The 56,680-nt window shown below is 62.7% G+C and carries 52 protein-coding genes (2 of these 52 only partly in view); 25 read left to right on the forward strand and 27 right to left on the reverse strand.

All coding sequences use genetic code 11. The features are described from left to right. The 8 genes from F8N66_RS11945 to F8N66_RS11990 form a co-directional block, all read left to right on the forward strand. Positions 1 to 1,480, forward strand: the 3' portion of a protein-coding gene (locus F8N66_RS11945; RefSeq protein ID WP_150770364.1) for an aldehyde dehydrogenase family protein. It extends 41 nt beyond the left edge of the window; only the last 1,480 of its 1,521 coding nucleotides appear in the window; its start codon lies off the left edge, out of view; the stop codon is at positions 1,478 to 1,480. A 246-nt stretch (positions 1,481 to 1,726) separates the two neighbouring features. Then, a complete protein-coding gene (gene pqqA / locus F8N66_RS11955) occupies positions 1,727 to 1,798 on the forward strand; it encodes a pyrroloquinoline quinone precursor peptide PqqA (RefSeq protein ID WP_003253598.1) in 72 nt (23 codons plus the stop codon). A gap of 55 nt (positions 1,799 to 1,853) precedes the next feature. Further along, positions 1,854 to 2,768: a pyrroloquinoline quinone biosynthesis protein PqqB gene (gene pqqB / locus F8N66_RS11960; protein WP_150770365.1), complete on the forward strand. Its 915-nt coding sequence runs from the start codon at positions 1,854 to 1,856 to the stop codon at positions 2,766 to 2,768. A gap of 126 nt (positions 2,769 to 2,894) precedes the next feature. Next, on the forward strand, positions 2,895 to 3,638 hold the full coding sequence (gene pqqC / locus F8N66_RS11965; protein WP_150770366.1) for a pyrroloquinoline-quinone synthase PqqC: 744 nt from the start codon (positions 2,895 to 2,897) through the stop codon (positions 3,636 to 3,638). Then, positions 3,635 to 3,907 (forward strand): pyrroloquinoline quinone biosynthesis peptide chaperone PqqD, encoded by a 273-nt coding sequence (pqqD, locus tag F8N66_RS11970; protein WP_150770367.1) that lies wholly within the window; start codon positions 3,635 to 3,637, stop codon positions 3,905 to 3,907. The genes pqqC and pqqD overlap by 4 nt, the downstream gene beginning before the upstream one ends. Continuing rightward, on the forward strand, positions 3,885 to 5,027 hold the full coding sequence (pqqE, locus tag F8N66_RS11975) for a pyrroloquinoline quinone biosynthesis protein PqqE (protein ID WP_150770368.1): 1,143 nt from the start codon (positions 3,885 to 3,887) through the stop codon (positions 5,025 to 5,027). Before pqqD ends, pqqE begins: the two co-directional genes overlap by 23 nt. 210 nt (positions 5,028 to 5,237) lie before the next feature. Continuing rightward, positions 5,238 to 6,401, forward strand: coding sequence for an alcohol dehydrogenase-like regulatory protein ErcA (gene ercA, locus F8N66_RS11985; protein ID WP_150770370.1), 1,164 nt, complete (start codon positions 5,238 to 5,240; stop codon positions 6,399 to 6,401). Continuing rightward, a complete protein-coding gene (locus tag F8N66_RS11990) occupies positions 6,385 to 8,121 on the forward strand; it encodes a NahK/ErcS family hybrid sensor histidine kinase/response regulator (RefSeq protein WP_150770371.1) in 1,737 nt (578 codons plus the stop codon). Before ercA ends, F8N66_RS11990 begins: the two co-directional genes overlap by 17 nt. On the opposite strand, the gene F8N66_RS11995 is transcribed toward F8N66_RS11990, so the two are convergent. Then, positions 8,097 to 8,981 (reverse strand): aldose 1-epimerase, encoded by an 885-nt coding sequence (locus F8N66_RS11995; RefSeq protein WP_150770372.1) that lies wholly within the window; start codon positions 8,979 to 8,981, stop codon positions 8,097 to 8,099. The two genes, F8N66_RS11990 and F8N66_RS11995, sit on opposite strands and share 25 nt — an antisense overlap. A gap of 100 nt (positions 8,982 to 9,081) precedes the next feature. Here F8N66_RS11995 and F8N66_RS12000 point away from each other — a divergent pair, with 100 nt between their 5' ends. Continuing rightward, positions 9,082 to 9,702, forward strand: coding sequence for a TetR/AcrR family transcriptional regulator (locus F8N66_RS12000; RefSeq protein ID WP_150770373.1), 621 nt, complete (start codon positions 9,082 to 9,084; stop codon positions 9,700 to 9,702). Between the two features lie 107 nt (positions 9,703 to 9,809). Here F8N66_RS12000 and preA read toward each other — a convergent pair whose 3' ends face one another. From preA to hydA, 3 genes are all read right to left on the reverse strand, one after another. Continuing rightward, the gene (gene preA, locus F8N66_RS12005; RefSeq protein WP_150770374.1) at positions 9,810 to 11,084 is read right to left on the reverse strand and encodes an NAD-dependent dihydropyrimidine dehydrogenase subunit PreA; all 1,275 of its coding nucleotides are present in this window, start codon (positions 11,082 to 11,084) and stop codon (positions 9,810 to 9,812) included. Beyond that, positions 11,085 to 12,452, reverse strand: coding sequence for an NAD(P)-dependent oxidoreductase (locus F8N66_RS12010; RefSeq protein ID WP_150770375.1), 1,368 nt, complete (start codon positions 12,450 to 12,452; stop codon positions 11,085 to 11,087). A gap of 154 nt (positions 12,453 to 12,606) precedes the next feature. Beyond that, on the reverse strand, positions 12,607 to 14,046 hold the full coding sequence (hydA, locus tag F8N66_RS12015) for a dihydropyrimidinase (protein WP_150770376.1): 1,440 nt from the start codon (positions 14,044 to 14,046) through the stop codon (positions 12,607 to 12,609). A 551-nt stretch (positions 14,047 to 14,597) separates the two neighbouring features. Here hydA and F8N66_RS12020 point away from each other — a divergent pair. Together F8N66_RS12020 and F8N66_RS12025 are read left to right on the forward strand one after the other, a co-directional pair. Continuing rightward, a complete protein-coding gene (locus F8N66_RS12020; RefSeq protein ID WP_150770377.1) occupies positions 14,598 to 16,082 on the forward strand; it encodes an NCS1 family nucleobase:cation symporter-1 in 1,485 nt (494 codons plus the stop codon). Between the two features lie 142 nt (positions 16,083 to 16,224). Next, complete coding sequence (locus tag F8N66_RS12025) at positions 16,225 to 17,508, forward strand: Zn-dependent hydrolase (RefSeq protein ID WP_150770378.1); 1,284 nt, start codon at positions 16,225 to 16,227, stop codon at positions 17,506 to 17,508. 20 nt (positions 17,509 to 17,528) lie between these two features. On the opposite strand, the gene F8N66_RS12030 is transcribed toward F8N66_RS12025, so the two are convergent. From F8N66_RS12030 to F8N66_RS12080, 9 genes are all read right to left on the reverse strand, one after another. Next, on the reverse strand, positions 17,529 to 18,692 hold the full coding sequence (locus F8N66_RS12030) for an XdhC family protein (RefSeq protein WP_150770379.1): 1,164 nt from the start codon (positions 18,690 to 18,692) through the stop codon (positions 17,529 to 17,531). A 141-nt stretch (positions 18,693 to 18,833) separates the two neighbouring features. Beyond that, positions 18,834 to 20,222, reverse strand: a complete 1,389-nt coding sequence (locus F8N66_RS12040) for an amidohydrolase family protein (RefSeq protein ID WP_150770380.1) — start codon at positions 20,220 to 20,222, stop codon at positions 18,834 to 18,836. A 12-nt stretch (positions 20,223 to 20,234) separates the two neighbouring features. Beyond that, positions 20,235 to 21,590 (reverse strand): nucleobase:cation symporter-2 family protein, encoded by a 1,356-nt coding sequence (locus tag F8N66_RS12045; protein ID WP_150770381.1) that lies wholly within the window; start codon positions 21,588 to 21,590, stop codon positions 20,235 to 20,237. 255 nt (positions 21,591 to 21,845) lie between these two features. Continuing rightward, on the reverse strand, positions 21,846 to 22,886 hold the full coding sequence (locus F8N66_RS12055) for a CobW family GTP-binding protein (RefSeq protein ID WP_150770382.1): 1,041 nt from the start codon (positions 22,884 to 22,886) through the stop codon (positions 21,846 to 21,848). 74 nt (positions 22,887 to 22,960) lie between these two features. Further along, the gene (locus F8N66_RS12060; protein WP_150770383.1) at positions 22,961 to 23,593 is read right to left on the reverse strand and encodes a UbiX family flavin prenyltransferase; all 633 of its coding nucleotides are present in this window, start codon (positions 23,591 to 23,593) and stop codon (positions 22,961 to 22,963) included. Continuing rightward, positions 23,590 to 24,975: a UbiD family decarboxylase gene (locus F8N66_RS12065; protein ID WP_150770384.1), complete on the reverse strand. Its 1,386-nt coding sequence runs from the start codon at positions 24,973 to 24,975 to the stop codon at positions 23,590 to 23,592. The genes F8N66_RS12060 and F8N66_RS12065 overlap by 4 nt, the downstream gene beginning before the upstream one ends. Before the next feature lie 158 nt (positions 24,976 to 25,133). Next, a complete protein-coding gene (locus tag F8N66_RS12070) occupies positions 25,134 to 26,039 on the reverse strand; it encodes an amidohydrolase family protein (protein WP_053158646.1) in 906 nt (301 codons plus the stop codon). A gap of 4 nt (positions 26,040 to 26,043) precedes the next feature. Beyond that, positions 26,044 to 26,973, reverse strand: a complete 930-nt coding sequence (locus tag F8N66_RS12075) for an amidohydrolase family protein (RefSeq protein WP_150770385.1) — start codon at positions 26,971 to 26,973, stop codon at positions 26,044 to 26,046. Between the two features lie 315 nt (positions 26,974 to 27,288). Then, on the reverse strand, positions 27,289 to 28,179 hold the full coding sequence (locus F8N66_RS12080; protein ID WP_150770386.1) for a LysR substrate-binding domain-containing protein: 891 nt from the start codon (positions 28,177 to 28,179) through the stop codon (positions 27,289 to 27,291). Between the two features lie 118 nt (positions 28,180 to 28,297). On the opposite strand from F8N66_RS12080, the gene F8N66_RS12085 reads away from it, so the two are divergent. The 5 genes from F8N66_RS12085 to F8N66_RS12105 all read left to right on the forward strand — a co-directional run bounded on the left by F8N66_RS12085 (position 28,298) and on the right by F8N66_RS12105 (position 33,955). Next, complete coding sequence (locus F8N66_RS12085) at positions 28,298 to 28,762, forward strand: (2Fe-2S)-binding protein (RefSeq protein WP_150770387.1); 465 nt, start codon at positions 28,298 to 28,300, stop codon at positions 28,760 to 28,762. After that, on the forward strand, positions 28,762 to 30,966 hold the full coding sequence (locus F8N66_RS12090) for a xanthine dehydrogenase family protein molybdopterin-binding subunit (RefSeq protein WP_150770388.1): 2,205 nt from the start codon (positions 28,762 to 28,764) through the stop codon (positions 30,964 to 30,966). The genes F8N66_RS12085 and F8N66_RS12090 overlap by 1 nt, the downstream gene beginning before the upstream one ends. A gap of 5 nt (positions 30,967 to 30,971) precedes the next feature. Beyond that, positions 30,972 to 31,862, forward strand: a complete 891-nt coding sequence (locus F8N66_RS12095; RefSeq protein WP_150770389.1) for a LysR substrate-binding domain-containing protein — start codon at positions 30,972 to 30,974, stop codon at positions 31,860 to 31,862. A 170-nt stretch (positions 31,863 to 32,032) separates the two neighbouring features. Beyond that, entirely contained in the window at positions 32,033 to 33,529 is a 1,497-nt protein-coding gene (locus F8N66_RS12100) for a helix-turn-helix transcriptional regulator (RefSeq protein WP_150770390.1), read from the forward strand. A 174-nt stretch (positions 33,530 to 33,703) separates the two neighbouring features. Continuing rightward, the gene (locus F8N66_RS12105; protein WP_150770391.1) at positions 33,704 to 33,955 is read left to right on the forward strand and encodes a DUF1652 domain-containing protein; all 252 of its coding nucleotides are present in this window, start codon (positions 33,704 to 33,706) and stop codon (positions 33,953 to 33,955) included. A 466-nt stretch (positions 33,956 to 34,421) separates the two neighbouring features. On the opposite strand, the gene F8N66_RS12110 is transcribed toward F8N66_RS12105, so the two are convergent. From F8N66_RS12110 to F8N66_RS12130, 5 genes are all read right to left on the reverse strand, one after another. Then, complete coding sequence (locus F8N66_RS12110; protein ID WP_150770392.1) at positions 34,422 to 35,189, reverse strand: SDR family oxidoreductase; 768 nt, start codon at positions 35,187 to 35,189, stop codon at positions 34,422 to 34,424. 44 nt (positions 35,190 to 35,233) lie between these two features. After that, entirely contained in the window at positions 35,234 to 36,301 is a 1,068-nt protein-coding gene (locus F8N66_RS12115) for a phosphotransferase family protein (RefSeq protein ID WP_150770393.1), read from the reverse strand. Between the two features lie 143 nt (positions 36,302 to 36,444). Further along, on the reverse strand, positions 36,445 to 37,410 hold the full coding sequence (locus F8N66_RS12120; protein WP_150770394.1) for a 2-hydroxyacid dehydrogenase: 966 nt from the start codon (positions 37,408 to 37,410) through the stop codon (positions 36,445 to 36,447). A 166-nt stretch (positions 37,411 to 37,576) separates the two neighbouring features. After that, a complete protein-coding gene (locus F8N66_RS12125) occupies positions 37,577 to 38,164 on the reverse strand; it encodes a TetR/AcrR family transcriptional regulator (RefSeq protein ID WP_150770395.1) in 588 nt (195 codons plus the stop codon). 29 nt (positions 38,165 to 38,193) lie between these two features. Beyond that, positions 38,194 to 38,577, reverse strand: coding sequence for a tautomerase family protein (locus tag F8N66_RS12130; RefSeq protein ID WP_150770396.1), 384 nt, complete (start codon positions 38,575 to 38,577; stop codon positions 38,194 to 38,196). A gap of 367 nt (positions 38,578 to 38,944) precedes the next feature. Between F8N66_RS12130 and F8N66_RS12135 the strand changes: the two genes are divergently transcribed. Continuing rightward, positions 38,945 to 40,225 (forward strand): serine/threonine transporter, encoded by a 1,281-nt coding sequence (locus F8N66_RS12135; protein ID WP_150770397.1) that lies wholly within the window; start codon positions 38,945 to 38,947, stop codon positions 40,223 to 40,225. Between the two features lie 155 nt (positions 40,226 to 40,380). On the opposite strand, the gene acnB is transcribed toward F8N66_RS12135, so the two are convergent. Beyond that, positions 40,381 to 42,981: a bifunctional aconitate hydratase 2/2-methylisocitrate dehydratase gene (gene acnB, locus F8N66_RS12140; protein WP_150770910.1), complete on the reverse strand. Its 2,601-nt coding sequence runs from the start codon at positions 42,979 to 42,981 to the stop codon at positions 40,381 to 40,383. A gap of 407 nt (positions 42,982 to 43,388) precedes the next feature. On the opposite strand from acnB, the gene F8N66_RS12145 reads away from it, so the two are divergent. After that, complete coding sequence (locus F8N66_RS12145) at positions 43,389 to 43,859, forward strand: DUF1289 domain-containing protein (protein WP_150770398.1); 471 nt, start codon at positions 43,389 to 43,391, stop codon at positions 43,857 to 43,859. Between the two features lie 83 nt (positions 43,860 to 43,942). On the opposite strand, the gene F8N66_RS12150 is transcribed toward F8N66_RS12145, so the two are convergent. Further along, positions 43,943 to 44,803, reverse strand: coding sequence for a universal stress protein (locus F8N66_RS12150; RefSeq protein ID WP_150770399.1), 861 nt, complete (start codon positions 44,801 to 44,803; stop codon positions 43,943 to 43,945). A 162-nt stretch (positions 44,804 to 44,965) separates the two neighbouring features. Between F8N66_RS12150 and F8N66_RS12155 the strand changes: the two genes are divergently transcribed. The 3 genes from F8N66_RS12155 (at position 44,966) to F8N66_RS12165 (ending at position 47,723) form a co-directional block, all read left to right on the forward strand. Then, positions 44,966 to 45,574 (forward strand): tRNA-(ms[2]io[6]A)-hydroxylase, encoded by a 609-nt coding sequence (locus tag F8N66_RS12155; protein ID WP_150770400.1) that lies wholly within the window; start codon positions 44,966 to 44,968, stop codon positions 45,572 to 45,574. A 154-nt stretch (positions 45,575 to 45,728) separates the two neighbouring features. After that, positions 45,729 to 46,436, forward strand: a complete 708-nt coding sequence (locus tag F8N66_RS12160; protein ID WP_150770401.1) for a winged helix-turn-helix domain-containing protein — start codon at positions 45,729 to 45,731, stop codon at positions 46,434 to 46,436. Further along, complete coding sequence (locus F8N66_RS12165) at positions 46,437 to 47,723, forward strand: ATP-binding protein (protein WP_150770402.1); 1,287 nt, start codon at positions 46,437 to 46,439, stop codon at positions 47,721 to 47,723. It begins immediately after the preceding gene. Positions 47,724 to 47,835: 112 nt separating this feature from the next. On the opposite strand, the gene F8N66_RS12170 is transcribed toward F8N66_RS12165, so the two are convergent. Both F8N66_RS12170 and F8N66_RS12175 read right to left on the reverse strand, forming a co-directional pair. Beyond that, positions 47,836 to 48,624: a MipA/OmpV family protein gene (locus F8N66_RS12170; RefSeq protein WP_150770403.1), complete on the reverse strand. Its 789-nt coding sequence runs from the start codon at positions 48,622 to 48,624 to the stop codon at positions 47,836 to 47,838. A gap of 99 nt (positions 48,625 to 48,723) precedes the next feature. After that, the gene (locus F8N66_RS12175; RefSeq protein WP_150770404.1) at positions 48,724 to 49,212 is read right to left on the reverse strand and encodes a GFA family protein; all 489 of its coding nucleotides are present in this window, start codon (positions 49,210 to 49,212) and stop codon (positions 48,724 to 48,726) included. 209 nt (positions 49,213 to 49,421) lie between these two features. On the opposite strand from F8N66_RS12175, the gene F8N66_RS12180 reads away from it, so the two are divergent. The 3 genes from F8N66_RS12180 (at position 49,422) to F8N66_RS12190 (ending at position 52,631) form a co-directional block, all read left to right on the forward strand. Beyond that, positions 49,422 to 50,306: a LysR substrate-binding domain-containing protein gene (locus F8N66_RS12180; RefSeq protein ID WP_150770405.1), complete on the forward strand. Its 885-nt coding sequence runs from the start codon at positions 49,422 to 49,424 to the stop codon at positions 50,304 to 50,306. A 100-nt stretch (positions 50,307 to 50,406) separates the two neighbouring features. Then, positions 50,407 to 51,531, forward strand: coding sequence for an agmatine deiminase (gene aguA, locus F8N66_RS12185; RefSeq protein ID WP_150770406.1), 1,125 nt, complete (start codon positions 50,407 to 50,409; stop codon positions 51,529 to 51,531). 2 nt (positions 51,532 to 51,533) lie between these two features. Continuing rightward, the gene (locus tag F8N66_RS12190) at positions 51,534 to 52,631 is read left to right on the forward strand and encodes an extracellular solute-binding protein (RefSeq protein ID WP_150770407.1); all 1,098 of its coding nucleotides are present in this window, start codon (positions 51,534 to 51,536) and stop codon (positions 52,629 to 52,631) included. A gap of 14 nt (positions 52,632 to 52,645) precedes the next feature. Here F8N66_RS12190 and F8N66_RS12195 read toward each other — a convergent pair whose 3' ends face one another. From F8N66_RS12195 to F8N66_RS12210, 4 genes are all read right to left on the reverse strand, one after another. Continuing rightward, positions 52,646 to 53,104 carry a MarR family winged helix-turn-helix transcriptional regulator gene (locus F8N66_RS12195; RefSeq protein WP_150770408.1) on the reverse strand — a complete coding sequence of 153 codons (459 nt, stop codon included), beginning with the start codon at positions 53,102 to 53,104 and terminating at the stop codon, positions 52,646 to 52,648. A 150-nt stretch (positions 53,105 to 53,254) separates the two neighbouring features. After that, positions 53,255 to 53,707 carry an Ohr family peroxiredoxin gene (locus tag F8N66_RS12200; RefSeq protein WP_150770409.1) on the reverse strand — a complete coding sequence of 151 codons (453 nt, stop codon included), beginning with the start codon at positions 53,705 to 53,707 and terminating at the stop codon, positions 53,255 to 53,257. Positions 53,708 to 53,765: 58 nt separating this feature from the next. After that, the gene (locus tag F8N66_RS12205; protein ID WP_150770410.1) at positions 53,766 to 54,218 is read right to left on the reverse strand and encodes an Ohr family peroxiredoxin; all 453 of its coding nucleotides are present in this window, start codon (positions 54,216 to 54,218) and stop codon (positions 53,766 to 53,768) included. Between the two features lie 130 nt (positions 54,219 to 54,348). Then, on the reverse strand, positions 54,349 to 55,260 hold the full coding sequence (locus F8N66_RS12210; RefSeq protein ID WP_150770411.1) for a LysR family transcriptional regulator: 912 nt from the start codon (positions 55,258 to 55,260) through the stop codon (positions 54,349 to 54,351). Between the two features lie 100 nt (positions 55,261 to 55,360). Here F8N66_RS12210 and F8N66_RS12215 point away from each other — a divergent pair, with 100 nt between their 5' ends. Then, positions 55,361 to 56,110 (forward strand): SDR family oxidoreductase, encoded by a 750-nt coding sequence (locus tag F8N66_RS12215; RefSeq protein ID WP_150770412.1) that lies wholly within the window; start codon positions 55,361 to 55,363, stop codon positions 56,108 to 56,110. Positions 56,111 to 56,454: 344 nt separating this feature from the next. On the opposite strand, the gene F8N66_RS12220 is transcribed toward F8N66_RS12215, so the two are convergent. Continuing rightward, on the reverse strand, positions 56,455 to 56,680 hold the 3' portion of the coding sequence (locus tag F8N66_RS12220; RefSeq protein WP_150770413.1) for a Rho-binding antiterminator. It continues 53 nt past the right edge of the window; the window shows 226 of its 279 coding nt (coding positions 54-279); its start codon lies beyond the right edge, outside the window; it ends in the stop codon at positions 56,455 to 56,457.

The following is a 56,680-nucleotide window of genomic DNA, read 5'->3' on the forward strand; positions in this document are numbered from 1 at the left end:
CTTCAAGCCGCGCTACGGCAACTTCATCGGCGGCGAATTCGTCGCGCCGGTCAATGGCGAATACTTCACCAATACCTCGCCGGTCAACGGCGAAGTGATCGCCGAATTCCCGCGCTCCGGCGCCGCCGACATCGACAAGGCCCTCGACGCCGCCCATGCCGCCGCTGACGCCTGGGGCAAGACCTCGGCCCAGGACCGCTCGCGGGTGTTGCTGAAAATCGCCGACCGCATCGAACAGAACCTGGAAATCCTCGCCGTCACCGAAACCTGGGACAACGGCAAGGCGGTGCGTGAAACCCTCAACGCCGACGTGCCGCTGGCGGCCGACCATTTCCGCTACTTCGCCGGTTGCATCCGCGCCCAGGAAGGCGGCGCCGCCGAGATCAACGAACTGACCACCGCCTACCACTTCCACGAGCCGTTGGGCGTGGTCGGGCAGATCATTCCATGGAACTTCCCGCTGCTGATGGCCGCCTGGAAACTCGCGCCGGCCCTGGCCGCGGGCAACTGCATCGTGCTCAAGCCGGCCGAGCAGACGCCGCTGTCGATCATGGTCTTCGCCGAACTGATTGCCGACTTGCTGCCGGCGGGCGTGCTGAACATCGTCCAGGGTTTCGGTCGCGAAGCCGGCGAGGCGCTGGCCACCAGCAAGCGCATCGCCAAGATCGCCTTCACCGGCTCGACCCCGGTCGGCGCGCACATCATGCATTGCGCCGCCGAGAACATCATTCCCAGCACCGTGGAACTGGGCGGCAAGTCGCCGAACATCTTCTTCGAAGACATCATGAACGCCGAACCTGCGTTCATCGAAAAGGCCGCCGAAGGCCTGGTGCTGGCGTTCTTCAACCAGGGCGAGGTGTGCACCTGTCCGTCCCGGGCGTTGGTGCAGGAGTCGATCTACGAGCCGTTCATGGCCGAAGTCATGAAGAAGATCGTCAAGATCAAGCGTGGCAACCCGCTCGACACCGAGACCATGGTCGGCGCCCAGGCGTCGGAGCAGCAGTACGACAAGATCCTCTCGTACCTGACCATCGCCCAGGAAGAGGGCGCCCAGCTGCTCACCGGTGGCGCGGCCGAACGCCTGGAGGGCGATCTGTCCAGCGGCTATTACATCCAGCCGACGCTGCTCAAGGGCACCAACAACATGCGCGTGTTCCAGGAAGAAATCTTTGGTCCGGTGGTGGGCGTCACCACCTTCAAGGATGAGGCCGAAGCCCTGGCGATTGCCAACGACACCGAATTCGGCCTCGGCGCCGGCCTCTGGACCCGCGACATCAACCGCGCCTACCGCATGGGCCGGGCGATCAAGGCCGGGCGCGTGTGGACCAACTGCTACCACCTGTACCCGGCGCATGCGGCGTTCGGTGGCTACAAGAAATCCGGCGTCGGGCGGGAGAATCACAAGATGATGCTCGACCATTACCAGCAGACCAAGAACCTGCTGGTGAGCTACGACATCAACCCGCTCGGGTTCTTCTGATTTTCTAAATTCACCACAAAACAAATTGTGGGAGCGGGCTTGCTCGCGAAGGCGGCGTCACATTCAACATATGGGTTGACTGACACTCCGCTTTCGCGAGCAAGCCCGCTCCCACATTGGTTTGAGTGTCTGATACCCCCTACCAACGCACCCCCGAACCTCCTTCGAAAGTAGCATTCGGGCACCCGGCGCAGCGTGCATTAATGGTGCTACCGGAATCGCCCGGCACAAGAAGAGGAATGACCCATGTGGACTAAACCCGCGTTTACCGATCTGCGCATTGGCTTCGAAGTGACGATGTATTTCGCCAACCGTTGATTGACCACCCGGCCAGCCGTTGCGTTGGCCGGGCCTGCCTTCTGGAGCATTGCCCATGCACATCCGCGTCCTCGGCTCCGCCGCCGGTGGTGGTTTTCCGCAGTGGAACTGCAACTGCCGCCAGTGCGCCGGCGTGCGCAACGGCAGCCTGCGTGCCCAGCGGCGCACGCAGTCGTCAATCGCCCTGAGCGACAACGGCGTGGACTGGGTGCTGTGCAACGCTTCGCCGGACATTCGCGCGCAACTCGACAGTTTCCCGCCGCTGCAACCGGCCCGCCGCTTGCGTGATAGCGCCATTGCCGCAGTGGTGTTGATGGACAGCCAGATCGATCACTGCACCGGTCTGCTGAGCCTGCGCGAAGGGTGCCCGCATGATGTCTGGTGCACCGAGCGGGTCCATCAGGACCTCAGCAGCGGCTTCCCGCTGTTCACCATGCTCAGCCACTGGAACGGCGGATTGCAGTGGCAACCCATAGGGCTCACGCGTGAGCCGTTCTACATTCCGACCTGCGCGCACCTGCAATTTCGCGCAATTCCCCTGGTCAGCAACGCACCGCCGTACTCGCCCAACCGGGGCCATCCGCAGCCGGGCGACACCATCGGCCTGTTCATTGAAGACCAGCGCAGCGGCGCCTCGCTGTTCTACGCGCCGGGCCTGGGGCAGGTCGACGACGAACTGCTGGACTGGATGCAGCGCGCCGATTGCCTGGTGCTGGACGGCACGCTGTGGCGCGATGACGAGATGCGCCTGTGCGAAGTCGGCCAGAGCCTGGGCAGCGAAATGGGGCATCTGGCGCAAAGCGGGCCCGGCGGCATGCTGGAAGTGCTGGAAGGATTTCCTCGCCAGCGCAAGGTGCTGATTCACATCAACAACACCAACCCGATCCTCGACGAAGACTCGGCGGAGCGGGCGCTGCTGGAGCGGCGGGGGATCGAGGTGGCGTATGACGGCATGGATATTGTGTTGTAGCGACTGGCCTCTTCGCGAGCAAGCCCGCTCCCACAGTGGATGGCGGGTGCACACAAAACCCAGTGGGAGCGGGCTTGCTCGCGAAGGGGCCAGACCCGACACAGCAGAGCTTCCAGGAGAACAATCATGACAATGACCCCCGCCGAATTCGAGCAGGCCCTGCGCGCCAAGGGCGCCTACTACCACATCCATCACCCGTTCCACCAAGCCATGTACGCCGGGCAGGCCACCCGCGAGCAGATCCAGGGCTGGGTTGCCAATCGCTTCTACTACCAGGTCAACATCCCGCTCAAGGACGCCGCCATCCTTGCCAACTGCCCGGACCGCGATGTGCGCCGGGAATGGCTGCAACGCATCCTCGATCACGACGGCGCCCCCGGCAGCGAAGGCGGCATCGAAGCCTGGCTGCGCCTGGGCGAAGCGGTGGGGCTGGATCGCGAGCAAATACTGTCGCAAGAGCTGGTGCTGCCCGGCGTCCGTTTCGCCGTGGACGCCTACGTCAATTTCGCCCGGCGTGCCTGCTGGCAGGAAGCGGCCAGCAGCTCGCTGACCGAACTGTTCGCGCCGCAGATCCATCAATCGCGGCTCGACGCGTGGCCGACCCATTACCCGTGGATCGACGTCGCCGGCTACGACTACTTCCGCACGCGGTTGGGCCAGGCCCGGCGCGATGTCGAGCACGGCTTGCGCATCACCCTGGCGCACTACGTCACCCTTGAGGCCCAGCAACGCATGCTCGAGATCCTGCAATTCAAGCTGGATGTGCTGTGGAGCATGCTCGACGCCATGAGCATGGCCTACGAGCTGGAGCGCCCGCCGTATCACACCGTCACCCGTGACAACGTCTGGCATCGGGGGATTGCCCTGTGAGCCTGATCGACCGCGAGCTGTCACCGTCGTTGCGCCGGGGTTTTCGTCTGCAATGGGAACCGCGCCAGGACTGTCACGTGCTGCTGTACCCCGAAGGCATGATCAAGCTCAACGCCAGTGCCGCGCAGATTCTCGAACTGCTGGACGGCCAGCGCAGCGTCGCGGCGATCATTGACCGGCTGACGGCGGATTTCCCCGGCGTGCCGGGGATTGACGAGGATGTGCTGGCGTTCCTGGAGGTGGCCCATGCGCAATTCTGGATCGAGTGAAGCGCTGCCGGGGCCGCCGTTGTGGCTGCTGGCGGAGCTGACCTACCGCTGCCCGCTGCAATGCCCGTATTGCTCCAATCCGCTGGACTTCGCCCGACACGGCGAGGAACTGGGCACCGAAGAGTGGATTCGGGTCTTCCGCGAGGCGCGGGAGATGGGCGCCGCCCAACTGGGCTTTTCCGGTGGCGAACCGCTGGTGCGCCAGGACCTGGCCGAGCTGATCAAGGCCGCGCGGGGCATGGGCTACTACACCAACCTGATCACCTCGGGCATCGGCCTGACCGAGCAGAAGGTGCGCGATTTCAAGGATGCCGGGCTCGATCATATCCAGATCAGTTTCCAGGCCGCCGACGAGGCGGTGAACAACATGCTGGCCGGCTCGCGCAAGGCCTTCGCGCAGAAACTCGCCATGGCCCGGGCGGTGAAAGCCCAGGGCTACCCGATGGTGCTGAACTTCGTCACCCACCGGCACAACATCGACCGCATCGACCGGATCATTGACCTGTGCCTGGAGCTGGAGGCGGATTTCGTCGAGTTGGCCACCTGCCAGTTCTATGGCTGGGCCGAGCTCAACCGCGTCGGTCTGCTGCCGACCCGTGAGCAATTGCAACGCGCCGAGCGCATCACCAACGAGTACCGTGAGCGACTGGAGGACCAGGGGCACCCGTGCAAGCTGATCTTCGTCACCCCGGACTACTACGAGGAACGCCCCAAGACCTGCATGAACGGCTGGGCCAACCTGTTTCTCGACATCACCCCCGACGGCACGGCGTTGCCTTGCCATAGCGCCCGGCAATTGCCGGTGCAGTTTCCCAACGTGCGTGAACACAGCATTTCGCACATCTGGAACGATTCGTTCGGCTTCAACCGCTTTCGCGGCGATGCGTGGATGAAGGAGCCGTGTCGCTCCTGCGATGAGAAGCACAAGGACCTGGGCGGCTGCCGCTGCCAGGCCTTCATGCTGACCGGCGATGCCGAGAACGCCGACCCGGTGTGCAGCAAATCGCCGCACCATGGGGTGATCCTCAAGGCGCGGGAGGAGGCCGAGGCGCCGGGGCTGGGCATGGAACACCTGACGCTGCGCAACGAGAAGGCTTCGCGGCTGATCTACCGCGGCTAGATCAAACACCGCAAATCCCTTGTGGGAGCGGGCTTGCTCGCGAAAGCGGTGTGTCAGCGAGAGAATCTGCCGACTGACGCACCGCTTTCGCGAGCAAGCCCGCTCCCACAGGGGATCTACGGTGAGTCCAGCCATTGGTCTGATTGCATTCAGCGCCGGATGCGTTAGTGTGGCTGTTACATTCCAAAACAATAAAAAACAGGCTTTCCAATGAGCCAGAGTCTCAGCCAACTGCGTAAATTCGTCTCGCCTGAAATCATCTTCGGTGCCGGCTGCCGGCACAACGTCGGCAACTACGCCAAGACCTTTGGTGCGCGCAAGGTGCTGGTGGTCAGCGATCCGGGGGTGATTGCCGCCGGTTGGGTGGCGGATGTCGAGGCCAGCCTGCAAGCGCTGGGCATCGAGTACTGCCTTTACAGCGCCGTCTCGCCCAACCCCCGGGTTGAAGAAGTCATGCTCGGTGCCGAGCTGTACCGGGAAAACCACTGCGATGTGATCGTCGCTGTCGGCGGTGGCAGCCCGATGGATTGCGGCAAAGGCATCGGCATTGTCGTCGCCCATGGCCGCAGCATCCTCGAATTCGAAGGGGTGGACACCATCCGCGTGCCCAGCCCGCCGTTGATCCTGATTCCGACCACCGCCGGCACTTCGGCCGATGTCTCGCAATTCGTGATCATCTCCAATCAGCAGGAACGCATGAAGTTCTCCATCGTCAGCAAGGCGGTGGTGCCGGACGTCTCGCTGATCGACCCGGAAACCACCCTGAGCATGGACCCGTTTCTTTCGGCCTGTACCGGCATCGATGCCCTGGTGCACGCCATCGAAGCCTTCGTGTCCACCGGTCACGGGCCCCTGACCGATCCCCATGCGCTGGAGGCGATGCGCCTGATCAATGGCAACCTGGTGCAGATGATCGCCAACCCGACGGACATCGCCCTGCGCGAAAAAATCATGCTCGGCAGCATGCAGGCCGGGCTGGCGTTCTCCAACGCGATCCTCGGCGCGGTGCATGCGATGTCCCACAGCCTGGGCGGTTTTCTCGACTTGCCCCACGGCCTGTGCAACGCGGTGCTGGTGGAGCACGTCGTGGCGTTCAACTACAGCTCGGCGCCGGAGCGTTTCAAAGTGATCGCCGAGACCTTCGGTATCGATTGCCGGGGTCTCAACCAGCGGCAAATCTGCGGGCGCCTGGTGGAACACCTGATCGCCCTGAAACATGCGATCGGCTTCCACGAAACCCTCGGCTTGCATGGGGTCAGGACCTCTGACATTCCGTTCCTGTCGCAGCACGCCATGGATGACCCGTGCATCCTGACCAACCCGCGCGAGTCCAGCCAGCGTGACGTCGAGGTCGTCTATGGCGAAGCCCTCTGACGAACAACAACGGGCCCTGGCCGGGCTGCTGGGACTGGGCAGCCACTCGGCGCGCAAGAGTCATTACCCGGAACTGGCGGCGCGCCTGGATGAGCTGGAGGCGGAGCGGAACCGCTACAAATGGCTGTTCGAAAACGCCGTCCACGGGATCTTCCAGGCCAGCCTGCACGAGGGCCTGCGCGCCGCGAATCCGGCACTGGCGCACATGCTCGGCTACCAGGACCCGCAGGAGGTGCTGTTTTCCCTGAATGACCTGGCCAGCCACCTGTTCGCCGGTGGGGCGCAGGAACTGGAAACCATTGGCGACCTCCTCAAGCGGCAACGCAGCCTGCACGGCTACGAAACCCGCTTGCGCCGCAAGGACGGCAGCCACCTCGACGTGTTGATGAACCTGTTGCTCAAGCCCGGCCAGGAAGGGCTGGTGGAAGGGTTCGTCGCCGATATCACAGAGCGCGTGCAGGCTCAGCAGCGCCTGCAACAACTCAATGACGAACTGGAGCAGCGCGTCGCTGCGCGCACCGATGAACTGCTGGAAGCCAACCGCAACCTGCAGCAGCAGATCACCCAGCGTAAACAGATCGCCCAGGCCCTGCGCGATGCCCGTGATGCCGCCGAAGCCGCCAACCGCAGCAAGGACAAGTACCTGGCGGCGGCCAGCCATGACCTGCTGCAACCGCTGAACGCCGCGCGCTTGCTGATCTCGACCCTGCGCGAGCGGCAGTTGCCGGAGGTGGAGCAGGTGCTGGTCGAGCGCACGCACCAGGCGCTGGAAGGGGCTGAAGACCTGCTCACCGATCTGCTGGACATTTCCCGGCTCGACCAGGCGGCGGTCAAGCCGGACATTGCACTTTACCGCCTGGATGAGTTGCTCGGCCCGCTGGTCTCGGAGTTCCAGTCCGTTGCCCAGGCGGCGGGCTTGAACCTGCGGGTGCACACGGGCGATTACGCCATCAGCACCGACTTGCGCCTGATGACACGCATTCTGCGCAACTTTCTCAGCAATGCCTGCCGCTATACCGACGAGGGCAGCATCCTGCTCGGCGCCCGACGGCGGGGCGAGTATTTGCGTCTGGAGGTGTGGGACACCGGGCGCGGGATCGCGGCGGACCGGCTCGACTCGATCTTCCTCGAATTCAATCAACTGGATGTCGGCCGCGCCGCCGACCGCAAGGGCGTGGGCCTGGGGCTGGCGATTGTCGAGCGCATCGCCCGGATCCTCGGTTACCCCATCGGCGTGCATTCGCTGCCGGGGCGCGGTTCGATGTTCAGCATCGATGTGCCGCTGTCCCATGACATCCCGTTGCCGATCGACCAGGCTGCGCCCCAGCCCGTCACCGGTAACCCGTTGCCGGGCCGACGTTTGCTGGTGCTGGACAATGAATTGAGCATTCTTGAAAGCATGAGCGCGTTGCTCGGCCAGTGGGGCTGCGAAGTCGTCACGGCCACCGACGAAGCCTCGGCCCTGGCGGCGCTGGCCGGACGGGCACCGGAACTGATTCTGGCGGACTACCACCTCGATCACGCGGTGGTTGGCTGCGATGTGGTGCGCCATCTGCGCGAGCATTTCCACCAGCGTATCCCCGCGGTGATCATCACCGCCGATCGCACCGACCAGTGCCGGCGCTCGCTGCAACGTCTGGAGGCGCCACTGCTGAACAAACCGGTGAAGCCTGGCAAGTTGCGCGCGGTGTTGAGTCAGCTGTTGGCGGCGCCGGCCTGAAGCGCCCGGTAGCGCAGGCTGAAACCCAGTTCCGTGGACTGGCCTTGCTCCAGTAGTCGCAAGCCCGGCCGACCCGGCAAGTGGTGCGCGTTGACCGGGTGGCTGACCGGTTCCAGGCAGAAAAAATCCAGGCCAGGCGGGCAGTAGAGCAGGTAGTAGTCGCTACCGCTGGCCTGGCACTCCAGTTCGTAACCCAGGTCAGGTTGCCGGATCAGGCAGTGGCCGTTCCATTGGCAAAAGCCGTTATCGACCAGCGTCTCGGGCAATGCTTGCAGCTGCCGGAAATCCCATGGCGCGGGTACGCTGGCAAGCCCGGTCGGCAATCTGGACGCCTCACACAACCAGACCTGTTCGGCGTGTGCCTGCAGGCGAGTGCTGGCCAGGCGCGGAAAATAGGGGTGCAGGCCGAGCCCATGCCAGGCCGGGCGGGCGGCCAGATGAGTGACTTGCAGCTCAATGCCCAGGCGGCCCTGGCTCAGGTGCAAGCGTTGCCGGGCGCGATAAGCGAAGGGCGTGGTGCTGTCGAGTTGCAGCACGACTTCATCGTGGCGGTGCGAAACCACCTGCCACGCTTGTTGCCAGGCCGTGCCGTGGATCGGCAGCGGATCGCCGGGGCTGTTGGGCGTCAGCGCCAGCCAGCCATCGGGGCAGTCGAAGCCGCCTTCGGCGATGCGATTGGACCAGGGCGCCAGGGGAAAACAGCCGAGCTTGCCGGGCAGGCCGCTGTGCAGCGCCGGCGCGTCGGTGTGACGCAGCAGGGGTTGGCCGGTGCTGCGCACGCTCCAGTTGACGATGCTCGCGCCGAGTTCGGGGGCGAGGGTGAGGCGGGTGTATTCGTCTTCGAGTTCAATCAGTTTCATTGTGATTGTCTTGGTGAAGTGATGGGTTCATGGCTGCGGCCCTGTCGCGGCGAGCAGTGCGGATGCTAGTCTTGTTTAACGCTGTTGTCAGGGAGCCCTCATGGGCAATCACAAGATCGAGATCCGTCGCAGTAACGTCGAGAAAATTCTGCTGGGTGCCGAGAAGGTCTTCGCCGAAAAAGGCTTTGGCAGCACCGCCATGGCCGACATCGCCGCCGAGGTGCAACTGCCGCGCTCCAATCTGCATTACTACTTCAGTACCAAGACCGAGTTGTACAGCGCGGTGCTGTTCGACCTGCTGGAAGTGTGGAAGCAGGACGCGCTGTGCTTCGAGATGTTCGACGACCCGCGCGTGGTGCTCAGCAGCTACATCCGCGCCAAGATGAACCACTCCCGCAGCCGGCCCTACGGTTCCAAAGTCTGGGCCAACGAAATCATCCACGGCGCGCCGACCCTGGGCGAGGCGCTGGATGCCAGCCTGTACGACTGGGCCAAGATGAAGGAAGCGAAGATCCGCCAGTGGGTGGACGACAAACGCATCCTGCCGGTGGAGCCGTCGAGCCTGCTGTACATGATCTGGGCCTCGACCCAGCACTACGCCGACTTTGACCATCAGGTGAATATTCTGAATGACCATCAGCCGCTGTCGGACATGCAGTTCGAGCGGGCGGTGCAAACGGTCACGAGTGTGATTTTGCGGGGGATCGGGTTGGAGCCTTGAATCAAAAGATCGCAGCCTCGTTTCACTCGACAGCTCCTACAGGCGTTCACATTCCCTTGTAGGAGCTGTCGAGTGAAACGAGGCTGCGATCTCTTGATAGTTAACGATCAAACGGCAACGTGATACGGATTCCTCGGATCATGATTCCAGTCCAGGAACGGCTTCCCGGTCTCCACCGGCACCATCTCGATGCAATCCTGCACCGGGCAGGTGATCTGGCACAGGTTGCAGCCTACGCATTCCTCATCGATCACCTCGTACGCATGCGTACCATCGGCCTTTTTCAGGCTGGCCACCGCCTGGTGCGAGGTGTCTTCGCAGGCGATGTGACAGCGGCCGCAACCGATGCAGGCCTCCTGGTCAATCTTCGCGATCACTTGATAGTTGATGTCCAGGTACTTCCAGTCGGTGGTATTGGCCACCGCGCGCCCGGAAAATTCTGAAATGCTGGCGTAGCCCTGACTGTCCATCCAGCGCGACAACCCGTCCTTCATCTCCTCGACAATCCGGAAGCCATGCAGCATGGCCGCCGTGCACACCTGCACCGAGCCGCTGCCCAGGGCGATGAATTCCGCGGCGTCGCGCCAGTTGCCGATGCCGCCGATGCCGCTGATGGGCAGTCCTTGGGTCTGCGGGTCGCGGGCGATTTCGGCGACCATGTTCAGGGCAATCGGCTTGACCGCCGAACCGCAGTAGCCGCCATGGGTGCTCTGGCTGCCAACCACGGGATTGGCGACCATGCGCTCCAGGTTGACGCTGGTGATCGAGTTGATGGTGTTGATCAGCGACACCGCATCGGCACCGCCCCGGTGCGCCGCACGGGCGGCGACGCGGATGTCGGTGATGTTTGGCGTGAGCTTGACGATTACCGGCAGCGAACAATAGGTCTTGCACCAGCGGGTGACCTGTTCGACGTACTCCGGCACCTGGCCGACCGCCGCGCCCATGCCGCGTTCCGGCATGCCGTGGGGGCAGCCGAAATTCAGTTCGATGCCGTCGGCGCCGGTGGCTTCGACCAGCGGCAGGATGTGTTTCCAGGACTCTTCGACGCAGGGCACCATCAACGACACGATCAAGGCGCGGTCCGGCCAGTCCTTCTTCACCTGGGTGATTTCCCGCAGGTTGATCTCCAGCGAGCGGTCGGTGATCAATTCGATGTTATTGAAACCCAGCACTTCACGATTCGCCCCGAAGTGCGCGGAGTAACGCGACGACACGTTGACCGCCGCCGGGTCTTCACCCAGGGTTTTCCAGACCACGCCGCCCCAGCCGGCCTCGAAGGCGCGGACCACGTTGTAGGCCTTGTCGGTCGGCGGCGCGGAGGCCAGCCAGAATGGGTTGGGGGACTTGATGCCAGCGAAGACAATCGACAGATCGGCCATTTACGCAGCCTCCACATTGAGCATCAGTTGAGCATGGATGGCCTCGGCGGCGCGTTTGCCGTGCTGCACCGCCTGCACGGTGAGGTCCTGGTCGAGGCTGGTGCAGTCACCGCCGGCATACACGCCGGGGATGCTGGTGCGCAGTTGTTCGTCCACCTGAATGCGATCGCCCTGGCGCTTGAGTTCGCGGGCCAGCGGGTCGGCGAGGGCGCTTGAGTCGAAGGTTTGGCCGATGGCCTTGAAGATCGCATCGGCGGCCAGTTCGAAGGTTTCGCCAGTGGTTTGCAGCCGGCCTTCGACGAGATGGGTGCGGGCGAAGCGCATGCCACGCACGTTGCCCTGGTCATCGAGCAACACGTCTTCCGGTTGCGCCCAGGTCAACAGGCGCACCTGATTGGCCTTGGCGATGTCCTGTTCGTGGTGGGTCGCCCCCATGTCTTCGACGCCACGGCGGTACACCAGGTTGACGTCATGGGCACCGAGGCGGGCCATTTGCACCGCCATGTCGATCGCGGTATTGCCGGCGCCTAGCACGATGCAGTGGTCAGCCAGTGGCAACTGGGTCAGGTCGTCGGCCTGGCGCAGTTCACGGATGTAATCGGTGGCGGCGACGAGGCCGGGCGCGTCTTCATGCAGCAGACCAAGCTGCTTGCTGGCAGCCAGGCCGAGGCCGAGGAACACCGCATCGAACTGTTGATGCAGCTCGCTCAGGCTCAGGTTTTCCCCGAGTTTTTGCCCATGGCGGATTTCAATGCCGCCGATCTCCAGCAGGAAGTCCAGTTCCTTCTGCGCGTAATCGTCCACCAGCTTGTACTTGGCGATGCCGTATTCATTCAGGCCGCCGGCTTTTTCCCTGGCTTCGAAAATCACCACGTCATGGCCGTGCATGGCGCTGCGATGGGCGCAGGACAGCCCGGCCGGGCCGGCACCGACCACGGCAATGCGCTTGCCGGTGGCGGCGGCGCGGGAGAACGGGTGTTGGCTGAAATGGGCGTTGTCCACGGCGTAGCGCTGCAACAAACCGATGAGCACCGGTGCGCATTCATGGGCGTTATTACGCACGCAGGCTTGCTGGCAGAGGATTTCCGTCGGGCAGACCCGGGCGCAACTGCCGCCGAGGATGTTCGCCGAGAGGATTTTCTGCGCCGCGCCCTGAACGTTGTCCTGGTGGATGTTGCGGATGAACGAGGGGATGTCGATTTCGCTGGGGCAGGCATTCACGCACGGCGCGTCGTAGCAATACAGGCAGCGCGAGGCTTCCAGGTGGGCCTGGCGGTCGTTGAGTGGCGGCGCGAGGTCCGTGAAGTGGCCGGCGAGGGCGGCCGCGTTCTCGTAGGGATGCGGGAGATGGGTCAGGGTCTTGATCACGGTCTTGGCCTCACGGTGATGGAGGTTATGCCTCTGGTGGGCATTGAGTTTTTTGTTGTCTGGGCGGGCCTCTTCGCGAGCAAGCCCGCTCCCACATCTGGAATGCGTAACCCTGTGGGAGCGGGCTTGCTCGCGAAGGCCGAAGGCCTCGATCTCAGCGCTTCACGGCAACCGGCTGATTCAACTCGGCCCGCTTGCTCAGTAAATCAAACACCGCCGGATATGCCGGCCGTTCGATGTACCGCCCGGCGCCGCGCTCGGCGCGCAGGTCGCCGTCGGCCCAGACCACCCGGCCCTGGCTGATGGTGTGGCTGGGCACGCCGCGCACGGTCTTGCCTTCGAAGATGTTGAAGTCGACCTGCTGGTGATGGGTCTTGGCCGAAATCGTGCGCGTGCCTTGCGGGTCCCACAGCACCAAGTCGGCATCGGCGCCCACGCGGATCGCGCCTTTGCGTGGGTAAAGGTTGAAGATCTTCGCGGTGTTGGTCGAGGTCAGGGCGACGAACTGCTGCATCGAAAAACGCCCGGTGTTCACCCCTTCATCCCAGAGCACTGCCATGCGGTCTTCGATGCCGGCGGTGCCATTGGGGATCTTGCTGAAATCGTCCTTGCCCGCCGCTTTCTGCTCGGCGCAGAAGCAGCAGTGATCGGTGGCGGTGGTGTGCAGGTTGCCGGCTTGCAGGCCGTGCCAGAGCGCTTCCTGATGGCCGCGCGGACGGAACGGCGGGCTCATAACGTAACCGGCGGCGGTCTGCCAGTCCGGGTGTTGATAGACGCTGTCGTCCAGCAGCAGATGCCCGGCCAGCACCTCGCCGTAGACCGGCTGGCCCTTGGCCCGGGCATAGGTGATTTCGTCCAGGGCTTCCTTGGTCGAGACGTGCACCAGGTACAGCGGCGTGCCGAGGGTTTCGGCAATGCGGATCGCCCGGCTTGCGGCTTCGCCTTCGACCTGGGAAGGACGCGACAGCGGATGCGCCTCCGGCCCGGTCATGCCCTGGGCCATCAGTTTGCGTTGCAGGTGGTAGACCAGCTCGCCGTTTTCCGCGTGCACGGTGGGCACCGCGCCCAGTTCCAGGCAGCGCTCGAAACTCGCCACCAGGGTGTCGTCCGCCGCCATGATCGCGTTTTTGTAAGCCATGAAATGCTTGAAGCTGTTGACCCCGTGATGGCTCACCAGCTCGGCCATTTCCTCGCGCACCTGTTCGCTCCACCAGGTGATGGCGACGTGGAAGCCGTAATCGGAGGCAGACTTCTCGGCCCAGCCACGCCATTGATGGAAGGCTTCCATCAGCGACTGCTGCGGATTGGGTATGACGAAGTCGATGATCGAGGTCGTGCCACCGGCCAGACCCGCCGCCGTGCCGCTGAAAAAGTCTTCGCTGGCCACGGTGCCCATGAAGGGCAGTTGCATATGGGTGTGCGGATCGATGCCACCGGGCATCAGGTACTGGCCGCTGCCGTCGAGGACCTCGGCGCCTGCGGGAAGGTCGAGGTTTTCGCCGATTGCCTTGATCACGCCGTCTGCGCAATACACATCGGCGCGATAACTTTCATCATGGGTAACAACGGTAGCGCCACGGATCAACAGAGACATTCCGGATTCCTCGCAGGCATGACCGGCTGATGCCGGTTCTAGGTGTTTTATATGAAGCCATCGTCAACAGGCATATTCCTGTCAGCGCTGTCAGGAATAAACGCTAGCTGCACTTACGGGAATCAGCAAGAATATTTTTTATAAGCTTATATCTGTTTTAAGTTATTGATAATTAACGATGTAAATCGAAAATCACCAAAATGGTGAGGGTCCTCACCATTTTGACGCACTTGACAGGATCGAAATATGGTCAAGATTTCCTATGTGAAATCAGCTGTTTGTGCGTGGTCTATGGTTGATGCGCAATGGTGAAAAAAAGATCCACGCACCACATTGAGTCCTGACGATCCGGACAACTTGCCTGTCATTCGGCCTGAGTGAGAGGGCAAAAAAGCCGGGGATTCAATAGTTGTCTTCATAAAACTGATTAATATCAGTTGCTTAAAAAGTGTTTATGGAACTGCCCGATGCGCAAGCGGGGCGCCCGGCACGCTTATTGAAGTCGCCAGCCCCTGATGAGCAAAAATAACTCGAAGAACAGTGGAGCGGCCATGCAACAGATCAGATCGCAAGTGACCGAGCGCGACGGCTTGTTTGAGCTGGAAGCCGGCAGCGATGTCCTCGACAGTCCCCGTTACAACCACGACATGGCACCGACCAAGGTGCGCGAACGAACCTGGAACAAATGGCACATCACCGCCTTGTGGGTCGGCATGTCGATCTGCGTGCCGACCTACACCCTCGGCGGCGTCCTGACGGCGTATTTCGGCCTGAGCGTCGGCGAAGCGCTGCTGGCGATCCTGTTTGCCAACCTCATCGTTTTGATCCCGCTGACCCTGAACGCCTTTCCCGGCACCAAGTACGGCATTCCGTTCCCGGTGTTGCTGCGCTCGTCGTTCGGCATCCTCGGTTCCAACGTCCCGTGCCTGATCCGCGCCCTGGTGGCGTGCGGCTGGTTCGGTATCCAGACGATGTTCGGCGGCCTGGCCATCCACCTGTTCCTGGGCTCGGTGTTCGAGGGCTGGAAATCCCTGGGCGGCACCGGTGAAGTCCTTGGGTTCATGGCGTTCTGGGCGCTGAACCTGTGGGTGGTGATTCGCGGCGCCGAGTCGATCAAATGGCTGGAAACCCTGTCCGCGCCGCTGCTGGTGGCGGTGGGCGTGGGGCTGCTGGTCTGGGCCATGCCGAACGTGTCGATGACCGAGTTGCTGGCGATTCCCGCCAAGCGTCCCGAAGGCGCCAGCGTGGTCAGCTACTTCGCCGCCGGGCTGACCGCAATGGTCGGGTTCTGGGCCACGTTGTCGCTGAACATTCCGGATTTCAGCCGCTATGCCGAAAGCCAGAAGGCGCAGATCGTCGGGCAGATCATGGGCTTGCCGCTGACCATGTTCCTGTTCGCCGCACTGGGCGTGGTCATGACCGCCGCCTCGGTGAAACTGGTCGGGGTGACGGTCTCCGACCCGGTGACACTGATCGGCCATATCCAGAGCCCGGTCTGGGTCGCCCTGGCCATGGCGCTGATCATCATCGCCACGCTGTCCACCAATACGGCGGCCAACATCGTGTCGCCGACCAACGACTTCCAGAACATCGCACCCAAGGTGATCAACCGCACCAAAGCCGTGATGCTCACCGGGTTTGTCGGCCTGTTGCTGATGGGGCACGAGCTGCTGAAGAAGCTTGGCCTGATCGTTTCGGACGTCAGTCTGGAGACGGTCTATTCCAACTGGCTGCTGGGCTATTCCAGCCTGCTGGGGCCGATTGCCGGGATCATGGTGGTGGACTATTTCCTGATCAAGAAACAACAGCTGGACCTGGCCGGTCTCTATCGCGATGACGTGTATCCGGCGTGGAACTGGAATGGCTTTATCGCGTTTGGCGTGCCGGTGGTGCTGACGCTGCTGTCGCTGGGCAGCGATGCGTTCAGCTGGTTCTACAGCTACGGCTGGTTCACCGGCTCGGCGCTGGGCGGGTTGATTTACTACGGGTTGTGCGCGCTGCGAGCGCAGCCGTCTGCCGTGAAATCGGCGGTGTAGCGGATGGCCCCTTCGCGAGCAAGCCCGCTCCCACAGGAGGAATGCATTTCAACTGTGGGAGCGGGCTTGCTCGCGAAGGCGGCGGTACAAACACCCAGGAATTGCCTGAAGAAACCTATAAGAACAGCCTGAGGAGATCCCCATGAACGCAGCCGTAGACGTTCTGCAATCCACCCATCAGCACATCAACCGCGATCGCCTGTGGCAGTCGCTCATGGAACTGGCCAGGCTCGGCGCCACGGTCAAGGGCGGCGTCTGTCGCCTGGCGCTGACCGATCTCGACCGCCAGGCCCGCGACATTTTCGTCAAATGGTGCGAAGAAGCCGGCTGCACCGTCAGCATCGACGCCGTGGGCAACATCTTCGCCCGCCGTCCGGGGCGCAATCCGAACCTGCCACCGGTGATGACCGGCAGCCACATCGACACCCAGCCCACGGGCGGCAAGTTCGACGGCTGCTTTGGCGTGCTGGCCGGTGTCGAAGTGCTGCGCACCCTCAATGACCTGGGCGTGGAAACCGAGGCGCCGCTGGAAGTGGTGGTGTGGACCAACGAAGAAGGCTCGCGCTTCGCTCCGTGCATGATGGGCTCCGGCGTGTTTGCCGAGAAATTCACCCTGGAGGAAACCCTGGCCAAGGTCGATGCCGATGGCGTGACCGTGGGCGAGGCGCTGAATGCCATTGGCTACGCCGGGCCGCGTGCCGTCAGTGGTCACGCCGTGGGGGCTTATTTCGAGGCGCACATCGAGCAAGGGCCGATTCTCGAAGACGAACGCAAGACCATCGGCGTCGTCATGGGCGCCCTCGGGCAAAAATGGTTCGACCTGAAGCTGCGCGGCGTCGAGGCCCACGCCGGGCCGACCCCGATGCACCTGCGCAAGGACGCGCTGGTCGGCGCCGCGGTGATCGTCGGTGCCGTCAATCGCGCCGCCCTCGGCCATCAACCCCACGCCTGCGGCACCGTCGGTTGCCTGCAAGCCTATCCGGGGTCGCGCAATGTCATTCCCGGCGAAGTGCGCATGACCCTGGATTTCCGTCATCTGGAACCGGCACGCCTGGATTCGATGATCGCCGAGGTCCGCGACGTCATCGAGACCACCTGCGAGGAGCACGGCCTGAGCTACGAGCTGACCCCCACCGCCGACTTCCCGCCGCTGTACTTCGACAAGGGCTGCGTCGCCGCCGTTCGTGGCGCCGCCCAGGGCCTGGGCCTGTCGCACATGGACATCGTCAGCGGCGCGGGCCACGACGCGATCTTCCTCGCCGAACTCGGCCCGGCCGGGATGATTTTCGTGCCCTGTGAAGGCGGCATCAGCCACAACGAAATCGAAAACGCCGCCCCGGATGACCTGGCGGCGGGGTGCGCGGTGTTGTTGCGGGCGATGCTGGCGGCGTCGGCGGCCATTGCCGACGGGGAACTGGCGGCTTGAAATAATCGCGTACAGCGGCTTTATTGAGCGGTGCACGCGATCTGTGCGGGCACCGCCTCAAGACGTTCACTGATCGCCAGATCCACCGGATGAATCGGCTTGTTGCGCCGTTTCAACATCCCGCCCTGGCGCTGGTTCTGTACGGCGGTGATCTCCGCGAGAATCGCCAGCGCCACCGTTTCCGGGGCATCGCCCCCCAGGTCCAGGCCCATCGGGTAATGCAGCACCGGGGAACCCGGACCGATCTCGGCCAGTAACCGCTCGGTGCGCTCCCGGGGGCCCAGTTGACCGATGTAGGCCGGCGCGCCTTGCAACACTTGTGAGAGCCAATGCCGGTCCTGACGGTAGCTGTGGGTCATCACCGCGACGGCGGCGCCCTCGATCAAGGGTTGCAGGTCGAACGGGTTGTCCAGGCTTGCGAAGATCACCGCGTCGGCCTGGGGAAAGCGCTCGGGCCTGGCGAAGTGGCTGCGGCTGTCGATGACGCTGACGTGCCAGTTCAGCCCTTTGGCCATGCGCACCAGCGGCTGGGCATCGTGGCCGGCACCGAAGATCACCAGGCGCGGCGGCGGGGCGAGGTATTCGAAGAACACTTCGACTTCGCCACGGGCATCGGTGTAGAGCCGCAGCGATGACTTTTTCCCGGCCAGGGTCTTGCGCAGGTCCTGGCGGATGGCGTGGTTGAGCGTCGGGTTCCTCAAGTCGCTCGCGGTGTCCGACAGCAGCCGGTCACCGACCCGCGCCGAGGCATTGCGCGAGGTGGCAATGACCGTGGCCATGGCGGCGGGTTGTTGCGTGTCGCGTACCCGATGCAACAGTTCGATGGCGGCATGCGGTTGCTTCGCCCGCAGGCGTTCGAGCATCACGAACACCGTGCCGTTGCAGCCGAGGCCGAAGGTCAGGGCGCTGTGTTCGTCGTCCTCGTCCTCGGTGGCGCCGGTGCTGTAGCGGCGCACCACCGGCTCGCCGGCGTCGGTCAGCCACCAGGCTTTTTTCGCCAGGTCCTGTTCCAGGCAACCGCCGCTGACGGTGCCGACGGTGCGGCCGTGCAGGGGGATGAGCATTCTCGCGCCAGGACGGCGATAGGCCGAGCCTTCGACCTTGACCACGGTGGCGAGGATGGTTTCTTCGCCGGCTTGGGCGGCGGATTCGATGGCGTGCAGCAGGTCGTTGAGTCCGGACATGGAATTCTCCTGTTTGGGGCTCGGTCGAATGTGGGAGCGGGCTTGCTCGCGAAGTCGGTGTGTCAGTCGACGTCACTGTTGAATGACACACCGCTTTCGCGAGCAAGCCCGCTCCCACACGGGGTTTGCGTAGGCCGTGGTTTAGTCGTCGATGTTCATCAACTGCCGCACCCCATCCCACGCCTCGGCGCGCATTTGCTGCACGTCCAGCCCCGGGATCACCCCGTCATCGACCACCAGCCGTCCGCCGACCAGGCTGTAGCGCACCGCAATGGGTTCGCCTGCCACCACCGGCGCCACGGCGCTGTCGTGGAAGCCGAAAAAGCGCGGGTGGTCCAGGCCATAGATCACCAGGTCCGCGGCCTGGCCCACTTCCAGCGTGCCCACCGCGCCCAGCCCCAACACCTGCGCGCCACCGGCCGTGCCCCAATGGATGACGTCTTCGGCGGTGGTGGCCGAGGCGCCTTGCTGCGCGCGATGGATCAGCCACGCGGTGTTGGCTTCACCGACCATGCTCCCGGATTCGTTGGACGCCACGCCATCCACCCCGAGGGATATCGGCACGCCGGCCTCGTACAGTTGCGGCACTGGCGCGACACCGCTGCCCAACCGCGCATTGCTCACCGGGCAGTGGGAGATGCCGGTGCCGGTTTGCGCGAGCATGCGGATCTCCCCCGGTTGCAGATGCACCGCATGGGCGAACCACACGTCCGGGCCGAGCCATTCGTGTTCGGCGACGAATTCCACCGGCAGGCAGTTGTATTTTTCCCGGCAGAAATTGACGTAGTTCTGCGTCTCCGACAGATGCGTATGCAAGCGCAGGCCCAGCCCCCGTGCGGTGTGGGCCAGCTCGCGCAGCAGCGTGGGGGGCAGGGAGAAGGTCGGCGTGGTCGGCGCCACCACCACCCGGCGCATGGCGTCCGGCGTGTCCTGGTGGTAGCGCGACTTCAGGCGTTCGATGTCACCGACCATCTGCTCCAGGCTTTCCGGTTGCAGCGCGGTTTTCGAGAAGCCGGGGTGGGCGCTGGCCGACTCCAGTGCGCCGCCCCGGCACAGCACAAAGCGCAGGCCGAATTCGTCGGCCATGTCGAACAGCAGGTCACCGGTCTCGGTGGTGCCGTTGGCGTGGTAGAGGTAATGGTGATCGGCGCAGGTGGTCACGCCGGACAGCAGCAACTCGGCCATGCCCAGGCGTGCGGCGATACGGGCAAGCTGTGGCGTGAAGCGGTTGAGGCGCGGGTAGGGCACGCTGGCCAGCCAGCCTTGCAGGTCCTGGTTCAAACCTTCGGGCACGGCTTTGAGCAGGTTCTGGAACAGGTGATGGTGGGTATTGATCCAGCCCGGATAGACCACCGAGTGGCGTGCATCGATGACCCGCTCTCCAGGTTGCGCCTCCAGGCCCTCGGCCATTTCGGCGATGCGACCGTTGACGATGCGGATGTCGACGCTGCCGGCCCGGGCACGGGGGCCGCGCAGGCCGGTCATGACCGCGACGGGGTTCTTGATCAGGATGTTTTGCAATTGAGTCATGGTCAGCTCCAGTCAGAGGCTGTGGGAGGCGGATTTACCGGGGGCGGCATCAGGCACGCTGACACCGTTGAGTGCGGCGTTGAGCAGCACCGACACCAGGCAGGCGATCACCACGCTGCTGTGCAGGAACGGCTGCGACCACTCGGGCAACTGCTTGAACAGGGCCGGCGCCAGCACCGGCACCAGGGCCGCGGCGATGGTGAAACCGACAATCAGCACGTTGTAGCGATTGCGTTCGTAGTCGACCTTGGCCAGGGTCTGGATCCCGGCCGCCGCGACCACGCCGAACATGGCGATGCCGGCACCGCCGAGCGCCGCGGTGGGCATCGAGGCGATGATCGCGCCGGCCTTGGGCACCAGCGCCACCGAGCACATCAGCAAACCGCTGACCGCCACCACCCAGCGACTGCGCACACCGGTCAGGATCACCAGGCCGACGTTTTCCATGAAGGCGATGAACGGAAACGCCGCAAACATCCCGGCGATGGTGCTGGCCAGGCCGTTGGCCCGCAGGCCGTTGATCACCTGTTTGTCTTCCACCGGTTTGTCGACGATGTCGCCGATGGCCACGAACAGCCCCATGGACTCGACCATCTGCACGATCATCACCACCACCATGGTGGCGATGGGGATCAGGCTGAAGGTCGGCAAGCCGAAGTGGAACGGGTAGGGCACGGTCAGCCAGGGTGAATCCTGCACGCTCTGAAAGCTGCCCATGCCCAGGCCGTACGCCAGTGCCGCGCCGGTCAGCATGCCGATCAGCACGGCCATGTTGCGCAGCATCGGGCTGCCGTAACGATTGACCAGCAGGATGGTCAGCAACACCACGGCCGCCACTGCCAGGTACATCGGCGCGCCGAAATCGCTGGCATGGCGGCCACCGCCGACCCATTCATAGGCAATCGGAAACAGCTGCAAGCCGATGACCGTGACAATGCAACCGGTGACCACCGGCGGAAAGTAACGTCGCAACCGACCCACGAACGGCGCCACCAGCATGGTGAAAATCCCCGCGCCGATCACCGCCCCGCAGACCCCGGCAAACCCCACCTCCGGGTTGCTGCCGATGGCAATCACCGGGCCGACGCTGCTGAATGCCACGCCCTGCAGAATCGGCAGGCGCACGCCGAATTTCCAGAAGCCGACGGTTTGCAGCAGGGTGGCGATGCCCGAGCAGAACAGCGTGGTGCTGATCAGCGACACGGTATCGGCCTGGGACATTTTCAGGGCACTGGCGACAATCAGCGGCACGGCGATGGCGCCGATGTACGAGACGGCCATGTGTTGCAGGCCGAGGGTGAGCATTTGCCGGACCGACAGCACCTGGTCGACGGGGTGGACGGTGGAAGCGGGAATGGCTGACGACATGGAGAATCACCTCTAGCTGTTGTTATTGGTAAAGAGGGGTATTCGTTCTGATGCCCGTTCAAAGCGCTGCGCCGACCCTGTGGGAGCGGCGGTGCGACGATTCGACTTGCTCGCGAAAGCGGTCTGACATTCAACATTGGTGTTGGCTGACACACCGCATTCGCGAGCAAGCCCGCTCCCACAGGGATGAGGCACTGGCATCAGGCATTTCGTTGTGTATGCCCGGAACCGCCATCCACCGGCTCCGATTGCGTTTCAGCCTGCCAGGCAGGCGGCAAAGCCCTGGTTCAACGCCGCGCGGTCCAGGTCGCGGCCGATGAACACAATCTTGCTGGAACGCGGTTCGTTGCCCCATGAAGTCGAGGCGCGGAACTCGACGAGGCTGTGCACCCCTTGCAGCACGTAGCGCTGGTCCTGGTCCGCGACCGCCAGCACGCCTTTCATGCGGTACAGGTTGTCGGCCTGGGCGCTGCGCAACTCGCTGATCCAGCGGTGGAAGGCACCCAGATTGACGGCGCCATCCACCGCGATGCCGACGGACGACACGCTCGGGTCGTGTTCATGATCGGCTTCGTCGTGGTGGTGTTCATCGGCGTGGTGATCGTGCTCGGCGCCAATCTCCATGAGCTTTTGCGTCGACTCGAAGGCACCGATGCCGAGGATCTTCGACAGATCGATCTGCGCGAACGTCGACGTCACCAGATCCGCCGTGGCGTTCAATCCGCGGATCTTCTCGCTCAGCGCCGTCACTTCAGCCTCGCTGACCAGGTCGACCTTGTTGATGACGATGCGGTCGGCGCAGACGATCTGATCCACCGCTTGGTTGTCCACGCCGTCCAGTTGCAGGTCCTCCAGGTGCTGGGCGATGTGCCGGGCATCGACCATGGTCACGATGGCGTCGAGTTCGACTTCGTCGGCAATCGGGTCGTTGATGAAAAAGCTCTGGGCCACCGGGTACGGGTCGGCCAGCCCGCTGGTCTCGATCAGGATGTGGTCGAGCCGCACCGGGCGCGCCACCAGTTCACGGACGATGCGCACCAGGTCCTCGCGAACCTCGGCGGTGCAGCACACGCAGCCGTTGACCATCTCGTAGATCTCTTCGGTTTCGGAGCTGAGCACCAGGTCGCCGTCGATGCCGATTTCGCCGAACTCGTTTTCGATCACGGCGATCTTGCGCCCGTGGTTTTCCTTGAGGATGTAGTTGAGCAGGGTGGTTTTACCGGCCCCGAGGAAACCGGTGAGGATGGTGACCGGGATCTTGCGGTTGGGGGTTGGGGCGTTGAATGGGGTGTTCATGTGAGGCTCCTTTATTACCGATTGGCCGATGCATGTTCTTTTGTGGGAGCGGGCTTGCTCGCGAATGCGGTGTGTCATTCAACGGTTATGCCGACGGATACACCGCTTTCGCGAGCAAGCCCGCTCCCACAGGGATTGAGTGTTGTTTCGCCCCAGCGCAGCGCGGTGCCGGCGTCGAGGCCGAACAGGTCGAGGACCCGGCCGAGGCTGTGATCGACCATTTGCGCCAGGCTGTGCGGGCGGGCATAGAACGCCGGCACGGGCGGGGCGATGATCCCGCCCATCTCGGTGACGGCGGTCATGTTGCGCAGGTGCGCCAGGGTCAGCGGGGTTTCCCGGGCCATCAGCACCAGGGTCCGGCGTTCCTTGAGCGTGACGTCGGCGGCCCGGCCGATCAGGCCCGAGGACGTGCCGGTGGCGATTTCCGCCAGGGTGCGCATCGAGCAGGGCGCGACCACCATGCCCAGGCACCGGAACGAACCGCTGGCGATCCCGGCTGCCACGTCGTCGGCCCGGTGGTAATGGCTGGCCAGCGCGGTGACGTCGGCCAGTTTGTAGTCGGTTTCGTGGGCCATGGTCAGCAGCGCCGCGCGGCTGATGATCAGGTGGCTTTCGATGTTCAGTTCGGCGAGCAATTCGAGCAAGCGCACGCCGTAGACGAACCCGGACGCGCCGCTGATGCCGACCACCAGGCGCTGGCGGTTCATGACGGGTAGCTCATGAGCAGGCCGCGCGCACGTTCCACCACGTCCGGATCCAGCTGCGCCTTGATCCCGTCGAAGCCTGAACCGCGAGTGGCGTCCAGGCCCATGCGCGAGGTGGTGCCGTCGACCGAGGACGAAGGATCGAGCGGGCTGCCGGGCAGGCCATCGACGACAAACATGTCCTGGTGTGGCTGGAAGTGCGTGGCCAGGGCCCAGAGCACCTGGCTGTCGTCGCTGATGTCGATGTCGCTGTCCACCGCGATCACGGTCTTCAGGTACGGGTCCCAGCCGAGCAACGCCAGCATGATCTGCCGCGCCTCGCCGTCACGGCTTTGCGCCAGGGCCACGTAGCAATGAAAGTGGGTGCCGGAATTGGGGTAATGCACGGCGGTGACCGCGGGGAAGCGCGCCTTGAGTTTTTCGCTCATTTCCGCTTCCCGTGGCAGCCGCGCCAGGGTCAGGTGTTCGGCGTAGCGGCCACCGACCACGTCCACCAGCCAGGCGTCCTTGCGGCGCATCAGGGTGTCGACCCGCAACACGTTGTTGGTCGAGCGATCCGAGGAATAGCCACTGAATTCACCGAACGGGCCTTCCTCGGCATAAGCCGTCGGATCGATGGCGCCTTCGAGGACAAATTCAGCGAAGGCTGGCACGCCGATGCCATAGCGCGGGGTCTTGACCAGTTGCAGGGGCTCGCCGAACAAACCGCCCGCCACCGCACGTTCATCGCTGCCAAAGGGCAGCCGCGCCGCCGCCGCGAGCATGAACAACGGGTGCGCGCCGACGACCATCGCGACGCGCAGTTCTTCACCGCGTTCCCGGGCGGTTTGCAGCATCCGCCACAGGTGGCCACGCGAGTGCAGGCTGGTGGCGAGCGTCTGCCGGGCGTGGCGCATCGAGCGGTGATAGCTCATGTTGGCGATGCCGGTGACCGGGTCTTGCGCGATGATGATGGCGTTGGTGATGTAGGGGCCACGGTCGCTGTCGAAATGCTTGAGCATCGGCAGCAGCGCCAGGTCCACCGCGTCGCCTTCGAAAATTTCGTCGAGTATCGGGCCCGTTTCGACATAGCGCGGTGCGATGGGCTGATTGGCGCGAGCCTGGAAGGTCTCGTGCAATTGCGCCGGGGGAACGCCGAAGATTCGTGCGATACGGGTCCGGGAAGCGAAGAGGTTGGTGGCCACCGGCACGCCGAGGCTGCCGACGGTTTCGCAGATCAGCAGCGGGTCGCGGCCCTGTGCGGCCAGGGTATCGACCAGGGCGGTGACGTCCTGGTCGGCCGACAGCGATTCGCGCACCGTGAGCACATCGTCCGGAAACTGCCGCAGATAGGCGTCGATGAAAGCGTGGAAATCCTGGGTGTCGCCGAGCGTGGAGAGGGTCATGGGTTCACCTCGTAAAATGGCTCAATGAATGCGCAAGGCGAGCAAGGTCCATGTGGGAGCGGGCTTGCTCGCGAAAGCGGTCTGACATTCAACATTGGTGTTGGCTGACACACCGCTTTCGCGAGCAAGCCCGCTCCCACAGTGGGTTGCGCCGTTGCCTACAGGTACGTGGTGGTCAGGCGAATGTCCGCCTCGATCAGGTCCTTGGGCGGCGGCGTGGGTTCGATGCCGCACAACCGGGCGATGTTGTTGCCCAGGTAGTCTTCGAGGTGATCCTCATCGATCCCCAGCCCCTGCGGCGCCGGCGAACACAGCACCTCCAGTTCGCGCAACCACATGCCCGGCTCGTTCGGCGGCGAGTCGGTGCCGAACACGATCTTGTTGCGCGGCAGGTCCTTGGCGAATTCGACGATCCGCGACTGGAAGCACCAGCCCGATTCGCAGTAGACATTGGGCGTGTCCATGGCCATCCAGAACGCCTCGAACGAATAGTTGCCGCCGGTCTGGATGCCGAAGTGACCGATGATGAAATTGACCATCGGGAACTCGCGGATGATCGGGTAGAACATGGTCGGGATGGTGTACGGGCCGTCACCGGTGTGGATCAGTACCACGATGTTGTACTTGGCGCAGACTTTCATCGCCGGGCGCAACCAGTCCAGGGCGCGGTCCGGGCGGTAGCCGTGCATGTTGGCGTGCAGCTTGAGCATCTTGAAGCCGTATTCCTTGATGTGGAATTCCAGCTCCGCGGCGCCGTTTTCTGGTCCCCAGCGCGGGTTGAAGTTGAAGTTGCCGATGAAGCGGTCCGGGTACTTCACGCACAGCTCGGCGACATAGGACATGTAGTCGCGCACGCCCTCGCGGCCACGGCGGTTGCCGTCGCGGTAGCCGGTGTTGCCCGGTGGCGGCTGGATGAACCCCATGTCGATACGGCGCGGTTTGCCGTTGATCATGTACGGGCCGTCCATCAGCTTGAGCATGCGCTCGCCGGTGAAGGGTTCGCCGGTATGGCGCCAGGCCTCGTCGACCAGGTTGGTGGGGTGCAGATGGGTATCGATAATCATCGGTTCAGCTCCTGGCCAGTTGCGGGGTGACGGGGCGCTTGAGTTGCGCCTCTGCTTCGCTGACGGTGCGCGGCGGCGGGGAGGGCTGGAGGCCGATCATCCGCGCGGTGTTGTTGCCCAGATAGTCTTCCAGGGTGTCCTCGTCGAGGTTCAGCCCTTGCGGTGGCTCGTGGCACAGCACCTCCAGCAGGCGCAGCCACATGCCCGGTTCGTTCGGCGGCGTGTCGGTGCCGAAGAGAATCTTGTGGGTCGGCAACACCTTGGCGAACTCGACGATCCGCGATTGCAGGCACCAGCCCGATTCGCAGTAGACGTTGGGCAGTTCCATCGCCCACTGCATGGGTTCGAACACATAGACGCCACCGGTCTGCACGCCGAAGTGCGCCATGATGAAATCGACGTTGGGGAACTCCTTGATCATCGGCACCCATTCCGACGGGATGCTGTAAGGCCCGTCGCCGGTGTGCAGCTTGACCGGGATGCCGAGTTCGGCACATTTCTCGAAGCAGGGGCGGACCCAGTCCAGTGCCCGGTCGGGGCGGTAGGCGTGCATGTTGGCCTGCATCTGGACCATCTTGAAGCCGTGTTCCTTGACGTAGCGCTCGATCGCCTCGACGCCGTTCTGCACGCCGCAGCGCGGGTTGTAGACGAAGCAACCGATGAAGCGGTCGGGGTAGGTCTGCACCATTTTCAGGGTGTAGGCCATGTAGGCGTCGATGGATTCGCGACCGGACAGCTCGCCGTCGGTCCAGGTGTAAATGGTGTTGCCTTGAGGCGGCTGGATGAAGGCTTTGTCGATGCGGCGAGGCTTGCCGTTGACCATGTACGGGCCATCCATCATCTCCAGCAGACGCTCGCCGGTGAACGGGTCACCGTCATGCCTCCAGGCGAGGTCCACCAGGTCGGTGGGATAGCAACTGATATCGATGATCATTGAAGTCGATCTCCTGATAGCGGGGAAGGGAACCTTGCGGTTCACAGCAGCCACGTCCCGGGCAATCGGCCATTTCTATGCGCAAACACTCGCGCATTCCCTCGCCTGGTCGCATCCGGCCCGGGAGGCTGGCTGCTTGGGGGGAAGTATTGGAAGGGGGGGTGAGGTTCGTACAATATTAATTGGGCGGGGTGTTGATACGTGTTCGATATGGGCTGGGGATAGGGGGTGGATGTGCGGGCCTCTTCGCGAGCAAGCCCGCTCCCACAGGGGGAACGCATTGCAAATGTGGGAGCGGGCTTGCTCGCGAAGGCGTCAGCCCTGTGTACGCAATGCCAACTGCTTGACCGCCTCAACCACCGGCGCCACCCGCTCGGCCTGCCCCGGCGGCCACACCGCATAGAGGTTGTAATGCGCCGGAATGTGCGCCGCGTTCAACGCCACCAGCCTGCCGGCGCGCAACGCATCCGCCGCCAGCAAGCCGCGCACCAGCCCCGCGCCGACCCCCGCCTCGGCGGCGGCAATCAGGTTGGCGGCATTGTCGAATATCACCCGCGCCGCAGGCTCGTTCGGCGCCATGCCCGCCGCATCCAGCCACGGAATCCACGACCGTCGCGTATACCCGAGCAATGGCAGTTCGAGGATCTGCGCCGGGCTTAGCGGTAACTGCAAACCCTGTCGCTCAAGCAGTTCGGGCGAGGCCACCGCCATCACCCGATCACCGCAGATTTGCGTCATCTCGCAATCGTCCCAGTCGCCATAGCCGTAGCGCAACGCCAGGTCCACGCGCTCGAACGATGAGCGATCCGAGCGCGGCATCGACAGCAGCACCACCTCATGCTCGGGCAACAAGTCGAGCAGTTCCGGCAGGCGCGGATTGAGCCAGCTCTGCGCCAGTTCGCTGTCGACATCCAGGGTCAGGCGCCGGGGCACGGGGCGATTTTTCACCGAGGACAGGGCACGGTCGATCTGCGCCAGGCCATCGGACAGCACGCTGGCGAACAACTGCCCGGCATCGGTCAGGTTGCTGCCACCCCCTTCGCGCACGAACAGCGGCTGGCCGATGAACTCTTCAAGGGCCCGGATCTGCTGGCTGATGGCGCTGTGGGTGAGGTCGAGCTTGCGCGCCGCGCTGGAGAAACTGCCGCTGCGGGCCGCCTGGATGAACGCGCTCATGGACTGCACCGACGGGTATCGCTTGTACATGCTGTTAGTCCTACTTACACAGGATGGCAGAAATCGTCGCTGGCCCGATGTTGCGAAGGCTCCCAATAATCGATCACCAGGCCCGCACAAAGACGGGCCGCTCTCCTGGAGCCTGACAATGATCGAATTCACGGTAAACGGCGAACGACGCGAGCTGGTAGAGACATCGCCCTCCACGCCCTTGTTATGGGTATTGCGTGACCACTTGAAACTCACCGGCACCAAGTTCGGTTGCGGCATGGGCCTGTGCGGCGCCTGCACCGTGCACCTGGACGGCGTCGCGGTGCGTTCCTGCCAGTTGCCGGTGGCCGCCGCGGCGGGACACAGCATCACCACCATCGAGGGCCTGTCGCCCACCGGACAGCATCCGCTGCAACTGGCCTGGGTTGCCGAAGATGTCCCGCAATGCGGCTACTGTCAATCCGGGCAGATCATGTCCGCGGCGGCGCTGCTCAATACCGGGGCGGCGGTCACCGACGAGTCGATCCGCGACGCCATGTCCGGCAACCTGTGCCGCTGCGGCACTTACGGGCGTATCAACAAGGCGATCAAACGTGCGGCGTCCGCGCCGAAGGAGGCGTGATGAGCCAGGGTCAGGTTGAGCTGTCGCGTCGACGTTTTCTCCAGCACAGCGCGACAGTCGCTTCAGGTCTGGCGATCGCGTTTTACCTGCCTGCGGGCGCTGCCGCGACGGGGCCGGGGGCACCGGCATCGTCGGCTGAATTCGAGCCCAATGCCTGGGTTCGCGTGTTGCCCGACGGCACGGTGAAACTGGTGGTGCACAAGCACGACTCCGGCACCGGCACCCACACCGCGCTGGCGGCGTGCGTGGCCGAGGAACTGGATGTGAACCCGATGACGGTGCAGGTGATCTCGCCGGAGAATCCGTTCTTTGAAACCTATATCCATCCGGTCTGGAAAGTCTTCTCCACGGGTGGCAGCACCAGCGTGTCGCTGGAGTACGACCGCCTGCGCCTGGCCGGCGCCACCGCGCGCACCCTGTTGATGACGGCGGCGGCCAGACAGTGGAAGGTCAGCCCCGACAGTTGCTCGACCGAAGAGGGTCGGGTGGTGCACGCCGCAAGCAAACGCAGTGTGGGCTACGGCGAACTGGTCAGCGTCGCCGCGCATTTGCCGGCACCTGCCGGGGTCACCCTGAAAGACCCGACCCAATTCAAGTACATCGGCAAGTTGCGCCATAAGCGTGATGCGCAGGCCAAGGTCTGTGGACGGTTCACGTACAGCATCGATGTGGTGTTGCCGCAGATGCTGGTGGCAGTGATTGAGCGGGCACCGGTGGTGGGGGCCAAGGTGTTGGCGGTGGATGCTGCCGCCACGCTGCAAGTGCCGGGCGTACGCCAGGTGATCGCAGTGCCGGGGCGGCCGGATATCCTGGGCGGCAACCTCGAAGGCGTGGCCGTGTTGGCAGACAACTACTGGGCGGCGCACCAGGGGCGCGAACAGCTCAAGGTGCAGTGGAGCGACTCGCCACTGGCCGGTTTCGACAGCGACGAATTGGCCAAGGCCCAGGCGGCGGCTATCGATGACCCGCACGCACAGCGGGTGACCGCGATGGCGGCCGGGGATGTGAACGCGCAATGGCCGCACGCCGCGAAGCGGCTGGAAGCCGATTACCGCATGCCGTACAAGGTGCAGAATCCGCTGGAACCGATCTGTATCACGGCCCAGGTGAAGGACAACGCGATCACTTATTGGGGTGGCGTGCAGGTGCCGTCCTCGGCGCTGGAGGCCGCGCAAACCGTGTGCAGGATCGCCCGGGACAAGGTCATCATCAACGAGCTGGTGTCCGGTGGCAGCTTTGGGGCGCGGGAAGCCAAGTACTGGCTGTTTGAAGTGGCGTATCTGGCACAGCAGGCCAGGGTGCCGGTCAAGTTGATGAACAGCCGTGAAGACGAAATGCGTGCGCTGTTCATGCACCCGGCCACCTTGCACCGGGCAAAGGGCGCGCTGGATGCACAGGGTCGCCTGACCGCGCTGCAACTCAACGCGGTGTCGCCCGCCTCGCCGGAGCAGTGGGAACCGGGCTATTTCGAACGTCCGGACAAGATGGACTACAGCACCACCGAAGCGATCACGGCGTGGGACTTTGCCTATCGTCCGGCGAACCTGGACCTGGTCTGGGTCAGGCACGAAAGTCAGGTGCCCAGTGGCTGGTATCGCTCGGTGAGCTTCATTCCCAACGTGTTCGCCGTGGAGAGCTTCATGGATGAACTGGCCCACGGTGCGGGTCAGGACCCCTTGGCCTTCCGCCTGGCCAACATGCAGGAACGTCCCCGGCATGTCGCGGTACTCAAAAGTGCCGCCGAGCGAGCCGGCTGGGGCCAGCCATTGCCGGACGGCACGGCGCTGGGTATCGCCACCAACCAGGGCTACAGCAGTTTCATCGCGGTGGTCGCCCGGGTGGCGAAAAAGGACGGCGTCATCTGCGTCGAGAAACTCACCTGCGTTGTCGATTGCGGGCTGGCGGTTTCGCCCGGCGGGGTCGAAGAGCAGATCTACGGTGGCCTGATGTGGGGCCTGGGGCACGCCTTGTTCGATCGTCTGGACATCAAGGCGGGCAGGGTGGTGCAGAGCAACTTCCATGACTACCGCGTGGCGCGCATGTCGGACATGCCCGAGGTGGACATTCTGCTGGTGGAGGGCGAACCTGGCAAACCCGGCGGCGTCGGCGAACTGGGCAGCCCGCCGGTGGCGCCAGCCATCGCCAATGCACTGTTCAACCTGACCGGGGTGCGTCAGCGTTCGACCCCCCTGGCACTGGGATAATCGCCATGGACTTGCGCTTGTTGCGGTACTTCATGGCGCTGGCCGAAGAGTTGCATTTCGGCCGGGCGGCCACGCGGCTGCACATCTGCCAGCCGCCGTTGAGCCAGCAGATTCGCCTGCTGGAAGAGGAATTGGGCACGCCGTTGTTCGAGCGCAGCCATCACCGGGTTGAACTGACCGCCGCCGGCCAGATGCTCAAGGAACAGGCGCCGCTGGTGTTCGAACAGCTCAACCGCGCGCTGGACCTGACGCGGCAGACCGGCCGTGGCCAATTGGGCGAGCTGGAAATCGGCATGATCAGCTCGGTGATGGTCGGCGTGCTGCCGCGGGCCCTGCACCTGTTTCGCGAGCGCTATCCGCACGTGAACTGGCGCCTGCATGAGATGACCCCGGCGGCGCAGGTCAAGGCGCTGAAGGAAAAACGCATCGATGCCTGCGTGTTCCGGGTCGGCTATGACGACCCGCAGTTGCGTAACGAACTGCTGGTCTACGAGCCGATCCGGGTGGTCATGCCTGCCGATCATCCCCTGGCGCAACGTGAGCGCCTGGCACCCTCGGACCTGGCGCAGGAACCGTTCGTGGCCCTGGAACTCAAGCAGTCGCGGTTTGCCGATTTCCTGTTCCAGTGCTGTCTCCAGGCCGGTTTCACGCCGCAGATCCGCCAGCAAGTGATCGAAGTACAGACCTTGCTCAGCCTGGTGCGGGCCGGGTTCGGCGTGGCGCTGCTGCCGGCGTCCATCGAACAGCTGGCCCCGGCCGGGCTGGTGTTCCGGCGCCTGGCACCGGCGTTGCCGGAGGTGCCGCTGTACGCCACTTACCGCGCGGACGACGATTCCCCCGTGCTCAAGCTGTTTCTGGATACCTTGCGCGAATTGGTGCTGGCGGACGCACGCTGAACGCAGTCACTGTGGGAGCGGGCTTGCTCGCGAAGGCGGTTTGACAGTCAACATGGAGGTTGGCTGGTACTTCGCCTTCGCGAGCAAGCCCGCTCCCACAGAATCTTCGCACTATCGCCGGGCCTGGCGGTCGTACGCTTCACAGGGGCTATCGCAAATGTGGAGAACCAATGAGCCAGGACGTCCTGACCACCGAAACCAGTCGCCGCCAGTTGCAGCAGATCATCACCGGGCTGTCCGACGGGGTGATTCTGCTGGAGCTGGACCAGACGATTGTCTGGGCCAATGACGCCGCGCTGGCCATGCACGGTGTCGCGCGGATCGGCGAGCTGGGCGCCGATGCGAAGCAATATGCGCAACGCTTCGCCTTGCGTTATCGCAACAATCACCCGGTCCCGGTTGCCAACTACCCGATCAGTCGCGTCGCGCGCGGGGAGACGTTCAGCGATGTGCTGGTCGAACTCACCCCGGTCGACGATGAAGAGCGGACCTGGGTTCACCGCGTGCGCAGCCTGGTGGTGACCGACAGCCGCGGCGAACCGGAGTCATTGGTGCTGATCATGGACGACGTCACCGACTGGGCCAATGCCGAGCAGCGCTTCGAGAAAACCTTCGCTGCCAACCCCGCGCCCGCGGTGATTTGCCGCCTCAGCGATTTGCGCTACATCAAGGTCAATGCGGGCTTTCTGGAGATGACCGGTTATACCCGGGACCAGGTGATCGGCAGCTCGACCTATGAGCTGGATGTGCTCGACCAGGCCGAAAACAAGGATCTGGCCAAGCAGCGCTTGCGCGAAGGCGGCACTATCCCGCAAATGCAGGCCGAGTTGCGACTGGCCGATGGCGGCAGCAAGCAGGTGATCGTCGCCGGCCAGCCCCTGGAGCTCTTTGACGAGCCCTGCATGCTGTTTTCCTTCGTCGACATGGAGCCCCGGCACAAGGCGGAAATCGCCCTGCGCCACAGCGAGGAGCGCTTTGCCAAGGCCTTTCGCCTGTCGCCGGTGCCGATCCTGGTCTGCCGCGCCGACGATCAAGTGGTGCTGGATGTGAACGAAGCGTTCCTCGATACCCTGGGCTATCCCCGCGAGGAGGTGCTTGGCCAAACCATCGCGCACATCGGTGTCTTCGATGACAAGGCTGCACGGACCCGGCTGTTCGCCGCACTGGAGAAATCCGCGCGCCTGGATCGCCTCGATGTGCGGATACGCAAGAAAGACACGGGGTTGATGGATTGCGCCGTGTCGGCGGACACCGTGAGCATCCAGGACCAACCCTGCTACCTGTGGGTCTTGATGGACATCACCGAGCGTAAACGCACGGAGCTTGAGTTGGTGGCGGCTATCGAGGAGGTGATGAAAGACGCCTCGTGGTTCAGCCGCACGCTGATTGAAAAGCTGGCCAATGTGAAAAGCGTCAATTCGCCCCGGTCGCCCAGTGTGTCCTTCACCGACCTGACTGCCCGTGAGCGCGATGTGCTGGGTTTGATCTGTGAAGGCCTGGCCGACAAGGAAATCGCCGCTCGCCTGAAACTGGCACCCAATACCGTGCGCAATCACGTGGCGACGGTGTATTCCAAGCTGGATGTGCACAGCCGTAGCGAGGCGATTGTCTGGGCGCGCGAGCGTGGTTTGTTTTCCGGGGCATGGCCAACCAAAGGCCAGCGGTAAGGTGCAAATGCACTAGCCGATCTGGTGCAAATGGAGGTGCTGGCGGGAGGGTACAGTTCTTAGGCTAGGGACGTGCGAACGGTATCTTCGGATCCTTCGCCCGCTCTTTGTATTTGCTAAAGGAACAGCCATGCCACACCTGATCACTGCCATCCGTCATACGGGCCAACCGCAATGATGCACCTGGCGCAATTGCGGACCCAGCTGGAGCGGACGTTTTCGCCGCTGGCCTGTGAGTGCAATGTCACGGGCGATCATACCTTGACCGTCAAGCTCTACCATCCAGTGTCCGGGCAAGTGGATCTGGTGGTCAGCGGGTTGAACCTGGCCACGCTGCAAACCCCCGAATCGGTCGCCGCACTCATTGAAGAGCTGCGTTATGAACTGCAAAGCAACACCCTGCATCGCCCCGATCCCGTGCGGTAGTTTTTGTCGGTTTTGACTACCGGACGGCCTTCCTGACCCATAAAAACTGCTTTTCTGTGATGCACCCGTGAACTTTTTGGCAGTGTTTTGTTGTCACAAACTTGTCGATCACTTTTCGCGGGTCATCCTATGAACAGTCTTGGGAAACGCGTTTTCACCCCTTTTGCGCTCTGTGCTGTCTTGCTCGGTGGCTGTGCCAGCCCGCCGCCCCCTCCACCCGCCGCGCCGCCGCCACCGCCAGAGCGTACCTGTCAAACCATGGATAAAACCGATGTCATGGGCGATATGAAAGCCGAAGGCGAGGTGACGCGGGTCACGACCACGACGCGCTGCGTCACTCAGTAAATTCGATCACGCACGATCCTTGTAGGAGCTGTCGAGTGTAACGAGGCTGCGATCTTTTGAAGCAAAATCAAAAGATCGCAGCCTCCGGCAGCTCCTACAGGGGGTACGTCGGTGGCATGGATCAGGAGAGGAAACCACCGTCCACGTTCAGCGAAACGCCGGTGGTGTAGCTCGATGCATCGCTGGCCAGGTACAGCACCGCACCGGCCATTTCACTCGGATCGGCTACGCGCTTGAGCGGGATCTGCGCCAGCGCGGTGTTCAGGATCGCTTCGTTCTTTACCAGGGCCGAGGCGAACTTGGTATCGGTCAGGCCTGGCAGCAGGGCGTTGCAGCGAATGCCGAACTGCGCGCATTCCTTGGCGAACACCTTGGTCATGTTAATGACCGCGGCCTTGGTGACCGAGTAGATGCCCTGGAACACGCCCGGCGAAACGCCATTGATCGACGCCACGTTGATGATGCTGCCGCCGCCGTTCTCGCGCATCAGCTTGCCGGCTTCCACCGACATGAAGAAGTAGCCACGGATGTTGACGTCGACCGTCTTCTGGAAGGCGCTGAGGTCGGTATCCAGCACGTTGCAGAACTGCGGGTTGGTCGCCGCGTTGTTGACCAGGATGTCCAGGCGCCCGAACTGTTCCTTGATGCCGGCGAACACCTGGCTGATCTGTTCCATTTCACCGATATGGCACGCGATGGCAGTGGCTTTGCCGCCGGCGGCGATGATCGCGTCGGCCACGTGCTGGCAACCGTCGAGTTTGCGGCTCGACACGATCACGTGGGCGCCTTGCTGCGCCAGCAACCTGGCAATGGCCTCACCGATGCCACGGCTGGCACCGGAGACGAAAGCGATCTTGCCGTCGAGGTCGAACAACTGGGTCTTGGACATGGGGTTCCCTTATAAACGGTCTTGTTATTGGGCCAGGGGCGGCATCAAAGGCTGGATTTCTGGATGACCTGCAGGCTCATCTGCTCCAGCAGTTTGTTCATGTGAATGAACTGCGCGAAGCGTTTGTCCTGGGTCTGGCCGTGGTAGAAGCGGTAGTAGATCTGCTGCACGATGCCGGCCAGGCGGAACAGGCCGTAGGTGTAGTAGAAGTCGAAATTGTCGATCTGGATGCCGGAACGCTGGGCGTAGTAATCGACGAATTCACGGCGGGTCAGCATGCCGGGTGCGTGGCTCGGCTGGCGGCGCATCAGTTGCACGGGGGCCGGGTCGTCGGCTTCGATCCAGTAGGCGAGGGTGTTGCCCAGGTCCATCAGTGGATCGCCCAGGGTCGTGAGTTCCCAGTCGAGCACGCCGATGATCTGCATCGGGTTGTTCGGGTCGAGGATCACGTTGTCGAAACGGTAGTCGTTGTGCACGATGCTGGAGGTCGGGTGATCGGCCGGCATCTTGTCGTTGAGCCAGGCCTTTACCGCCTCCCACTGTGGCGCATCCGGGGTCAGGGCCTTCTCGTAGCGATCGCTCCAGCCCTTGATCTGCCGTGCCACGTAACCTTCCGGCTTGCCAAGGTCACCCAGCCCGTAGGCGTTGTAGTCGACCCGGTGCAGCTCGACGAACTTGTCGATGAAGCTCTTGCACAGCGCTTCGGTTTTCGCCGAGTCGAGCCCCAGTTCCGCGGGCAGTTCGGAGCGCAGGATGATGCCCTTGACCCGTTCCATCACATAGAACTCGGCGCCGATCACCGACTCGTCGGTGCAGTGCACGTAGGCTTTCGGGCAATACGGAAAGCCGTCGCGCAATTGATTGAGGATGCGGAATTCGCGGCCCATGTCATGGGCGGACTTGGCCTTGTGGCCGAAAGGCGGCCGGCGCAGGACGAATTCTTGCCCGGGGTATTCCAGCAAATAGGTGAGGTTCGACGCACCGCCCGGAAACTGGCTGATCTGCGGCAGGCCGCTGAGGCCCGGAATGTGCGCCTTGAGGTAGGGATCGATCAGGCTGGCATCGAGTTCTTCGCCGGAGCGGATACGGGTGGACTGGTCAGTAAGCGCCATGCTTATCCCTTCTGCTTATTCTGGTGGCCTGAAACTATTGGCTAATCTAATGCGCGCCCCCGGCACCGACAACCACGATCGGCCCTTATAGGCGAGCGTGTTGCCGGGCAATCATTGTTTTTGATACACCTGTTTGAATTGTCCTACACAACGGCGTCGCTGATGTTGCGTGGCAACTCGATCGGGGTGATGACCGGTTGACCGGAAAAGAACGCCACGAGGTTGCGACCCACCAGTTCGACGGTACCCTGCGTGGCTTCCGGCGAGAGCCCGGCGACATGCGGGGTGAGGATGACGTTGCTCAAGGCCTTGAGCGCATCCGGCACCTGCGGCTCGGCGTCGAACACATCCAGCGCGGCACCGGCGATGCGTCGTTGTTCGAGTGCGGTAATCAGATCGGCGGTGACCACCACGCTGGCCCGGGCGATGTTGACGAGGAAACCCTTGGGGCCGAGGGCGTCGAGTACCTGGCGATTGACCAGGTGCTGGGTGCCGAGGCCACCGGGGGTGGCGACGATCAGAAAGTCCGAGGCGCGCGCCAGCTCCGTGGGTGTGGCGCAGAACTCGTAGGTCACGTCGCTGCGATGCTGGCGGTTGTGGTAGCACACGCTCATGTCGAAACCGGCGGCGGCGCGTTTGGCGATGGCCATGCCGACGGCACCGAGGCCGAGAATGCCCAGGCGTTTGCCGGCCAGTGACGGGCGCATGATCTTCGGCCACTCGCCCCGGCGTACGGCGGCGTCGCAGCGAGGCACATCGCGCACCAGTGACAACAACAGGGCCATGGCGTGGTCGGCGACGGAGGAGGCATTGACCCCGGCGCCATTGGTCACCGTGATGCCACGGTCGGCGGCGGCTTGCAGGTCGACCATTTCATAGCCGGCACCGATCACGCAGATGATCTTCAGGTTGGGCAGGGCGGCGATTTCATCGGTGTACAGGCCCAGCGGGCCACGGGTCAATACGGCGTCGATCTGGGCGCTGTGGCGGCTGATGGCTTCGGCGCGCTCGGCGGGGGTCGGGGCCAGTATCAGGTGGAAGCCCTGATGTTCGAGGATAGGCAAGTAATCATTGATGGTTTCAACCAGTACGAGAACGGTTGCGGGCATGCGTGGCTCCTGTGGGCATGGGTATCGGGCTCGAACGTCAATGGAGATTGCTGGCTACCGGGCGTTTTGGCAATGCCGACGTGGTAGCCGCGCTTCTCATTGTAGGCGCTGGCGCCGCCGCCGATTTTTTTTCAACGACCGCGACTATTCAGGCAAGGGGAGGGGGTCAAGGCTGGTCAGTGGTCAGAAAGCGCTTCGCCGCGTCGAGGATTTCATCCGACAGCGCGTCGCCCCGGCTGGCCCGGGCCAGGGTCAATGCGCCCACCATCAGTGAGTATTGGGCCAGCGCCTGAAGTCGTTGTTCGCCGGGATCCTCTGAATCCATCAGCTTGCCGAACGAATCGAGAAGTCGATTCAGGCCGTCCATGAACGGCTCGCGCAAGCCGCTCCCGGCACTCTCGTGGCACATGTCGCCGGCGAAGGCCACCACCGGGCAGCTGTCGCCAGGATTGTCGCGGCTGTGGGTGGACAGGTAAGGCTCGATCAGGGCACGGCGCGCGGCGGCCTTGTCGTCGGTGGTGATCCGTTCCCGCCAGCGCGTGCCCACTTCCTTGAACGCCCGCTCGCTGGCCTCCCTGGCCAGCGCTTCCTTGGACTCGAAGTGACCATAGAAGCCGCCATGGGTCAGGCCGGCAGCGGCCATGACATCGACGACGCTGATCCCGTGCAAACCGCGCTCGCGGAACAGCCGCGTGGCGGCATCGACAATGATTTCGCGGTTGAGGTCGGCTTGCTTGCGGGAAACTCGGGGCATTGGCGGCTCACAGGTATCAAAATTAAGAATCAGAGGGCGTACTGGGCAATGCCATTGCCGAACGACCAGTTTTCTTTCTTCACTTCCACCAGATTAATGAAAACATCTTCCAGGCGCACGGACAGTTCTGCATTCAGGCTCTCGGCGATGGTTTTGTAGAGCAGTTTCTTCTGTTCGACGGTGCGTCCTTCGCTGAGGGTGATCTGGATGATCACCAGCCCGTCGCTGCGCGGGATGCCCAGGTAGTTCGGATCGAAAATGAAATGATGCTCGTCGTGTTCGGCCAGGATCTGGAAATTATCGTCCTTGGGCACGCCAATGGTGCTGTGCATGGCGGCGTAGATCAGCTCGCCGATACGTTTGGCGTAGTTGGGGTCCTGTTGCTTTTTGATTTCGACGCGAACCAGTGGCATGGGATGACTCCAGAGGGAAGACAGGTGTGTTTAAAAATACATGATGATTGACCTTTATCAAGTGCGGGCCGGTCTTTGCCGATGAAACGACGCCACTCCCTGTAGGAGCGAGCCTGCTCGCGATGGCGGTGTATCAGCCAATACAGGTGCTGGATTTGCCGCCGCTATCGCGAGCAGGTTCGCTCCCACAGGGTTAAGGGTTGCCTTGCGAATCTCAAATTGGCACCACCGTTCCTCACCTAAGTCTTTGCTTCTGCTCATTAATCCCGGAGAATCGCGCGCTTGTTTCGGCCAGGGCACTGCCTGTCGGGTACTCCGACGCGTTCTGGCCGGGTGGCAAGTGACCGGAATGTGGAGATCCCACCGGATGAATGATCAGGCCAATAGCGTCAACGAACGCTATGTAGACGCGACACCAGCGACCCTTTCGAGCTGGAATCGCCAAGACACCACCTGGATGCTGGGCCTGTTTGGCACGGCGATTGGTGCCGGTACCCTGTTTTTACCGATCAACGCAGGCCTGGGCGGCTTTTGGCCGTTGCTGATCCTGGCGCTGCTGGCGTTCCCGATGACCTTCTACGCACACCGCGGCCTGACCCGCTTTGTGTTGTCCGGCCGTGAAGGCGCGGACATCACGCAAGTGGTGGAGGAGCATTTCGGCCTCAAGGCCGGCGCGGTGATCACCTTGCTGTACTTCTTCGCGATCTTCCCGATCCTGCTGATCTACAGTGTCGCCCTGACCAACACCGTGGGCAGCTTCCTCGAACATCAACTGCACATCACGCCGCCACCGCGTGCGGTGCTGTCGCTGGTGCTGATCCTCGGCCTGCTGGCGGTGGTGCGTTGCGGCGAACAGATGATCGTCAAGGCCATGAGCCTGATGGTCTACCCGTTCATCGTCGCGTTGCTGTTCCTGGCGGTGTTCCTGATTCCGCACTGGAACGGCGGCATCCTGACCACGGCCAGCACGTTGCCTGAGCCGTCGGCGTTGCTGCACACCCTGTGGCTGGCGATTCCGGTGATGGTGTTCTCGTTTAACCACTCGCCGATCATCTCGGCGTTCGCGGTGGACCAGAAGCGTCGTTACGGCGAGCACGCCGAACAGCGCAGTTCGCAGATCCTGTCCCGCGCCCACGCCTTGATGGTGGTGATGGTGCTGTTCTTCGTCTTCAGCTGCGTGCTGACCCTGTCGCCGGCGCAACTGGCCGAGGCGAAGGCGCAGAACCTGTCGATCCTGTCGTACCTGGCCAACCACTTCGACAACCCGACGATCGCCTTCGCGGCGCCGTTGATTGCGTTCGTGGCCATTTCCAAGTCATTCCTGGGGCACTATATCGGCGCCAGCGAAGGGCTGAAGGGCTTGATCGTCAAAACCGGCAAGCGTCCGTCAACCAAGGCGCTGGATCGCATGACTGCGGCTTTCATGCTGGTGGTGTGCTGGATCGTCGCCACGCTGAACCCGAGCATCCTCGGCATGATCGAAACCATGGGCGGCCCGGTGATCGCGGCGATCCTGTTCCTGATGCCGATGTACGCCATCCGCAAGGTGCCGGCCATGGCCCGCTATCGCGGTCAGGCGTCGAACGTGTTTGTGGTGGCGGTGGGTCTTGTGGCGATTTCGGCGTTGATCTATTCGCTGAGTGCCTGATCCCCGAAGATCAAAAGATCGCAGCCTGCGGCAGCTCCTACATTGGAATGCGTTTCCCTGTAGGAGCTGCCGCAGGCTGCGATCTCTTGATTCGAAAGGCATAAAAAAACGCCGCTCATCTCACGATGGGCGGCGTTTTTTATTGCTTTGTAACCTTAGGCTTGAACGACCGGGATCTTGGCGTTCGCTGCAACTTCACGGAACTCGGCAATCTGGTCGAAGGACAGGTAGCGGTAGACATCGGCCGCCATGCTGTCGATCTTGCCAGCGTATTCCATGTACTCCTCGACGGTCGGCAGGCGACCCAGGATGGAAGCCACGGACGCCAGCTCGGCCGAAGCCAGGTAGACGTTCGCGCCGTCACCCAGACGGTTCGGGAAGTTACGGGTCGACGTCGACACCACGGTGCTGTTCGGCTCTACACGTGCCTGGTTACCCATGCACAGCGAGCAGCCCGGCATTTCCATGCGAGCGCCAGCCTTGCCGTAGATGCCGTAGTAGCCTTCTTCGGTCAGTTGGTGAGCGTCCATCTTGGTCGGCGGCGACAGCCACAGACGGGTTGGCAGCTGACCCTTGACCTGATCCAGCAGTTTACCGGCAGCGCGGAAGTGACCGATGTTGGTCATGCACGAACCGATGAACACTTCGTCGATCTTCTCGCCAGCAACGCTGGAGAGCAGGCGAGCGTCATCCGGGTCGTTCGGAGCGCAGAGCACAGGCTCGTTGATCTCGGCCAGATCGATTTCGATGACTTCGGCGTATTCGGCGTCGGCATCGGCTTCCATCAGCTCAGGGTTGGCGATCCAGGCTTCCATCGCTTGAGCACGACGTTCCAGGGTACGTACATCGCCGTAGCCTTCGCCGATCATCCAGCGCAGCAGGGTGATGTTGGACTGCAGGTACTCGGTGATCGAGTCTTTCGACAGCTTGATGGTGCAACCGGCAGCCGAACGTTCGGCCGAGGCGTCGGACAGCTCGAAAGCCTGTTCGATGCTCAGGTTGTCCAGGCCTTCGATTTCCAGGATGCGGCCGGAGAAGGCGTTTTTCTTGCCTTTCTTCTCGACGGTCAACAGACCTTTCTGGATGGCGAAGTAAGGAATGGCATGAACCAGGTCACGCAGGGTGACGCCAGGCTGCATTTTGCCTTTGAAGCGCACCAGGATCGATTCCGGCATGTCCAGCGGCATCACGCCGGTGGCTGCGGCGAACGCTACCAGGCCGGAACCGGCCGGGAACGAAATGCCCATCGGGAAACGGGTGTGGGAGTCACCACCGGTACCGACGGTGTCTGGCAGCAGCATGCGGTTCAGCCACGAGTGGATGATGCCGTCGCCCGGACGCAGGGAGACGCCGCCACGGGTCATGATGAAGTCAGGCAGGGTGTGGTGGGTGGTCACGTCGATCGGCTTCGGATAAGCCGCGGTGTGGCAGAAAGACTGCATCACCAGATCAGCGGAGAAGCCCAGGCACGCCAGGTCTTTCAGTTCGTCACGGGTCATTGGACCGGTGGTGTCCTGGGAACCCACGGTGGTCATCTTCGGTTCGCAGTAGGTGCCAGGACGCACACCGGCTACGCCGCAAGCCTTGCCGACCATTTTCTGCGCCAGGGTGAAACCCTTGGTGCTTTCGGCTGGCGCTTCAGGCTTCTTGAACAGGTCGAACGCAGGCAGACCCAGCTCGGCGCGAGCCTTCTCGGTCAGGCCACGGCCGATGATCAGCGGAATACGGCCGCCAGCGCGTACTTCGTCCAGCAGCACCGGGGTCTTCATTTCGAAGGTGGTCAGGACTTCGTCGGTGCCGTGCTTGCAGACTTTGCCAGCATGCGGGTACAGGTCGATCACGTCGCCCATGTGCATGTTGGAGACGTCGAATTCGATTGGCAGTGCGCCAGCATCTTCCATGGTGTTGTAGAAGATCGGAGCGATCTTGCTGCCGAAGCAGAAACCGCCGGCACGCTTGTTTGGCACGTAAGGAACGTCGTCGCCGAAGAACCACAGTACGGAGTTGGTCGCCGATTTACGCGAAGAACCGGTACCGACCACGTCGCCGACGTAGGCGATCGGGAAGCCGGAGTTGCGCATTTCTTCGATCTGCTTCATCGGGCCGGTGACGCCTTGTGCGTCAGGCACGATGCCGTCGCGAGCCATTTTCAGCATGGCCAGGGCGTGCAGCGGGATGTCCGGGCGGGACCAGGCATCAGGGGCAGGGGACAGGTCGTCGGTGTTGGTCTCGCCAGTCACCTTGAACACGCGCAGGCTGATCTTGTCGGCCAGGGTCGGGCGGTTCTTGAACCACTCGCCGTCAGCCCAGGATTGCAGTACGCCTTGGGCGTGAACGTTGCCGTTCTTGGCTTTTTCAGCCACGTCGTGGAAAGCGTCGAACATCAGCAGGGTGTGCTTGAGTTCCTTGGCCGCTACTGGCGCCAGTTCGGCGTCGTCCAGCAGGTTGACCAGGGTCACGATGTTGTAGCCGCCCTGCATGGTGCCGAGCAGTTCAACAGCGCGCTTCTTGTCGAGCAGAGGAGATTTGGCTTCGCCTTTGGCGAGGGCGGACAGGAAGCCGGCCTTTACATAGGCTGCTTCGTCCACTCCAGGTGGAACGCGATTGGTGATCAGGTCAACGAGGAAAGCTTCTTCGCCAGCCGGGGGATTTTTCAGCAGCTCGACCAGGCCTGCAGTTTGTTCGGCGTTAAGCGGCTGGGGAACGATACCCAGTGCTGCACGCTCTTCGATATGTTTGCGGTAGGCTTCAAGCACAGTTATTACCCTCATCAGTGGTCCCAAATGGGTGTCCGGGACGCTCATCCCGAAATTGCCGTACTCATGCGCTGCGTGGCGTTGTGGGCCACTTAGCCAGAATTACCGACAATTCCTTACAGAAGCTGCTTTCAAAGTTTTACGCCTGCAGAACGGGAGCTGATGAGGGTTGGCGTTGGGCTTTTCCCCGCTGGAAAAACCCCTCGCCAACACCGCTCTGAAGGAACGACTGTGCTCGTGACGCTTTGAAAACAGCTTCTAACGGACATTGGCGCCTTAAAAGGCTGGCTGATTCTACGGCAAAAAAATATTAAAGGTAAGTTGGAGTCCGAATTTTGAGGGGTGATGAATGTTAGACAAAGGGCTAACATGCCGGCCTGTTTCGCTTTTTCGTGTTCTGCCTACCTATGCCCAATCAGACCATCAAGACCCCCTGCGTCGGCCTTTGCTCCACTGTTTACGGTGACCTGGTGTGCCGTGGCTGCAAGCGTTTCCACCATGAGGTGATCCACTGGAACGGCTACAACGAAGAAGAAAAACGGGCGGTGTGGCTGCGTCTTGAACAGCTGTTGTCCCAGGTGATGGCGGCCAAGGTGGAAATTTTCGATGCGTCGCTGCTCAAGACCCAGCTGGAGCAACGCAAGATCCGCTTCGTGCCGCACCAGTCGGTCTATTGCTGGGCCTACCAGTTGATCGCGCGGGGTGCGCGGGTGATCAATAATCTGGAAGCCTACGGGATGGTGTTGTTGCCGGAGTTCCGCGAGTGGAACCTGCCGGAACTGCGCGATGCCATCGACCGGGAGTTTTTCCTGCTGTCCGAGGCGCATTACCAGCGCTACATCGCGCCGGGTTTCCTCAAGGATGCCTTCGGCGGCTAAAAAGATCGCAGCCTTCGGCAGCTCCTACAAGATTGCGTTCAACCTGCAGGAGCTGCCGAAGGCTGCGATCTGTTGATCTTCACTCAATGCCGGGCAAGCTCTTCCAGATGATCCTCGACCTCCTGAGGCTTGAGCACCAGCACATCACTCTCGACCGCATCCAGCACCACTTCCGCCGTGTTGCCGATCAAGGTTCCGGACAACCCGCTGCGCGCCACGGTGCCGATGACTGTCACCGCCGCCTGAAGCTTGTGCACCATGAACGGAATCAACACGTCCGCCGGGCCTTCGGCGATGTGCAGGTGCTCGTCGTCGATGTCGAATTCGGCCTGGAACGCCCGGCACTGCTCGCGATAACGCGCCTCGATGGTTTCACTGAGCTGCAGGGTAGGGTCGGCTGCCGACAACATCGGTGAAGGGTGGGCGCTGATCACGTGCAGGTGGGCCTTGGCCAGGCTGGCGATGTCGTAGCCGTAATCGATGATGGTGTTGTGCAAATGACGGTGTTCGCTCTCCATATTGCCCACATCCACGGCCGCCAGGATCACCTTGTCCTTCCACGAGCCGCTGGTTTTCACCAGCAACACCGGGGTCGGGCAGTGACGCAGCAGTTTCCAGTCCGCGGGGGTCAACAGGGCTTTTTTCAGCGCGCCGTCGGGGAAATGCTGCTTGACCACCAGGCCGCAACCTTCGGCCTGCTGCACGTCGACGATGGTTTCGTGCAGGCTCTGGTTCCAGGCTTGCTCGGTGGTGACACTATAGCCGTCCTCCAGCAAGGCGGCCTTGAGCACGCCCAGCATGGCGCTGTGATCATGCCGGGGGTCGCACACCAGCAGGTGCAGGTGCGCCTGGGTCACGCCGGCAATCAGTTTGGCCCGTTTGAGCGCCAGGCTTTCCGAGTGTTCGGGTTCGATGACCACCAGAATGCTGCGTATGGCTTGCATGATCGGGATCTCCTGAAAATGAAAAAGCGAGGCGTTGCACAACTATAGTTGCTGCCCGTCGGGCGGGGTGTTGATACATATCAACGGTCGGCGACTGGTGGTCTGGCGGCAGGCCGGTATAATCGGCGCCCTTCGTTTTGAACCTTCTATCCCGTGGGCCCCATGATCCTTCCCGACATTCACGAATTCCTAGGCTGCCGCACCCCCGACGGCTGGGTCCAGGCCGCGCTGGCCGATCAGGAAACCCTGCTGATCGACCACAAGAATTGCGAGTTCAAGGCTGCCAGCACGGCATTGAGCCTGATTGCTAAATATCACTCCCACGTCGACCTGATCAACATGATGTCGCGTCTGGCGCGGGAAGAGTTGGTGCACCACGAACAAGTCATGCGCCTGATGAAAAAACGCAAGATCGCGCTGCGCCAGCTGTCCGCCGGGCGTTACGCCTCGGGGTTGCGCAAGGTGGTGCGCAGTCACGAGCCGGTGAAACTGGTGGATACCCTGGTGGTCGGGGCGTTCATCGAAGCCCGCAGTTGCGAGCGTTTCGAAGCGCTGGTGCCGCATCTGGACGAAGAACTGGGCAAGTTCTACTTCGGCCTGCTGAAAAGCGAAGCCCGGCACTTCCAGGGCTACCTGAAACTGGCTTACCAGTACGGGGATGCCAAGGACATCGCCCAGGTGATCGACAAGGTCCGCGCTGCCGAGCAGGCGCTGATTGAGTCGCCGGATGTGGAGTTCCGCTTTCACAGCGGTGTGCCCGCAGCCGCCTGACGTGCTGTCCGGAAACTGTTAAAAACTCTTAAGAAAATGAAACATCATCGAAAACCGGCCCACGAGGCCGGTTTTTGCTGCCTGCCATCTGCGGCCCGGCATGGATCGGCGGCATAATGCCGACCCTTCACTTTCGAGTTGGCAGTCGCGCGTTATGGATAACCTGGGTTTCGGCAAAGTACTGCTGGTGGAAGACGACGAAAGGCTCGCCGGGCTGATTGCGCATTTCCTGGCGCAACACGGCTTCGAGGTGCGACAGGTACATCGCGGCGATCTCGCGCTGGCTGCGTTTCTTGATTTCAAGCCCAAAATCGTCGTGCTCGACCTGATGCTGCCGGGCCAGAGCGGCCTGCACGTGTGTCGCGAGATCCGGAGCGTGGCCGATACGCCGATCGTCATCCTCACGGCCAAGGAGGACGACCTCGACCACATTCTGGGCCTCGAATCCGGCGCCGACGACTACGTGATCAAGCCGATCAAGCCCCCGGTGCTGTTGGCCCGCCTGCGCGCCTTGCAGCGTCGGCAAACCCCGGACGCGGGCGTGTGCAACGCCCTGGAGTTCGGCCACCTGCACATCGACCGCAGCTGCCGCGAAGTGCGCCTGGCTGGCGAGGGTATCGAACTGACCACCATGGAGTTCGAGCTGCTGTGGCTGCTGGCCAGCGCCGCCGGCAAGATCCTGTCCCGCGATGACATTCTCAACCGCATGCGCGGCATTGCCTTCGACGGCCTCAATCGCAGCGTGGATGTCTACATCAGCAAGCTGCGCGGCAAGCTCAAGGACAATCCCCGCGAGCCGGTGTGCATCAAGACCATCTGGGGCAAGGGTTACCTGTTCAATCCGTTTGCGTGGGAGCTGTAAATGCTGCGGTTATTCCTGGGGTTGTACCTGGTGCTGGCGGTGGGGCTGGTGCTGGCCTTGCAGACGGTCGAACATACGTTCAATGCCCTGCTCGATAATCAGATGGTCGCTTACAACCGTGAGGCGGTGCGCGGCCAGGCCTGGTCGCTGGTCGAGCAGTTGCGCGGGCTGCAAGGCGCCCAGCGCGAACAGCATTTGCAAAAACTGCGTCCGCACTACGGCCTGGGGCTGAGCCTGGTGGAGTCGCAGGCGCTGGACCTCGATGATCAGGAGCGAGCGCAATTGGCGCAAGGGACGCTGGTGATTCGCGATCACTACAGCCAATTCATTTCATCGATCGACGGCGGTTCCCAGCTGCTCAGCATCAAACTGCCGGCCGAACCGAGCCTGATGCCGTTCTACATCGCAGCGGCTTACTCGATGCTGGCCGGGCTGATCGGCATCGTGCTGTTTTTCTGGGTGCGGCCACACTGGCGCGACCTGGAGAAACTGCGGCTGGCGGCCGAGCGTTTCGGTGACAACGACCTGTCGGCGCGCATCCAGTTGTCAAAACGCTCGAACATCCGCGACCTGGCAGAACATTTCAACCTGATGGCGGCGCGCATCGAAGGCTTGATCGCCAACCAGCGTGAGCTGACCAACGCCGTGTCCCATGAGTTGCGCACGCCAATCGCCCGGCTGTCGTTCGAACTCGACCAGCTCAAGCAACAACCCGATCCGGAGCAGAACCGCGAGTTGATTGCCGACATGTACGCCGACCTCGGCGAGCTGGAAGAAATGGTCTCGGAACTGCTGACCTACGCCAGCCTGGAGCGCGGCGCCACGGTCATCACCCGGGAAAACATTCAGGCCCTGAGTTGGCTCGACAGCGTGGTCGGCAGTGTGGCGCTTGAGGCTGAAGCGGCCGGGGTGCAGTTGCTGATAGTCGAGTGCCAGGTCGACGAGGTGCGGATCGAGCCGCGCTTCATGGCGCGGGCGGTGATCAACCTGCTGCGCAATGCCATTCGCTATGCCCGGGCGCGGGTGGAAGTGTCGCTGGTGCGCAGTGGCGATCATTACGAAGTGCGGGTCAACGACGACGGCCCGGGCGTGCCGCTGGACGGCCGGGAGAAAATCTTCGAACCGTTCTCGCGCCTCGATGCCAGCCGTGACCGTCGTACCGGTGGCTTCGGCCTGGGCCTGGCGCTGGTCAGGCGCGTGTCGCAATCCCATGGCGGGCAGGTGCAGGTGATGGACTCGCCGTGGGGCGGTGCGTCGTTTCGCATGACGTGGGCGCATCTGGATTAGAGCTGTGTTGTTCTCACTGGCGCCTTCGCGAGCAAGCTCGCTTCCACAAGTGAACGCCTGTCAATGTGGGAGCGGGCTTGCCCGCGAAGAGGCCATCAGCCACACCCAGACGTTAGAAGGTGTACACCACCTGCGCAGCCAGCGAAGCCTGCATCCGCCGCTCGACAATCGGGCTGTCCGCCGCATCACCTGCCAGATACTGCACCGCCAGTACCGTGTTAACGCTCCACTGCTCATCAAGCGGCAACGTCCAGGTCAGGTCCGCCCCGCGACTGACCATTCCGCCACGGGTGTCATGGGCTTTGAACTGACTGCGCGACGCCTGCGCCGTACTGACGCCATACCAGGTGCGCACATAGTTGGCGTCACCGAACTGACTGTTGAGACTACCCACGACCTTGCCGTAATGACCGTCATAAAACGGTGCGCTAATGCTCAACTTCAACCGGTTCCAGGCCGAGCCGGTGTCGTGATCCTCATCGTCTTGTTCCAGTGCATGCTCTAATTCCGCGCCGAGGATGACAGGGCCCATGTGATACCTGCCATCCAGGCCCAGTACTGGTCGTGACTTGATCGAGCCCATGCCGTTGAGCTCGTCCGAGCCCTTGAACCCGGTCTTGCGATCCTTGCGTGCGTCACTGGCGCCGATGTACACGCTGAGGCCGAAATCGTTGTTGTCATAGGCCCAGCCCAGACCCTTTTGGGTGTCGAGAAATATTCCATAAGGGCTGACAATTTCACCGCCAATCAGCGGCGCCGTCACCTGTTCTTTGCTGCCGCTGTAACGCGGCGCGCTGGCGACACCGGCGCGAAGGCTGTAGCGCCAGTCTTCGGCATGCAATGAGTCGATGGGCAGGAGCAGGCAGCAGGAAGTCAATGACAGACACAACGAACGGAACATGGGAACACCCTTGGGGAAATTGGATGCCCATGCTAGGTAGCGGCCGATGCGCAGTCTTTGGCAGCTTTGTCGGGAAACTGTCAAAGACTGTGAAGGGGCCTAGCGGCTCAACCCCAGGCGCTCATGCCAGTCAGCGATGGATTCCTCTGGATAGTCATCAAATTGTTTATCGCCGGGCTGGACTTCGACCTCTACCCAGGGCGCCTTGGAGTCGAGCAACAGGTGCGTGTGCTCTGGCGGCACCGGCAGCGGCGTGTCGATGGCGCAGGCAAACGGGTGAATCAGTTCGGGCCATTCAGGGCTGAACAGCCACAAACCCGAGCCGCAGACCGAGCAGAAATGCCGCTCGGCGCTGCTGCGGTGGGCGCGCTTTTCGCCTTCGCCCTTGAGCAGCGCGTGGTAGATCGCGATGTTCTTGCGCCCGCGTACTTTGAGGCTGTTGGCGTCACCGGCAAGGTTGATCGCATAGCCGCCACCGCCCTGGGTCTTGCGGCAAATCGAGCAATAGCAGCGTTGATAAGGGTAGGGGTGGGCGCTGGTCAGGCTGAACGACACCGCGCCGCAATGGCAGGAGCCTTCGAGATGCATGGGGGACCTCCGGGGGGCTGAAGTGATTCGGTTTAGCCTAGAAGACAGGAGGCGCAAGTGCCGACGCCTTCGCGAGCAAGCCCGCTCCCACCGAGGAGTGCATTGCACCTGTGGGAGCGGGCTTGCTCGCGAAGAACGATAACCCGGTGCCACTGGACGGCCACCGATGGCCGAGTCAGCATGGGCGCCTCGAAATCGGGACCCAACCCATGCGACGACTTCCCTCCCTGGCAGCCCTCAGAACCTTCGAATGCGCCGCGCGCCACGCCCATTTTGGCCGCGCGGCGGCGGAGTTGTGCGTGACCGACAGCGCGGTCAGCCACCAGATCCGCCAACTGGAGGAGCAACTGGGCGTTTCGCTGTTCATCCGCGAAGGCCGGCAGATTCGCCCGACGATCGCCGCCGGGCGCCTGATGCAAAGTTTGCAGCAGGCGTTCGAGCTGATCGGCGATGCCTGTGACGAACTGCGCGACCCGTCGTCCCTGGCGGTGTTGCGCCTGGCGGTGACCGCCGAACTGGCGCAGAAATGGCTGATGCGCCGGCTTACGGATTTCTATGCGCGCTACCCGCACATCACCTTGCACCTCTACGAGCAGCCGATCGACGCCACGGCGCCGGGAGAAGACATCGACCTGGCGATCACCTACGGCACGGGGCCGGTGGACAGCACCGCGTATTTCGTCAAGCCGTTGCCGGCCTTGCAGTTTTTCCCGGTGTGCAGCCCCGGCCTGTTCAACCAGGGCACGCTGAAAACCCCCAGGGACCTGGCGCGCCATTGCCTGCTGCACGACGATCAGGACGGCAAGACCTGGACCGCCTGGCTCACCAGCCATGCCGGCGATCAACGCCCGGAACGGCAACTGTATTTCGCCCACGCCGGGTTGGCGCTGGAAGCGGCGGCGCAAGGGCAGGGCGTGGCCATGGGCGACAATCTCACCGCCCAGGAGGACTTGCTCAGCGGTCGTCTGGTGCGGCCGTTCACCTCCAGCATGACCGCGCTGGGCCAGTACGCGCTGGTGTGCGAGCGGGTGCGACTGGAGCGTCCGGCCGTGGCGCAAATGCTCGATTGGTTCAATGATCAGCTGATCGATTGATGAGTTGAATTCAAGTGTTCCGAAATAATCATCGTTGGCGAGGAGGGCGGCCACGACCTTAGCCTGTGGTCATTCCAATCCCCGCTGATGAGGTTTGACCATGGCACGTTTGCTCGACTCCACCCCCAAACTCGACGGTTTCCGCTTGCCCGGCGAATTCGAAGCCAAGTCCGGCTGCTGGCTCGGCTGGCCGGAGCGCACCGACGTCTGGCGCAACGGCGCCAAGCCGGCGCAGAAAGTCTGGGTGCAGATCGTCACTGCGATTTCCATGAGTGAGCCGGTCACCGTGTGTGCCTCCGCCGCGCAATTCGCCACCGCGCGCCGCCAACTGCCGCCGCAGGTGCGGGTGGTGGAAATGACCTGCAACGACACCTGGTTCCGCGACAGCGGCCCGTGCTTTGTGGTCAACGACCAGAGCGGCGAAGTCCGTGGCGTCGACTTCGAATTCAACGCCTACGGCGGCCTCGACGGTGGCTTGTACTACCCGTGGGACAAGGACGACCAGATCGCCAGCAAAATTCTCGAAATCGAACGCTTCGACCGTTATCGTGCGCCGTTGATTGCCGAACTCGGCGGTATTCAGAGCGACGGCCAGGGCAGCATCCTGACCACCGAACAATGCCTGCTCAACCGTAACCGCAACCAGCATCTGGGCAAGCAGGAAGTCACCCGCCGGCTGACCGACTACCTCGGCGCCGAGCAAGTGATCTGGTTGCCACGGGGGTGCAAGTTCGACGAAACCGATGGCCACGTCGACGATCTCGCCTGCTTCGTGCGCCCCGGCGAAGTGGTGCTGCAATGGACCGACAACCGCGATGACCCGCAGTGGGAAATCTACCAGGAGGCCTACGACATCCTGCGCAGTACCCGCGACAGCCGGGGTCGCGAGCTGATCGTGCACAAGCTGCCGCAACCGGATGTGCTGGAGTGGACCGCCGAGGAGGCCGAAGGCCTGGATCAGCAGGACAGCACCCACACCCGTCAGGCGGGGACGAAAATCTGCGCGTCGTACATCAACTACTACGCCGGCAACACCTCGATCGTGGTGCCGCTGTTCGGCGACCGCAATGATCAGGTGGCCCTGGCGACCCTGGCCGAACTCTTCCCCCGGCACAAGATCGTCGGTATCGAAAACTCCCGGGAAATCCTCCTCGGCGGTGGCAACGTCGCGTGCATCACCATGCCGCAGTACGCCGGCACGGCCTCTCAACAACAAGGAGTGTGACCGTGAGCCTGCACAAACTGACTCAAGCAATGCTGCTGGTGCTTGCACCCCTGTGTGTGCAGGCCGCCGACACCGCCCAACCTGTGGTCAACCTGTATATCTGGGGCGAGTACCTGGCCCCGGATACCTTGAAGAATTTCGAGAAAAAAACCGGTATTCAGGTGGTGGCCGACCACTTCGACTCCCTGGAAACCGTCGAGACCAAGCTGCTGACCGGCCGCAGCGGTTATGACCTGGTGCTGACGGCGGGGCAGCATTTGTCCCGGGCCATCGAAAGCGGCGCGCTGCAGACCGTGGACAAGCAGCAGCTACCGCACTTTGCCGGCGTCGGCGAGGAATTCCGCCAGCACATGGCGGTGTTCGATCCGGGCAATCGTTATGCCGGGATCTACGCGTGGGGCACCACGGGTGTGGGGTTTCAGGACGAGGCGGTGAAGCAGCGCCTGCCGGACGCGCCCACGGACAGTTGGGCGATGCTGTTCGATCCGGCCGTGGTGTCGAAGTTTGCCGATTGCGGGGTCAGCCTGCTCAACGACCCCAATGAGGTGTTCGCCGCCGTCATGAAATACATGGGGCTGGACATCAACCGCCAGAGCCTCGATGACCTCAAGCTCGCCGAACAGCAACTGGCGAAGATCCGCCCCTACATCCGCTACTTCGACAACGACCTGAACATCAGCGACCTGGCCAACGGCAACACCTGCGTGGCGATGTCCTGGAACGGTAACGTGGCCATCGCCGCGGGCCAGGCGACAGCCGCGAACAAACCGTACAGGCTGGAATACCGGATACCCAAAGAGGGCACACTGATCTGGTTCGATGCCATGGTCATCCCCAGGGACGCGCCGCATCCCCAGGCGGCCCTGGCATTGATGGACTACCTGATGACACCGGACGTGATCGCACCCATCACCGACACCATTCACTACGCCAACGCGATTACCGCCGCCGACCCGTTGATCGACCCGGCGATTCGCGATGATCCGGGCACCTATCCCTCGGCGCAGGTGCGTGCATCGCTCTACAGCAAGAATGACAACGGCAAGGCGTTCAACAGGGCATTGATTCGGGCGTTCAGTCGTTTGAAATCGGGGTTGTGACCGGCGTTCAGCGCTTACTTATCCGCATTCGTCGTGCGGATAAGGTTGTTGCGCAACGCCACGACCGCCTTCTGCATGGCCACGAAATCATCGGGATCGAGGCCGGTCTGCGGGAAGCCGTCTTCCGTCAGGCCTTCGCGCAAGGTGCGACCTTCCTGGGTCAGGCTGATCCGCACCTGGCGTTCATCTTCCGGGTCACGCCGGCGCAGCAGATAGCCCATCGCCTCAAGTTTTTTCAGGATGGGCGTCAGGGTGTTGGATTCAAGAAACAGCTTTTCACCCAGGCTGCCAACGGTCTGGTTGTCTTCCTCCCAGAGCGCTACCAGGGTGATGTATTGCGTGTAGGTCAGGCCGAGCCGTTCGAGCATCGGTTTGTAGGCCTTGCCGAAGGCCAGGTTGGTGGAATAGACGGCAAAGCACAGGAAGTCGGAGAGCTTGAGGTCCAGCGCGGATGGCTTGTCAGTGCGTTTCATGGGCGTTCTCTATGGCCGGTCTTGACAGGCTGAAACTATACGTCGGATGCGATGGTGTCGGAAGTGCTCGAATCCGTTGTTTAACCCAGGCGATGCAGAGGCCGACGGCCGGTTCACAGGAGCTTTCTGGTAAACCGGCCGAGGGGAAGGTTACGCGGTGACAACGTTCAGGGTGACGTCGATGTTGCCTCGGGTTGCCTTGGAATACGGGCAGATGGTGTGCGCGATGTGGGCCATTTCGGTCGCGATGTCCTGTGCCAGGCCCGGGGCGCGCAGGGTCAGGCGCGCCTGGAGGAAGTACTCCGCACCGGTCTGGCCCAGATCGACCTCGATATCGACCGCCACATCTGCCGGCAGGGTCACCTTCAACTGTTGGGCCGCCAGGCCTACCGCTGCGATGTAGCAGGCCGACCAGGCGCCGGCAAACAGTTGCTCGGCCTTGGGGTGCGGCTGGACGCCGCTGAACACGTGTGCCGGGGTGGCGCTGCCCGGCGACGACAGTTCGATGTCGAGGCTGCCATTGTGGCCGCGCGAGGTATTGCCGGCGCTGCTGCGGGTGGTGTGGGTCTTGCCGCTGGCCAGTACTTTTTCGATCTTGCTCATGATGTTTTCCTCAGGTTTTCAGTTGTGATTCGTATGCGCTAACATCGCATGCGATGTATCAGGCCGTAATAACACTCAGGGCAACGTCGATATTTCCGCGTGTTGCTTTTGAGTAAGGGCAGATGGAGTCGGCGATGTGCGCCAGTTCGGTCGCCACATCCTGCGCCAGTCCAGGTACTCGCAGGGTCAATCGGGCCTGAAGGAAGTAGGCCGGACCGGTCTGGCCCAGGTCGATCTCGATGTCGACGGCCAGGTCCGAAGGCAACACGATGTTGCGTTCCTGGGCCACCAGACCGACGGCGGCGGTGTAGCAGGCCGACCAGGCGCCGGCGAACAGTTGCTCGGCTTTCGGGTGGGGCTGGGTGGCGGTGAACACGTGGGACGGCTGGGCGGAACCGGGCGACGACAGTTCGATATCGAGGTTGCCATTGTGGCCACGGGAGGTGATGCCGGCGCTGTTCAGGGTAGTGTGGGTTTTTCCGGTGGCCAGCACTTTTTCGATCTTGCTCATGGGGGAATCCTCGGGGTTGCAGTTTGTTTGATTTAGTGTCGTGTGCGTTTAGATCGCATCCGATGGAAATGATCTTCACGCAGAAGCTCGTTGGCGTCAAGGGGTATTTTTGGGGTTGGGCGACAAGTGGTCAGGAGGCGCCGTCTTGTTCAGGGCTCAACCCCAGCAACGCCTGCTGCACAAAATCGGCAAACAGCTTGATTCGAATGGGCGTCAGCGCGCCAAACGCATGCAGCGAATGAATGGCCTGCGATGGCAGCGGCTGTTCGGGCAGCAGCTGCACCAGGGCGCCGGAATCCAGGTCCTGTTGCACCGTGCATTTCATCAGGTAGGCGATGCCCATGCCGTCGAGCGCGGCGGCGCGCAGGCCGAAGCCCGAGTCCAGGCCGATGCGGCCGCGCGGAATCAGGGTTTCGCCGTTGGCGAAGACGATGGGCAGGGTCCGGCCGTTCAACTGGTAGCGCACGAAAGGCAGTGCGCGCAGTGCCTCGATGGAGGTGGGGCGGGGCCCCTGGCCGAGGAACGCCGGGGAGGCGACCAGCGCCATGTCGAGCCGGGCGAGGGTGCGGCTTTTGAGGTCGCTGTCGGCGAGGGTGCCGACCCGGAAAATCACGTCGTAGCCTTCGCGGATCACTTCCACATGGTGATCGAGCAGGGTCAGGTCCAGTTCCACGTCCGGGTGTTCGGCGAGGAACTCGGAATGAATCCGCGGCATCAGCAATCGCCCGAGTTCGCTGGGCATGCTCACCCGCAGGTGACCACGCGCGCCGCCGGTATGGCGCAGGGCGTCGGCGGAGTCATCAATGGCTTGCAACAGGGGCGCGACCCGCTCGAAAAATGCCTGGCCCTCGGGCGTGAGGCTGAGCCTGCGCGTGGAGCGGCGGAACAGCTTGGCATTGAGTTCCGCCTCCAGCCGGGCGATGCCTTTGGAGATGGCCGAGGGCGTGGTCCCGGCATTGCGCGCGGCGGCGCTGAACGAGCCGGCTTCTACCGCGCGGACAAAGGCGATCAGGCTGGCCGACTGGTGCAACAGGCTTGACATCTTGTGACTCCGCAGCACAACAGATGTGCCGTTTGCTGGACTGGTTGGCGGGGATGCGCGCGACATAATACTGCGCTCCATCCACAAGCGGAGTCAGCAGATGCAACGTCTAAAAGGAAAGGTCGCAGTGATCACCGGCGGCAACAGCGGCATTGGCCTGGCCTCGGCGTGCCTGTTCGCCCAAGAGGGCGCGCAAGTGATTGTCACGGCCCGTCGGCAAGCGGTGCTGGACGACGCCGTGCGCCACATCGGCCACGGCGCCATTGGCATCGAGGGCGATGTCGCGAGCCTGGAGCATCACGCCGCAGTCGCCGAACAAGTCCGCGAGCGCTTCGGCGGGCTGGATATCTACATGGCCAACGCCGGGGTTATCACCCTGACGCCTTCGCAGCAGGTCACGCCCGAGGCATTCGACGCGCAATTCAGCATCAATACCCGGGGCGTGTTCTTCGGTGTGCAGGCGATCGAGCCGTTGCTGCGCGACGCCGGCAGCATCATTTTGACCAGCTCCCTGGCCGCGACCAAAGTCCTCGACGGGCATGCGGTGTACGCCGGGTCCAAGGCAGCCATCGCCGCGTTTGCGCGGCACTGGGCGCTGGAACTGCGAACGCGGCGGATACGCGTCAATGTGCTGAGCCCCGGCCCGGTCGATACGGCAATCATTGGCAAGCTCGGTGTTTCAGAGGAACAGCGGCCCGGTTTCGTGCAGATGATGGCGGACATGATTCCCGCCGGCCGCCTGGGCGCGGTCGAAGAGCTGGCGCAAGCGGCGCTGTACCTGGCGTCCAGCGACAGTTCGTTCGTCAACGGCATCGAGTTGCACGTGGACGGCGGCATGTCGCTGGTCTGAACCCTCTCCTGTAGGAGCTGCCGAAGGCTGCGATCTCTTGATCTTGCTTCTGAAATCAAAAGATCGCAGCCTCGTTTCACTCGTCAGCTCCTACAGGGGGGCGGACGTCAGAAGGTGCAGGCGGCTTCTGTAGGAGCTGCCGAAGGCTGCGATCTCTTGATCTTGCTTCTGAAATCAAAAGATCGCAGCCTCGTTTCACTCGTCAGCTCCTACAGGGGGGCGGACGTCAGAAGGTGCAGGCGGTTTCTGTAGGAGCTGCCGAAGGCTGCGATCTTTTGATCTTGCTTCTGAAATCAAAGATCGCAGCCTCGTTTCACTCGTCAGCTCCTACAGGGGCGCGGACGTCAGAAGGTGCAGGCGGCTTCGGAAAACAGTACCCGCCCGAACTGCGCGTTGGCGTCCAGTGGCGTGATGGCTAGCAGGTGGTCCAGGCGGATCTCCTGCTGGCCGTCCGCCGTTTCCAGGCAAAGGAATTCTTCCTTGCTGCTGGCGGTCCGGGTGGTCAGCGCCCTGGCCTGCAAACGGCCGCCATCCTTCAATTCCACGTCCAGTCGATAACCGCGCAGGCAG

Origin of the sequence: Pseudomonas fluorescens, assembly GCF_902498195.1 — a bacterium.
GTDB lineage: Bacteria > Pseudomonadota > Gammaproteobacteria > Pseudomonadales > Pseudomonadaceae > Aquipseudomonas > Aquipseudomonas fluorescens_BU.

Bases quoted from the DNA above. Each gene is read 5' to 3' on its own strand.
- pqqB (WP_150770365.1), top strand. From the start codon at position 1,854: ATGCACATCCGCGTCCTCGGCTCCGCCGCCGGTGGTGGTTTTCCGCAG.
- pqqC (WP_150770366.1), top strand. From the start codon at position 2,895: ATGACAATGACCCCCGCCGAATTCGAGCAGGCCCTGCGCGCCAAGGGC.
- pqqE (WP_150770368.1), top strand. From the start codon at position 3,885: ATGCGCAATTCTGGATCGAGTGAAGCGCTGCCGGGGCCGCCGTTGTGG.
- ercA (WP_150770370.1), top strand. From the start codon at position 5,238: ATGAGCCAGAGTCTCAGCCAACTGCGTAAATTCGTCTCGCCTGAAATC.
- F8N66_RS11990 (WP_150770371.1), top strand. From the start codon at position 6,385: ATGGCGAAGCCCTCTGACGAACAACAACGGGCCCTGGCCGGGCTGCTG.
- F8N66_RS11995 (WP_150770372.1), bottom strand. From the start codon at position 8,981: ATGAAACTGATTGAACTCGAAGACGAATACACCCGCCTCACCCTCGCC.
- F8N66_RS12000 (WP_150770373.1), top strand. From the start codon at position 9,082: ATGGGCAATCACAAGATCGAGATCCGTCGCAGTAACGTCGAGAAAATT.
- preA (WP_150770374.1), bottom strand. From the start codon at position 11,084: ATGGCCGATCTGTCGATTGTCTTCGCTGGCATCAAGTCCCCCAACCCA.
- hydA (WP_150770376.1), bottom strand. From the start codon at position 14,046: ATGTCTCTGTTGATCCGTGGCGCTACCGTTGTTACCCATGATGAAAGT.
- F8N66_RS12020 (WP_150770377.1), top strand. From the start codon at position 14,598: ATGCAACAGATCAGATCGCAAGTGACCGAGCGCGACGGCTTGTTTGAG.
- F8N66_RS12025 (WP_150770378.1), top strand. From the start codon at position 16,225: ATGAACGCAGCCGTAGACGTTCTGCAATCCACCCATCAGCACATCAAC.
- F8N66_RS12030 (WP_150770379.1), bottom strand. From the start codon at position 18,692: ATGTCCGGACTCAACGACCTGCTGCACGCCATCGAATCCGCCGCCCAA.
- F8N66_RS12040 (WP_150770380.1), bottom strand. From the start codon at position 20,222: ATGACTCAATTGCAAAACATCCTGATCAAGAACCCCGTCGCGGTCATG.
- F8N66_RS12045 (WP_150770381.1), bottom strand. From the start codon at position 21,590: ATGTCGTCAGCCATTCCCGCTTCCACCGTCCACCCCGTCGACCAGGTG.
- F8N66_RS12055 (WP_150770382.1), bottom strand. From the start codon at position 22,886: ATGAACACCCCATTCAACGCCCCAACCCCCAACCGCAAGATCCCGGTC.
- F8N66_RS12060 (WP_150770383.1), bottom strand. From the start codon at position 23,593: ATGAACCGCCAGCGCCTGGTGGTCGGCATCAGCGGCGCGTCCGGGTTC.
- F8N66_RS12065 (WP_150770384.1), bottom strand. From the start codon at position 24,975: ATGACCCTCTCCACGCTCGGCGACACCCAGGATTTCCACGCTTTCATC.
- F8N66_RS12070 (WP_053158646.1), bottom strand. From the start codon at position 26,039: ATGATTATCGATACCCATCTGCACCCCACCAACCTGGTCGACGAGGCC.
- F8N66_RS12075 (WP_150770385.1), bottom strand. From the start codon at position 26,973: ATGATCATCGATATCAGTTGCTATCCCACCGACCTGGTGGACCTCGCC.
- F8N66_RS12080 (WP_150770386.1), bottom strand. From the start codon at position 28,179: ATGTACAAGCGATACCCGTCGGTGCAGTCCATGAGCGCGTTCATCCAG.
- F8N66_RS12085 (WP_150770387.1), top strand. From the start codon at position 28,298: ATGATCGAATTCACGGTAAACGGCGAACGACGCGAGCTGGTAGAGACA.
- F8N66_RS12090 (WP_150770388.1), top strand. From the start codon at position 28,762: ATGAGCCAGGGTCAGGTTGAGCTGTCGCGTCGACGTTTTCTCCAGCAC.
- F8N66_RS12095 (WP_150770389.1), top strand. From the start codon at position 30,972: ATGGACTTGCGCTTGTTGCGGTACTTCATGGCGCTGGCCGAAGAGTTG.
- F8N66_RS12100 (WP_150770390.1), top strand. From the start codon at position 32,033: ATGAGCCAGGACGTCCTGACCACCGAAACCAGTCGCCGCCAGTTGCAG.
- F8N66_RS12105 (WP_150770391.1), top strand. From the start codon at position 33,704: ATGATGCACCTGGCGCAATTGCGGACCCAGCTGGAGCGGACGTTTTCG.
- F8N66_RS12110 (WP_150770392.1), bottom strand. From the start codon at position 35,189: ATGTCCAAGACCCAGTTGTTCGACCTCGACGGCAAGATCGCTTTCGTC.
- F8N66_RS12115 (WP_150770393.1), bottom strand. From the start codon at position 36,301: ATGGCGCTTACTGACCAGTCCACCCGTATCCGCTCCGGCGAAGAACTC.
- F8N66_RS12120 (WP_150770394.1), bottom strand. From the start codon at position 37,410: ATGCCCGCAACCGTTCTCGTACTGGTTGAAACCATCAATGATTACTTG.
- F8N66_RS12125 (WP_150770395.1), bottom strand. From the start codon at position 38,164: ATGCCCCGAGTTTCCCGCAAGCAAGCCGACCTCAACCGCGAAATCATT.
- F8N66_RS12130 (WP_150770396.1), bottom strand. From the start codon at position 38,577: ATGCCACTGGTTCGCGTCGAAATCAAAAAGCAACAGGACCCCAACTAC.
- F8N66_RS12135 (WP_150770397.1), top strand. From the start codon at position 38,945: ATGAATGATCAGGCCAATAGCGTCAACGAACGCTATGTAGACGCGACA.
- F8N66_RS12145 (WP_150770398.1), top strand. From the start codon at position 43,389: ATGCCCAATCAGACCATCAAGACCCCCTGCGTCGGCCTTTGCTCCACT.
- F8N66_RS12150 (WP_150770399.1), bottom strand. From the start codon at position 44,803: ATGCAAGCCATACGCAGCATTCTGGTGGTCATCGAACCCGAACACTCG.
- F8N66_RS12155 (WP_150770400.1), top strand. From the start codon at position 44,966: ATGATCCTTCCCGACATTCACGAATTCCTAGGCTGCCGCACCCCCGAC.
- F8N66_RS12160 (WP_150770401.1), top strand. From the start codon at position 45,729: ATGGATAACCTGGGTTTCGGCAAAGTACTGCTGGTGGAAGACGACGAA.
- F8N66_RS12165 (WP_150770402.1), top strand. From the start codon at position 46,437: ATGCTGCGGTTATTCCTGGGGTTGTACCTGGTGCTGGCGGTGGGGCTG.
- F8N66_RS12170 (WP_150770403.1), bottom strand. From the start codon at position 48,624: ATGTTCCGTTCGTTGTGTCTGTCATTGACTTCCTGCTGCCTGCTCCTG.
- F8N66_RS12175 (WP_150770404.1), bottom strand. From the start codon at position 49,212: ATGCATCTCGAAGGCTCCTGCCATTGCGGCGCGGTGTCGTTCAGCCTG.
- F8N66_RS12180 (WP_150770405.1), top strand. From the start codon at position 49,422: ATGCGACGACTTCCCTCCCTGGCAGCCCTCAGAACCTTCGAATGCGCC.
- aguA (WP_150770406.1), top strand. From the start codon at position 50,407: ATGGCACGTTTGCTCGACTCCACCCCCAAACTCGACGGTTTCCGCTTG.
- F8N66_RS12195 (WP_150770408.1), bottom strand. From the start codon at position 53,104: ATGAAACGCACTGACAAGCCATCCGCGCTGGACCTCAAGCTCTCCGAC.
- F8N66_RS12200 (WP_150770409.1), bottom strand. From the start codon at position 53,707: ATGAGCAAGATCGAAAAAGTACTGGCCAGCGGCAAGACCCACACCACC.
- F8N66_RS12205 (WP_150770410.1), bottom strand. From the start codon at position 54,218: ATGAGCAAGATCGAAAAAGTGCTGGCCACCGGAAAAACCCACACTACC.
- F8N66_RS12210 (WP_150770411.1), bottom strand. From the start codon at position 55,260: ATGTCAAGCCTGTTGCACCAGTCGGCCAGCCTGATCGCCTTTGTCCGC.
- F8N66_RS12215 (WP_150770412.1), top strand. From the start codon at position 55,361: ATGCAACGTCTAAAAGGAAAGGTCGCAGTGATCACCGGCGGCAACAGC.